55 protein-coding genes and 2 tRNA genes (2 of these 57 cut by a window edge) are annotated in these 55,206 nt (G+C 64.1%); 26 read left to right on the top strand and 31 right to left on the bottom strand.

Annotated elements, in window-relative coordinates; all coding sequences use genetic code 11:
- Positions 1-305, top strand: partial view of a malate dehydrogenase (quinone) gene (gene mqo, locus ACSFA3_RS10965; RefSeq protein ID WP_435506204.1) — the 3' end only. Its footprint begins 1,381 nt before the window's first position; the window shows 305 of its 1,686 coding nt (coding positions 1,382-1,686); the start codon falls outside the window, past its left edge; the stop codon is at positions 303-305.
- Positions 306-396: 91 nt separating this feature from the next.
- On the opposite strand, the gene aspS is transcribed toward mqo, so the two are convergent.
- The 12 genes from aspS to serA form a co-directional block, all read right to left on the bottom strand.
- Positions 397-2,196 carry an aspartate--tRNA ligase gene (gene aspS / locus ACSFA3_RS10960; RefSeq protein ID WP_435505472.1) on the bottom strand — a complete coding sequence of 600 codons (1,800 nt, stop codon included), beginning with the start codon at positions 2,194-2,196 and terminating at the stop codon, positions 397-399.
- Between the two features lie 35 nt (positions 2,197-2,231).
- Positions 2,232-2,873 (bottom strand): DUF502 domain-containing protein, encoded by a 642-nt coding sequence (locus tag ACSFA3_RS10955; RefSeq protein ID WP_435505471.1) that lies wholly within the window; start codon positions 2,871-2,873, stop codon positions 2,232-2,234.
- Between the two features lie 9 nt (positions 2,874-2,882).
- Positions 2,883-3,266 (bottom strand): FmdB family zinc ribbon protein, encoded by a 384-nt coding sequence (locus tag ACSFA3_RS10950; protein WP_435505470.1) that lies wholly within the window; start codon positions 3,264-3,266, stop codon positions 2,883-2,885.
- A 108-nt stretch (positions 3,267-3,374) separates the two neighbouring features.
- Positions 3,375-4,823, bottom strand: a complete 1,449-nt coding sequence (locus ACSFA3_RS10945) for a high affinity choline transporter 1 (RefSeq protein WP_435505469.1) — start codon at positions 4,821-4,823, stop codon at positions 3,375-3,377.
- A 20-nt stretch (positions 4,824-4,843) separates the two neighbouring features.
- The gene (ubiB, locus tag ACSFA3_RS10940) at positions 4,844-6,409 is read right to left on the bottom strand and encodes a ubiquinone biosynthesis regulatory protein kinase UbiB (protein WP_435505468.1); all 1,566 of its coding nucleotides are present in this window, start codon (positions 6,407-6,409) and stop codon (positions 4,844-4,846) included.
- Positions 6,406-6,951: a ubiquinone biosynthesis accessory factor UbiJ gene (locus ACSFA3_RS10935; protein WP_435505467.1), complete on the bottom strand. Its 546-nt coding sequence runs from the start codon at positions 6,949-6,951 to the stop codon at positions 6,406-6,408. Before ACSFA3_RS10935 ends, ubiB begins: the two co-directional genes overlap by 4 nt.
- An 82-nt stretch (positions 6,952-7,033) precedes the next feature.
- On the bottom strand, positions 7,034-8,089 hold the full coding sequence (locus ACSFA3_RS10930) for a Tim44 domain-containing protein (RefSeq protein ID WP_435505466.1): 1,056 nt from the start codon (positions 8,087-8,089) through the stop codon (positions 7,034-7,036).
- Positions 8,090-8,113: 24 nt separating this feature from the next.
- A complete protein-coding gene (gene ubiE / locus ACSFA3_RS10925) occupies positions 8,114-8,845 on the bottom strand; it encodes a bifunctional demethylmenaquinone methyltransferase/2-methoxy-6-polyprenyl-1,4-benzoquinol methylase UbiE (RefSeq protein WP_435505465.1) in 732 nt (243 codons plus the stop codon).
- Positions 8,846-8,914: 69 nt separating this feature from the next.
- Complete coding sequence (locus tag ACSFA3_RS10920) at positions 8,915-9,334, bottom strand: gamma-butyrobetaine hydroxylase family protein (protein WP_435505464.1); 420 nt, start codon at positions 9,332-9,334, stop codon at positions 8,915-8,917.
- 4 nt (positions 9,335-9,338) lie between these two features.
- Complete coding sequence (locus ACSFA3_RS10915; protein ID WP_435505463.1) at positions 9,339-9,779, bottom strand: HIT family protein; 441 nt, start codon at positions 9,777-9,779, stop codon at positions 9,339-9,341.
- The gene (locus ACSFA3_RS10910; RefSeq protein WP_435505462.1) at positions 9,776-13,660 is read right to left on the bottom strand and encodes a DUF3683 domain-containing protein; all 3,885 of its coding nucleotides are present in this window, start codon (positions 13,658-13,660) and stop codon (positions 9,776-9,778) included. Before ACSFA3_RS10910 ends, ACSFA3_RS10915 begins: the two co-directional genes overlap by 4 nt.
- A gap of 52 nt (positions 13,661-13,712) precedes the next feature.
- On the bottom strand, positions 13,713-14,945 hold the full coding sequence (serA, locus tag ACSFA3_RS10905) for a phosphoglycerate dehydrogenase (protein ID WP_435505461.1): 1,233 nt from the start codon (positions 14,943-14,945) through the stop codon (positions 13,713-13,715).
- Between the two features lie 232 nt (positions 14,946-15,177).
- Here serA and ugpB point away from each other — a divergent pair, with 232 nt between their 5' ends.
- The 6 genes from ugpB (at position 15,178) to ACSFA3_RS10875 (ending at position 22,749) form a co-directional block, all read left to right on the top strand.
- Complete coding sequence (ugpB, locus tag ACSFA3_RS10900; protein ID WP_435505460.1) at positions 15,178-16,491, top strand: sn-glycerol-3-phosphate ABC transporter substrate-binding protein UgpB; 1,314 nt, start codon at positions 15,178-15,180, stop codon at positions 16,489-16,491.
- Positions 16,492-16,585: 94 nt separating this feature from the next.
- Complete coding sequence (gene ugpA, locus ACSFA3_RS10895) at positions 16,586-17,467, top strand: sn-glycerol-3-phosphate ABC transporter permease UgpA (RefSeq protein ID WP_435505459.1); 882 nt, start codon at positions 16,586-16,588, stop codon at positions 17,465-17,467.
- 1 nt (position 17,468) lies between these two features.
- Positions 17,469-18,320 carry a sn-glycerol-3-phosphate ABC transporter permease UgpE gene (gene ugpE / locus ACSFA3_RS10890; protein ID WP_435505458.1) on the top strand — a complete coding sequence of 284 codons (852 nt, stop codon included), beginning with the start codon at positions 17,469-17,471 and terminating at the stop codon, positions 18,318-18,320.
- A 4-nt stretch (positions 18,321-18,324) separates the two neighbouring features.
- Positions 18,325-19,338, top strand: a complete 1,014-nt coding sequence (locus tag ACSFA3_RS10885) for a sn-glycerol-3-phosphate import ATP-binding protein UgpC (RefSeq protein WP_435505457.1) — start codon at positions 18,325-18,327, stop codon at positions 19,336-19,338.
- A 1-nt stretch (position 19,339) separates the two neighbouring features.
- Positions 19,340-20,122, top strand: a complete 783-nt coding sequence (gene ugpQ / locus ACSFA3_RS10880) for a glycerophosphodiester phosphodiesterase (RefSeq protein WP_435505456.1) — start codon at positions 19,340-19,342, stop codon at positions 20,120-20,122.
- A gap of 35 nt (positions 20,123-20,157) precedes the next feature.
- On the top strand, positions 20,158-22,749 hold the full coding sequence (locus tag ACSFA3_RS10875; protein ID WP_435505455.1) for a DUF3772 domain-containing protein: 2,592 nt from the start codon (positions 20,158-20,160) through the stop codon (positions 22,747-22,749).
- On the opposite strand, the gene ACSFA3_RS10870 is transcribed toward ACSFA3_RS10875, so the two are convergent.
- Positions 22,735-23,004 carry a hypothetical protein gene (locus ACSFA3_RS10870; RefSeq protein WP_435505454.1) on the bottom strand — a complete coding sequence of 90 codons (270 nt, stop codon included), beginning with the start codon at positions 23,002-23,004 and terminating at the stop codon, positions 22,735-22,737. The two genes, ACSFA3_RS10875 and ACSFA3_RS10870, sit on opposite strands and share 15 nt — an antisense overlap.
- A gap of 73 nt (positions 23,005-23,077) precedes the next feature.
- Between ACSFA3_RS10870 and hemA the strand changes: the two genes are divergently transcribed.
- The 5 genes from hemA to paeA all read left to right on the top strand — a co-directional run bounded on the left by hemA (position 23,078) and on the right by paeA (position 28,236).
- The gene (hemA, locus tag ACSFA3_RS10865) at positions 23,078-24,364 is read left to right on the top strand and encodes a glutamyl-tRNA reductase (protein WP_435505453.1); all 1,287 of its coding nucleotides are present in this window, start codon (positions 23,078-23,080) and stop codon (positions 24,362-24,364) included.
- Between the two features lie 83 nt (positions 24,365-24,447).
- On the top strand, positions 24,448-25,545 hold the full coding sequence (gene prfA / locus ACSFA3_RS10860) for a peptide chain release factor 1 (protein ID WP_435505452.1): 1,098 nt from the start codon (positions 24,448-24,450) through the stop codon (positions 25,543-25,545).
- Positions 25,546-25,568: 23 nt separating this feature from the next.
- Positions 25,569-26,492 (top strand): peptide chain release factor N(5)-glutamine methyltransferase, encoded by a 924-nt coding sequence (prmC, locus tag ACSFA3_RS10855; RefSeq protein WP_435506203.1) that lies wholly within the window; start codon positions 25,569-25,571, stop codon positions 26,490-26,492.
- A 37-nt stretch (positions 26,493-26,529) separates the two neighbouring features.
- Complete coding sequence (grxD, locus tag ACSFA3_RS10850) at positions 26,530-26,859, top strand: Grx4 family monothiol glutaredoxin (RefSeq protein ID WP_435505451.1); 330 nt, start codon at positions 26,530-26,532, stop codon at positions 26,857-26,859.
- 90 nt (positions 26,860-26,949) lie between these two features.
- Complete coding sequence (gene paeA, locus ACSFA3_RS10845) at positions 26,950-28,236, top strand: polyamine export protein PaeA (RefSeq protein WP_435505450.1); 1,287 nt, start codon at positions 26,950-26,952, stop codon at positions 28,234-28,236.
- A 6-nt stretch (positions 28,237-28,242) separates the two neighbouring features.
- On the opposite strand, the gene ACSFA3_RS10840 is transcribed toward paeA, so the two are convergent.
- Positions 28,243-28,881, bottom strand: a complete 639-nt coding sequence (locus tag ACSFA3_RS10840) for a lytic transglycosylase domain-containing protein (protein WP_435505449.1) — start codon at positions 28,879-28,881, stop codon at positions 28,243-28,245.
- A complete protein-coding gene (locus ACSFA3_RS10835; protein ID WP_435505448.1) occupies positions 28,878-30,623 on the bottom strand; it encodes a proline--tRNA ligase in 1,746 nt (581 codons plus the stop codon). The genes ACSFA3_RS10840 and ACSFA3_RS10835 overlap by 4 nt, the downstream gene beginning before the upstream one ends.
- 100 nt (positions 30,624-30,723) lie before the next feature.
- On the opposite strand from ACSFA3_RS10835, the gene ACSFA3_RS10830 reads away from it, so the two are divergent.
- Together ACSFA3_RS10830 and ACSFA3_RS10825 are read left to right on the top strand one after the other, a co-directional pair.
- Complete coding sequence (locus ACSFA3_RS10830; protein ID WP_435505447.1) at positions 30,724-31,383, top strand: RNA pyrophosphohydrolase; 660 nt, start codon at positions 30,724-30,726, stop codon at positions 31,381-31,383.
- Positions 31,370-31,870 carry a CNP1-like family protein gene (locus tag ACSFA3_RS10825; RefSeq protein ID WP_435505446.1) on the top strand — a complete coding sequence of 167 codons (501 nt, stop codon included), beginning with the start codon at positions 31,370-31,372 and terminating at the stop codon, positions 31,868-31,870. Before ACSFA3_RS10830 ends, ACSFA3_RS10825 begins: the two co-directional genes overlap by 14 nt.
- A 31-nt stretch (positions 31,871-31,901) precedes the next feature.
- Here the strand turns inward: ACSFA3_RS10825 and proB are convergent, their stop codons facing one another.
- From proB to rplU, 4 genes are all read right to left on the bottom strand, one after another.
- Complete coding sequence (proB, locus tag ACSFA3_RS10820; RefSeq protein WP_435505445.1) at positions 31,902-33,053, bottom strand: glutamate 5-kinase; 1,152 nt, start codon at positions 33,051-33,053, stop codon at positions 31,902-31,904.
- Positions 33,054-33,060: 7 nt separating this feature from the next.
- Positions 33,061-34,116 carry an Obg family GTPase CgtA gene (gene cgtA / locus ACSFA3_RS10815; protein ID WP_435505444.1) on the bottom strand — a complete coding sequence of 352 codons (1,056 nt, stop codon included), beginning with the start codon at positions 34,114-34,116 and terminating at the stop codon, positions 33,061-33,063.
- 97 nt (positions 34,117-34,213) lie between these two features.
- On the bottom strand, positions 34,214-34,483 hold the full coding sequence (gene rpmA, locus ACSFA3_RS10810) for a 50S ribosomal protein L27 (protein WP_435505443.1): 270 nt from the start codon (positions 34,481-34,483) through the stop codon (positions 34,214-34,216).
- A 21-nt stretch (positions 34,484-34,504) separates the two neighbouring features.
- Positions 34,505-34,816 carry a 50S ribosomal protein L21 gene (gene rplU, locus ACSFA3_RS10805; RefSeq protein WP_435505442.1) on the bottom strand — a complete coding sequence of 104 codons (312 nt, stop codon included), beginning with the start codon at positions 34,814-34,816 and terminating at the stop codon, positions 34,505-34,507.
- A 208-nt stretch (positions 34,817-35,024) separates the two neighbouring features.
- Here rplU and ACSFA3_RS10800 point away from each other — a divergent pair, with 208 nt between their 5' ends.
- The 8 genes from ACSFA3_RS10800 (at position 35,025) to ACSFA3_RS10765 (ending at position 41,747) form a co-directional block, all read left to right on the top strand.
- On the top strand, positions 35,025-35,954 hold the full coding sequence (locus tag ACSFA3_RS10800) for a polyprenyl synthetase family protein (protein WP_435506202.1): 930 nt from the start codon (positions 35,025-35,027) through the stop codon (positions 35,952-35,954).
- A 22-nt stretch (positions 35,955-35,976) separates the two neighbouring features.
- Positions 35,977-36,053: transfer RNA gene (locus ACSFA3_RS10795), tRNA-Pro, on the top strand.
- A 203-nt stretch (positions 36,054-36,256) separates the two neighbouring features.
- On the top strand, positions 36,257-37,990 hold the full coding sequence (pilB, locus tag ACSFA3_RS10790; RefSeq protein ID WP_435505441.1) for a type IV-A pilus assembly ATPase PilB: 1,734 nt from the start codon (positions 36,257-36,259) through the stop codon (positions 37,988-37,990).
- Between the two features lie 31 nt (positions 37,991-38,021).
- Complete coding sequence (locus tag ACSFA3_RS10785; RefSeq protein ID WP_435505440.1) at positions 38,022-39,248, top strand: type II secretion system F family protein; 1,227 nt, start codon at positions 38,022-38,024, stop codon at positions 39,246-39,248.
- Positions 39,248-40,117 carry a prepilin peptidase gene (locus ACSFA3_RS10780; RefSeq protein WP_435505439.1) on the top strand — a complete coding sequence of 290 codons (870 nt, stop codon included), beginning with the start codon at positions 39,248-39,250 and terminating at the stop codon, positions 40,115-40,117. The genes ACSFA3_RS10785 and ACSFA3_RS10780 overlap by 1 nt, the downstream gene beginning before the upstream one ends.
- A 3-nt stretch (positions 40,118-40,120) precedes the next feature.
- Positions 40,121-40,726 (top strand): dephospho-CoA kinase, encoded by a 606-nt coding sequence (gene coaE, locus ACSFA3_RS10775; RefSeq protein WP_435505438.1) that lies wholly within the window; start codon positions 40,121-40,123, stop codon positions 40,724-40,726.
- A gap of 27 nt (positions 40,727-40,753) precedes the next feature.
- Positions 40,754-41,509, top strand: a complete 756-nt coding sequence (gene zapD, locus ACSFA3_RS10770; protein WP_435505437.1) for a cell division protein ZapD — start codon at positions 40,754-40,756, stop codon at positions 41,507-41,509.
- Positions 41,510-41,528: 19 nt separating this feature from the next.
- Entirely contained in the window at positions 41,529-41,747 is a 219-nt protein-coding gene (locus ACSFA3_RS10765) for a DNA gyrase inhibitor YacG (protein WP_435505436.1), read from the top strand.
- Between the two features lie 4 nt (positions 41,748-41,751).
- On the opposite strand, the gene ACSFA3_RS10760 is transcribed toward ACSFA3_RS10765, so the two are convergent.
- The 4 genes from ACSFA3_RS10760 to secA are packed head-to-tail and all read right to left on the bottom strand — an operon-like array spanning position 41,752 to position 47,147.
- Positions 41,752-42,222: an NUDIX domain-containing protein gene (locus ACSFA3_RS10760; protein ID WP_435505435.1), complete on the bottom strand. Its 471-nt coding sequence runs from the start codon at positions 42,220-42,222 to the stop codon at positions 41,752-41,754.
- Positions 42,222-43,091, bottom strand: a complete 870-nt coding sequence (locus tag ACSFA3_RS10755) for an ATP-binding protein (RefSeq protein WP_435505434.1) — start codon at positions 43,089-43,091, stop codon at positions 42,222-42,224. The genes ACSFA3_RS10760 and ACSFA3_RS10755 overlap by 1 nt, the downstream gene beginning before the upstream one ends.
- A complete protein-coding gene (gene argJ / locus ACSFA3_RS10750; RefSeq protein ID WP_435505433.1) occupies positions 43,091-44,320 on the bottom strand; it encodes a bifunctional glutamate N-acetyltransferase/amino-acid acetyltransferase ArgJ in 1,230 nt (409 codons plus the stop codon). Before argJ ends, ACSFA3_RS10755 begins: the two co-directional genes overlap by 1 nt.
- A gap of 25 nt (positions 44,321-44,345) precedes the next feature.
- A complete protein-coding gene (gene secA / locus ACSFA3_RS10745; protein WP_435505432.1) occupies positions 44,346-47,147 on the bottom strand; it encodes a preprotein translocase subunit SecA in 2,802 nt (933 codons plus the stop codon).
- Positions 47,148-47,324: 177 nt separating this feature from the next.
- On the opposite strand from secA, the gene ACSFA3_RS10740 reads away from it, so the two are divergent.
- The gene (locus ACSFA3_RS10740; protein ID WP_435505431.1) at positions 47,325-47,630 is read left to right on the top strand and encodes a hypothetical protein; all 306 of its coding nucleotides are present in this window, start codon (positions 47,325-47,327) and stop codon (positions 47,628-47,630) included.
- On the opposite strand, the gene ACSFA3_RS10735 is transcribed toward ACSFA3_RS10740, so the two are convergent.
- Positions 47,608-48,303 carry an alpha/beta fold hydrolase gene (locus ACSFA3_RS10735; protein WP_435505430.1) on the bottom strand — a complete coding sequence of 232 codons (696 nt, stop codon included), beginning with the start codon at positions 48,301-48,303 and terminating at the stop codon, positions 47,608-47,610. The genes ACSFA3_RS10740 and ACSFA3_RS10735 overlap by 23 nt on opposite strands.
- Before the next feature lie 166 nt (positions 48,304-48,469).
- Between ACSFA3_RS10735 and maiA the strand changes: the two genes are divergently transcribed.
- The 3 genes from maiA to ACSFA3_RS10720 are packed head-to-tail and all read left to right on the top strand — an operon-like array spanning position 48,470 to position 50,303.
- A complete protein-coding gene (gene maiA, locus ACSFA3_RS10730; RefSeq protein WP_435505429.1) occupies positions 48,470-49,147 on the top strand; it encodes a maleylacetoacetate isomerase in 678 nt (225 codons plus the stop codon).
- 38 nt (positions 49,148-49,185) lie between these two features.
- Positions 49,186-50,025, top strand: coding sequence for an alpha/beta fold hydrolase (locus ACSFA3_RS10725; protein ID WP_435505428.1), 840 nt, complete (start codon positions 49,186-49,188; stop codon positions 50,023-50,025).
- Complete coding sequence (locus tag ACSFA3_RS10720; RefSeq protein ID WP_435505427.1) at positions 50,022-50,303, top strand: cupin domain-containing protein; 282 nt, start codon at positions 50,022-50,024, stop codon at positions 50,301-50,303. Before ACSFA3_RS10725 ends, ACSFA3_RS10720 begins: the two co-directional genes overlap by 4 nt.
- Positions 50,304-50,328: 25 nt before the next feature.
- Here the strand turns inward: ACSFA3_RS10720 and ACSFA3_RS10715 are convergent, their stop codons facing one another.
- The 7 genes from ACSFA3_RS10715 to petA all read right to left on the bottom strand — a co-directional run.
- Positions 50,329-51,072: a hypothetical protein gene (locus ACSFA3_RS10715; RefSeq protein ID WP_435505426.1), complete on the bottom strand. Its 744-nt coding sequence runs from the start codon at positions 51,070-51,072 to the stop codon at positions 50,329-50,331.
- Positions 51,073-51,106: 34 nt separating this feature from the next.
- A tRNA-Thr gene (locus ACSFA3_RS10710) sits at positions 51,107-51,182 on the bottom strand.
- A 32-nt stretch (positions 51,183-51,214) separates the two neighbouring features.
- A complete protein-coding gene (locus tag ACSFA3_RS10705; RefSeq protein WP_435505425.1) occupies positions 51,215-51,835 on the bottom strand; it encodes a ClpXP protease specificity-enhancing factor in 621 nt (206 codons plus the stop codon).
- A gap of 33 nt (positions 51,836-51,868) precedes the next feature.
- Positions 51,869-52,480: a glutathione S-transferase N-terminal domain-containing protein gene (locus tag ACSFA3_RS10700; RefSeq protein WP_435505424.1), complete on the bottom strand. Its 612-nt coding sequence runs from the start codon at positions 52,478-52,480 to the stop codon at positions 51,869-51,871.
- A 93-nt stretch (positions 52,481-52,573) separates the two neighbouring features.
- On the bottom strand, positions 52,574-53,341 hold the full coding sequence (locus ACSFA3_RS10695; RefSeq protein ID WP_435505423.1) for a cytochrome c1: 768 nt from the start codon (positions 53,339-53,341) through the stop codon (positions 52,574-52,576).
- A gap of 16 nt (positions 53,342-53,357) precedes the next feature.
- The gene (locus tag ACSFA3_RS10690; protein WP_435505422.1) at positions 53,358-54,758 is read right to left on the bottom strand and encodes a cytochrome b; all 1,401 of its coding nucleotides are present in this window, start codon (positions 54,756-54,758) and stop codon (positions 53,358-53,360) included.
- Positions 54,759-54,771: 13 nt separating this feature from the next.
- On the bottom strand, positions 54,772-55,206 hold the 3' portion of the coding sequence (gene petA, locus ACSFA3_RS10685) for a ubiquinol-cytochrome c reductase iron-sulfur subunit (RefSeq protein WP_435505421.1). 180 nt of this gene lie beyond the right edge of the window; the window shows 435 of its 615 coding nt (coding positions 181-615); its start codon lies off the right edge, out of view; it ends in the stop codon at positions 54,772-54,774.

The raw sequence follows: 55,206 nt of genomic DNA, 5'->3' as shown, positions 1-55,206 counted from the left end.
CGACCGCCGCGCCGATCATGCTGGACCTCATGAAGAAGGTGTTCAAGGACAAGGTCGCGACGCCGGAATGGCAAGCGAAGATCCGTCAGCTCGTGCCGAGCTATGGCACGCAACTGAACGATCGCCCGGACCGCGTGTATCAGGAGTGGGCATCGACCGCCGAGGTCCTGCAACTCACACCGCCGCCGATGATCGACCAGACAGTGCCGGTCAAACAGGACACGACGGCGCCCCAGGCAAACCAGACGCAGCCGAAGCCGGTCGCGCCAAAGCTTACGAAACAGAACGCAGACCTGGCGATTTGAGCGAGGTCGGCCGCAGCTCGAAGCGCTGCCGGCTGGAAACGAAAAAGGGGATCACGTTTGAACGTGCTCCCCTTTTTTTCGTTCGGCTGACTCAGGCCGCCGGCTGGACGTTCCGCAGCTTGATGTGCAGTTCGCGCAGCTGCTTCTCGTCGACCGGGCTCGGCGCCATCGTCAGCAGATCTTGCGCGCGCTGGGTCTTCGGGAAGGCGATCACGTCGCGGATCGAATCCGCACCGGTCATCAGCATGACCAGGCGGTCGAGGCCGATGGCGATGCCACCGTGCGGCGGCGCACCGTATTGCAGCGCATCGAGCAGGAAACCGAACTTGAGCTGCGCATCTTCGGCATTGATCTTGAGCGCGCGAAACACCTTGCTCTGCACTTCCTCGCGGTGGATACGCACCGAGCCGCCACCCATCTCGATGCCGTTGAGCACCATGTCGTAGGCCTTGGCGATGCATTTCTCGGGCGCGGTGTCCATCAGGTCTTCATGACCGTCCTTCGGTGCCGTGAACGGATGATGCACGGCCGACCAGCGCTGGCCTTCCTCGTCGAACTCGAACATCGGGAAATCGACCACCCAAAGCGGTGCCCACCGGTTCTCGAACAGCCCGGCCTTCTTGCCGAAGGCGCTGTGGCCGATCTTCACGCGCAGCGCGCCAATGGCGTCGTTGACGATCTTTTCCTTGTCGGCGCCGAAGAACAGGATGTCGCCGTTGCGGGCGCCGGTGCGGGCGATGATCTCGGACAGCGTCGCGTCGTCGAGGTTCTTCACGATCGGGCTCTGCAGGCCTTCGCGGCCGGCAGCGGCGTCGTTGACCTTGATGTAGGCCAGACCCTTGGCGCCGTAGATCTTGACGAATTCCTGGTACGCATCGATCTCGCCGCGCGACATGCCGCCTTCGGCACCGCCGCCCGGGACGCGCAAGGCGACCACTCGACCGTCCTTCATCGTCGCGGCATTCGAGAACACCTTGAACTCGACGCGCTTCATCAGCTCGGTGAGTTCGGTGAACTCGAGCTTGACGCGCAGGTCGGGCTTGTCCGAGCCGTACTTGAACATCGCATCGCCGTACGACATCGTCGGGAACACCGGCAGGTCGATCGAAGCGGCTTCGCGGAAGACCTTGCGGATCATTCCCTCGAACATCTCGCGGATCTCCTCCTCGGTCAGGAACGAGGTCTCGATGTCGATCTGCGTGAATTCGGGCTGGCGGTCGGCGCGCAGGTCTTCGTCGCGGAAACATTTGACGATCTGGTAGTAGCGGTCGTAGCCGGCCACCATCAGCAACTGCTTGAAAAGCTGCGGCGACTGCGGCAGCGCGAAGAAGCTGCCGTCGTGCACGCGGCTCGGCACCAGATAGTCGCGAGCGCCTTCGGGCGTCGACTTGCCGAGCATCGGCGTCTCGATGTCGATGAAGCCGTTGGCATCGAGGAACTTGCGCGCCTCCATCGTCACCTTGTAGCGCAGCATCATGTTGCGCTGCATGGCCGGACGGCGCAGGTCGAGCACGCGGTGCGTGAGACGGGTGGTTTCCGAGAGGTTGTCGTCGTCCAGCAGGAACGGCGGCGTCACCGACGGGTTGAGCACCTTCAGTTCGTGGCAGAGCACTTCGATCTTGCCGCTCTTCAGGCCGTCGTTGGTCGTGCCTTCGGGGCGGGCACGCACCAGGCCGGTGACCTGCACGCAGAACTCGTTGCGCAGGTCTTCGGCGGTCGCGAAAGTCGAGGCGCGGTCGGGGTCGCACACGACCTGCACGTAGCCTTCGCGGTCGCGCACGTCGATGAAGATCACGCCGCCGTGGTCGCGACGGCGATTGACCCAACCGCACAGCGTGACGGTTTCGCCCATCATGGCTTCGGTGACGAGGCCGCAATAGTGGGAACGCATTTGTGAACGGATGGGCATGGAAGTCGTTTTCAGGTTCAGGCGCCGTTGGCGCGTTGTGGGTTGACAGCGATGGTCGCGGGGCCGCCGGGAACGACCACGCCCATCGAGACGATGTACTTGAGCGCCTCGTCGACGCTCATCTTGAGTTCGATGCAGTCGCTGCGCTTGAGCATCACGAAATAGCCGCCGGTCGGGTTCGGCGTGGTCGGCACATAGACGCCGAGGTATTCGCCGCCGCCGAGATGCTCCAGCACTTCGGCGCCGGGCGTTCCGGTGACGAAGGCGATCGTCCATGAATTCGGACGCGGCCATTCGATCAGCACTGCCGTGCGGAACGCATTGCCGTTCTCGGAAAACAGCGTGTCGGAAACCTGCTTGACGCTCGAATAGATCGATCGCACCACCGGGATGCGGCGCACCACCGCATCGCCCCAGCCGAGCAGGCGCTTGCCGACGAAGTTGCTGGCGACTGCGCCGACCACCAGAAGGATGGCCAGCGTGAGCAACACGCCCAGGCCGCGAACGCGGTGGGCGTTGAGCCAGTCGGTCCAGTCGCTCGGGAGCAGCCAGAGTGTCTGGTCGAGCGTACCGATAATCCAGTTCAGCACGCCCAGCGTGATGACCAGCGGCACGATGACCAGCAGCCCGGAAAGCAGCCATTTGCGCAGCGCATGCATGGCGGAACCTCAGTCCTTCTTGGATGAAGCCGCCGGCGCCGGCGCTGGCGAAGAGGCCGGTGCTGCACTGGCGGCAGGTGCCGCGGCCGGCGCGGCAGCCGGTGCGCTGGCGCCACCTTCGGACGACGCGCCCTTCTCTCCACCCTTGTCGCTGCCTTTTTCGCCACCTTCGCTCTTCGAAGCGCCGCCGTCGGCCGGCTTCTTGCCCCCGCCTTCGCGGAAATCGGTCACATACCAACCGGAACCCTTGAGCTGGAAGCCTGCCGCGGTGACCTGTTTCTGAAATGTGCTCGCGCCGCACGCCGGACACACCGTAAGGGGGGCGTCGGACATTTTTTGCAGCGCATCCTTGGCGAAGCCGCAGGAACTGCACTTGTAGGCGTAGATAGGCATGGGATTGGGAGAGAAAATGCGACGCAGCGGCCGCTCGCAAAGCCCATGATTATAAGGCGGCGTCCTACCCCTCAGACCCTGCACGCGCAGGGCCCGTGAACCGACATTTCAGTCCGGCGCGGTCGCCAGCGGCCGGTGCGGCGTACGCGTGTTGGACACCCACTGTGGCGCCAGCGACCCCACGACCATGCCGAAAGCCGCCGACAGCACGCCGGCGAGTTGCGCCGGAAAGTCGACACCGAGCGATGTCGAGAGGAACAGCAGCCACACGCCGACGCCCAGGGTCACCGACGCCACTGCGCCCTGCGTGCTCGCCCTTTGCCAATACAGACCGAAAACCAGCGGCACGAACGCGCCCACCAGCGGCACCTGATATGCACCCGAGACCAGCTCGTAGATCGGCGTGCCCTGCATGCGGATCGCGTAGGCCAGCACGACAGCGCTGAAAACCAGCACCGTGATCCGCATCGTCCGCAGATTTTCCCGGTCGGTGCCTGACGGACGGAACTGGCGCCATATGTTTTCGGTGAAAGTCACGCTCGGTGCCAGCAGCGTGGCCGAAGCGGTCGACTTGATGGCCGATAGCAACGCACCAAAAAAGAGCACCTGCATCACGAACGGCATCTTCTCGAGCACCAGGGTGGGCAGTACCTTCTGCGGATCGTCCTTGAGCAGTTGCGCTGCCTGCTCCGGCATGATGAGCAAGGCACTCGCCACCAGGAACATCGGCACGAAAGCAAACAGGATGTACGCAATGCCGCCGATGACCGGGCCGCGCGTCGCCGCCTTGACGCTGTTGGCGGACATCACGCGCTGGAACACGTCCTGCTGCGGAATCGAGCCGAGCATGATCGTGATGGCAGCCGCGAAGAAGAAGACCATGTCGCGCAGACTCGGCTCCGGCCAGAACCTGAAGAGGTCCCTGCTGGTCGCAAAAGCGATTACCTTTTCAGCACCGCCGGCCATGTTCCCGGCAAAGACGGCGATAACCGCCAGGCCAACGACCAGAATGATCATCTGTATGAAATCGGTCACCGCGACCGACCACATGCCGCCGAAAAGTGTGTACGCCAGGATCGAGACGACGCCGATCGTCATGCCCACCGGCATGCTGATCGCGCCGGCAGACAGCACGTTGAACACCAGCCCCAGCGCCGTCACCTGCGCCGAGACCCAGCCCAGATAGCTCACCATGATGATGATCGAGCACGCCACCTCGACCGTGCGGCCGTAGCGCTCGCGGTAGTAGTCGCTGATGGTCAGCAGCGTCATGCGGTACAGCTTGCCGGCAAAGAACAGCCCGACCAGGATCAGGCAGGTGCCGGCACCGAACGGATCTTCGATCACGCCGTGCAGACCTCCGTCGATGAACTTCGCCGGTATGCCGAGCACCGTCTCCGACCCGAACCAGGTCGCGAACGTCGTCGTCACGATCATGAAAAGCGGCAGATTGCGCCCGGCGATCGCGAAATCGGTGGTGTTCTTGACGCGACGCGCGGCGATGAGCCCGACGGCGATCGTTAGCAGCAGATATACGGCGACCAGGGTCAAAAGCACGGCGAAGCTCCTTCAGCTCTTCAGAACAGACGCACGCGCACCAACACCTGCATCGCAATCAGACCCAATACAAAACCCATGCCACCGTAGACGATGGCCTGCAGCAGGCGATTGGTCCGCTTCTGCGCCTGGAGCAATTCCAGCAGTTCGCGCCGGTTGTCGCCCGGGCGATGCGACAGGAACTCGTGCATCAGCCGCGGGAACTGCGGCAGCAATTTGGCATAACGCGGCGCCTCGGCGCGCAGTTGAGCGAACAGCCGCTTCGGCCCGACCTGGTCGATCATCCATTTCTCGAGAAAAGGCTGGGCCGTGGCCCAGAGGTCGAGTTCGGGATCGAGCTGGCGACCCAGGCCTTCGATGTTCAGCAGCGTCTTCTGCAGCAGTACCAGCTGAGGCTGGATCTCCACATGGAAGCGGCGCGAAGTCTGGAAAAGCCGCATCAGCACCATGCCAAGCGAGATTTCCTTCAGCGGACGGTCGAAGTACGGCTCGCAGACGGTGCGGATCGCGGCTTCGAGTTCGTCGATGCGCGTGCCTTCGGGCACCCAGCCGCTCTCGAGGTGCAGCTCGGCCACGCGCTTGTAGTCCCGCCGGAAGAAGGCGACGAAGTTCTGCGCGAGGTATTCCTTGTCCGACTCGGTCAGCGTGCCGACGATGCCGAAATCCAGCGAGATGTAGCGACCGAAGGTTTCCGGTGCCAGGCTGACCTGGATGTTGCCGGGATGCATGTCGGCATGGAAGAAACCGTCGCGGAAGACCTGCGTGAAGAAGATCGTCACGCCGTCGCGCGCCAGCTTGGGGATGTCGACTCCGGCCGCGCGCAGACGGTCGAGCTGGGCGATCGGAACGCCGTTCATGCGCTCCATCACCATCACTTCGGGATGGCAGAAATCCCAGTGCATCTCCGGGATCAGCACCAGTTCCAGCGCGGCCATGTTGCGGCGCAATTGCGCGGCGTTGGCCGCCTCGCGCACCAGATCAAGCTCGTCGTGCAGGTATTTGTCGAACTCGGCCACGACCTCGCGCGGCTTCAGGCGCTTGCCGTCGGCCGACAAGCTCTCGACCCAGCCGGCCATCATCGCCATCAGCGCCAGGTCTTTCTCCATGATGCCGCGCATGCCGGGGCGCAGCACCTTGACCGCCACCTCGCGCAGCTTGCCCTTCGCATCGCGCAGCGTCGCGAAATGCACCTGGGCAATGGAGGCGCTGGCCACCGGCGTTTCGTCGAACTGCTCGAAGATGTCGGCGACCGGGCGACGGAAGGCGCGCTCGATGGTCGCAACGGCAACCGACGACGGGAATGGCGGCACACGATCCTGCAGCCAGACCAGCTCATCGGCGATGTCGGGCGGCAGCAGGTCGCGCCGGGTCGACAGAACCTGCCCGAACTTGACGAAGATCGGCCCGAGCCTTTCCAGCGCCTCGCGCAATCGCTGGCCGCGCGGCGCATCCAGATTGCGTCCGACGGACACGATGCGGGCAACGATCTTCAGCCACGGCTTCTGGAAACTGGTCAGCACCAGCTCGTCCAGACCGTACCGCAACGCGATCCAGACGATATAGATGCCTCGATAGAAACGGCTCATCCCTTGAACGCGTCCGTTCCGGGCCGACCATCGACGAACTGCCGAACGGCCGTTTTGACACGTCGGGCCACGTTCCCGACCGTATGCGCCGGCACGTCGCCGATCAGGCGTGCGAGGTCGTCCTCGACATCCCATCGCACATGGTCGACCAGCCAGTTCACCTCGGCCGCGAGCTGCACGTCGCCGATGATGCGCACCGACGGCTTGTCGCCGCGAAGGGACGCCCGCGCCAGGCCGAGCGGCGACGTTTCGGCGACGATCAGCGTGAGTTCGGGAATGGCGCCGTCGGGCGCGATATCGAGCAGGCCGGCGGGCGTGGCGACCAGCTGCATGGTGATGAAACGCCATTCGAAGCGAACCACCTTGCCCTCTTGACGTACCAGCCGCTGCTGGGCTTCGGGCTCCTGCTGGAGCACGTGGTTCAGAAAAAGCACCGCTCGATGCTGGATCTCGTGGACTGCCCATGCGGGTGGCCGGATGCGGTCACCGATGCGATTGAGGATGTCGTCGAGAAAAGAAAATGGGGACGATGGTGTTGCCATGTCCCCATTATCCCGTCGGTTTGCAGCCCTTACGCCGCAAAGGCCGTCAGGCTTCTATTGCTGCTTCATGCAGCGGCGGCGCTTACTGCAGAGCCTGCACGCCGGCGACCAGCCAGCCGCCGCTGCCGTTGGTCGGCTTGGTCATGTTCCAGACTTCGCGGAACGGGCTCGGGCCGGCGGAAGCGTCTTCCTTGATCATCCCGGAGAACTCCACGCTGGCCATGTAGGCGTCCGGCAGCTCTTCGATTCCGAGAAGCTTGGCGTCGAGGAAGACGACCTCGGTCTTGTTGGGCTGACCGCCGGTGTGCGTCTCGCGCTCGGACAACTGCGACTTGATTTCGCCAACCATGCTGTCGGTCATCATCGAACGCAGAAGAGTCATGTCGGCGCGATCCCAACCGTCCTGCAGCGTCACGAAGTTGCGCTTGGCGGCTGCCAGGAAGCCATCGGCATCAAAGCCTGCCGGCACACCCCAGGTCTGCGCGCCGACCAGCGCCGAGCCGATCATGCTGCCCGTGCCTGCGCCGGCAGCACCCGCCATCGACGAACCGCCGCGCTCGGCGGTTGCCGAGTCGAACGACGTGCCGGTGGACTCCCAGGGACGCGCCGAAGCGTCGTTGCCGACCTTGTCGGTGCGGTACTGCGGCGTGGCCGGTGCGTCGGCTGCTGCGCCGGCGCCCTGGAAGGCGAAGCCGCCGTTGTTGTTGCCGTTGCTGCCGCCATTGCCACCGTTGGCCGAAGCAGCCGCGCGACGAGCAGCGAACATGCGCCATGCGAACAGCGCAGCCATCGCCAGCAGCGCGATCAGCAGGATGTTGCCGAAGCCGGCACCCAGGCCCAGCGAGCTCGCAAGCCAGGCCAGACCGAGACCGGCAGCCAGACCGCCGAGCATGCCGCCCCAATTGCGCTTCGGTGCCGCAGCGGCTGGCGCGGCAGTTGCCGGGCGTGCAGCTGCGTTGTTGGCGCTTTGCGCAGGCGCGCCTGGCGTCGCCGGAGCAGCGGGTGGCGCAGCCTCGCGCTGCGTCACGTTGTTCGACTGACGCCCCACCGACTTGCCGCTACCCATGCGGCGTGCGTCGGCATCGGCACTCACGAGCACCAGTGCGCATACCAGCATCACGGACCAGAAGTTTTTCATTTCAACGTCTCCACTTCGAAAAATTCAACACTTGATTCCAACATGCAGGGCGACCACGCCACCCGTCATGTTGTGATAGTCCACATGGCCGAAGCCACCCTCTTTCATGAGGGCCTTGAGTTCGTCCTGCGTGGGATGCATGCGGATGGATTCGGCGAGGTAGCGGTAGCTGCTGTCGTCGCCCGCAACCACTTTTCCGAGACGGGGCAGCACGTTGAAGGAGTACCAGTCATACGCCTTTTGCAGCGGCTTTGCTACTTTCGAGAACTCCAGCACCAGCAGCTTGCCGCCGGGCTTGAGCACGCGGTTCATTTCCTCGAGCGCCGCGTCCTTGTGCGTCATGTTGCGCAGGCCGAACGCCACGGTCACGACGTCGAAATGACCGTCCGGAAACGGCAGCTTCTCGGCATCGCAGACCAGCGTCGGCAGTGCCACGCCCGCATCGAGCAGGCGCTCGCGACCGGTGCGCAGCATCGCTTCGTTGATGTCGGTATGCACCACCTTGCCTGTCGCCCCCACCTTCCTGGCGAAAGCGAGCGCCAGATCGCCGGTGCCGCCGGCGATGTCGAGCACGCGCGAGCCTTCGCCGACATTCGCGACCATCACCGTGTAGGCCTTCCAGGCGCGATGCAACCCCATCGACATGAGGTCGTTCATGAGGTCGTAGCGGGTGGCGACGGAGTCGAACACGCCTCGCACGCGACGCGCCTTTTCGCTCTCGTCGACATTCTCGAAACCGAAATGGGTGGTGCTCATGGATCTGATGTTAGGACGGAAGAAGAAATCGCAAGCCGACGACCCCGCCAGCACGGCGGACATTCAAGCTCAGTGGCTGTTGCAGGCATGGCTGCCGCCACCCGGAATAGCCATCGGCGCATCGCGGTCGACACCCGCAGCGCTCAGTCGCTGCTCGTACTGCGCCCAAAGTGCATCCTGCTGCGAGCCGAGTTCGTAGAGCAGCGTCCAGGAGAAGATGCCGCTTTCGTGACCGTCGGTGAAGACCGGCTTGACGGCGTAGTTGCCCACCGGTTCCAGTTCCAGCAGACCGACGTTGCGCTTGCCGGTCTGCAGAATCTCCTGGCCGGGCCCGTGACCCTGCACCTCGGCCGACGGCGAATAGACGCGCATCAGCTCGAACGGAATGCGAAAGCTCGCGCCGTCGGAAAAACCCACTTCCAGCACGCGCGACTGCTTGTGGACGGTGATCGATTGGGGCGTCGGTGCGCCGTTGTGAAGGCCTGCCATGTCGTCAATTCCTCTTTGGTTGTAAGCGCGCTGCAATAGCCGCCTCGACGGTCGGCAGTTTCGCCAGCACGGCAGCTTCCCGCGCTTCGTCGCGCTCCCGTGTCGCACCGGCCCATACCGGCGCCGGAAAGTGGCTGTCCCAGTCGAAGCGCGCAATCACGTGCCAATGCAGGTGCGGAACCATGTTGCCGAGCGCGGCAAGGTTGATCTTCGTCGGCACGAGGAGGTCGCGCAGACATTGTTCGACCGTCGTCACCGCGTCCATGCAGTGCGCACGGTCGGCTGCATCGAGGTCGGAGAACTCGGCCACGTGATCGCGCCACACCACGCGATAGAACGCCGGAAAACCGGCCTCCTCCGCATGGATCACCCGGAACTTCGGCGCCTCGATTACCAGACGACCGCCCGGCCCGGCGCACAGCACACAGCCGCTTTTCCCGGTCATACCAGCACGCGTTCGATGCCGCCGTTGTTGGCTGCCGCGACGTAATCGGGCAGCCACTGATCGCCGAGGATGCGGTTGGCCATCTCGACCACGATGTAGTCGGCTTCGAGCAGACCGTTGTTCAGGTCGTCGCCGTAGCGCGACAGGCCTTGCAGACAACTCGGGCAGCTGGTGAGGATCTTCACCGGGCCCTTCGCCTCGACCTTGCCCGCCTCACGCAACGCGGCCTCGCCCTTCTTCAGTTCCTCTTCCTTGCGAAAACGGATCTGCGTCGAGATGTCGGGCCGCGTCACGCCCAGCGTGCCCGATTCACCGCAGCATCGATCGTTCTTGAGCACGTTGTCGCCTGCAGCGTTGCCGACGAGCGCCTTCACTGTCTTCATCGGGTCCTGCAGCTTCATCGGGCTGTGGCACGGGTCGTGATAGAGATAGCCGCCACCTCCGGCCGCACCGAGCGTGATGCCCTTTTCCAGTAGGTATTCGTGGATGTCGATGATCCGGCAGCCGGGGAATATCTTGTCGAACTGGTAGCCCTGCAACTGGTCGTAGCAGGTGCCGCAGCTCACCACCACCGTCTTGATGTCGAGGTAGTTCAGCGTGTTGGCGACACGGTGGAAGAGCACCCGGTTGTCGGTGATCATCTTCTCGGCCTTGTCGAACTGGCCGCTGCCGCGCTGCGGATAGCCGCAGCAGAGGTAACCCGGCGGCAGCACGGTCTGCACGCCCGCATGCCAGAGCATTGCCTGCGTCGCCAGACCGACCTGCGAGAACAGCCGCTCGGAACCGCAACCCGGAAAGTAGAAGACCGCTTCGGTTTCGGCGGTCGTCGCCTTCGGATCGCGAATGATCGGCACGTAATCCGCGTCCTCGATGTCGAGCAACGCGCGCGCGGTCTTCTTCGGCAGTCCACCCGGCATCTTCTTGTTGATGAAGTGGATGACCTGCTCCTTGATCGGCGCCGGGCCGAGCGTGGCCGGCGGCGCCGAGGTCTGCTTCTTCGCGACGCGTCGCAGCAGGTCGTTGGCCAGCCGCTGCGCCTTGAAGCCGATGTCGACCATGCCGGTGCGCATCATCTTGATGGTCTGCGGATTCGTCGCGTTCAGGAAAAACATCGCGGCCGCGTTGCCGGGCCGGAAGCTCTTCTGGCCCATCTTTCGCAACAGATTGCGCATGTTCATCGACACGTCGCCGAAGTCGATCTTCACCGGGCACGGCGAGAGGCACTTGTGGCAGACCGTGCAGTGATCGGCCACATCCTCGAACTCTTCCCAGTGCTTGATGCTCACGCCGCGGCGCGTCTGCTCTTCGTAGAGGAAAGCCTCGACCAGCAGCGAAGTCGCGAGGATCTTGTTGCGAGGGCTGTAAAGCAGATTGGCGCGCGGGACATGGGTCGCACACACGGGTTTGCACTTGCCGCAGCGCAGGCAGTCCTTGACCGAGTCGGCGATGGCGCCGATGTCGCTCTGCTGCATGATGAGCGACTCGTGGCCCATGAGGCCGAAGCTGGGGGTATAGGCGTTGGTGAGGTCGGCCTGGAGCAAAGAGGTTTCGGGGCTGCGCAGCAGCTTTCCCTTGTTGAACCGCCCCTCCGGGTCCACCCGCTGCTTGTAATCCGTGAACGGCTGCAGCTCAGCATCCGTCAAAAACTCCAGCTTCGTGATCCCGATGCCGTGCTCGCCGGAGATCACACCATCCAGAGAGCGCGCCAGCGCCATGATCCGCACCACCGCGGCATGCGCGGTCTGCAGCATCTCGTAGTTGTCGCTGTTCACCGGCAGGTTGGTGTGGACGTTGCCGTCGCCCGCATGCATGTGCAGCGCGACCCAGACGCGGCCCTTGAGCACGCGCTGGTGGATGGCATTGCATTCGGCCAGGATCGGCGCGAACTCGGCGCCGGTGAAGATCTGTTGCAGCGGCGCGCGGATCTGCGTCTTCCAGCTGGCGCGCAGCGAATGGTCCTGCAACTGCGGGAACAGCGCGTCGACATCCTGCAGCCAGCCCGCCCACAGCGCGCGCACCTCCTGAATCAGGTCGACCGCCTGCGCGACACGATGTTCCAGCAAGTCGGCCGACGGCAGATCGTTCGCGTCGTCGGTCTTGCCCAGCGGCAGGTTGCCGCGCGTGAAGAAGGCTTCGAGCGCATCGGCGAAAGCCAGCTTGTTCTGCAGCGACAGCTCGATGTTGATGCGCTCGATGCCGTCGGTGTACTCGGCCATGCGCGGCAGCGGAATCACCACGTCCTCGTTGATCTTGAAGGCGTTGGTGTGGCGGCTGATGGCCGCCGTGCGCTTGCGGTCGAGCCAGAACTTCTTGCGCGCCTCGGGGCTGATCGCGATGAAGCCTTCGCCGCTGCGCGAATTGGCGATGCGCACCACTTCCGACGTGGCGCGCGCCACGGCGTCGGCGTCGTCGCCGGCGATGTCGCCGAACAGCACCATCTTCGGCAGGCCGCCGTGCTTCTTCGACTTGGTCGCATAGCCGACCGCCTTCAGATAGCGGTCGTCCAGATGCTCCAGGCCGGCCAGCAGCACGCCCGAGCGCTTCTGCTCGGCGAACATGAAGTCCTTGATCTCGACGATGCTCGGCACCGCATCTTTCGCGTTGCCGAAGAATTCGAGGCAGACCGTGCGCGTATGCGCCGGCATCTTGTGGACGATCCAGCGGCAGCTGGTGATCAGGCCGTCGCAGCCTTCCTTCTGGATACCCGGCAGGCCCGACAGGAACTTGTCCGTCACGTCCTTGCCGAGGCCTTCCTTGCGAAAGGTGTTGCCGGCGATGTCGAGGCGTTCGCTACGCAACTTGGTCTTGCCGTCGGCCGCGAAATACTGCAGATCGAACACGGCGCGCTCGGCGTCGTGGATCTTGCCCAGGTTGTGGCCGACGCGCGTGACTTCGAGCCATTCGGCCTGCGGCGTCACCATGCGCCACGAAGCCAGGTTGTCCAGCGCCGTGCCCCACAGCACGGCCTTCTTGCCGCCCGCGTTCATCGCGACGTTGCCGCCGACGCACGAAGCCTCGGCGGAAGTCGGATCGACTGCGAACACATAGCCCGCGCGCTCTGCTGCATCGGCGACGCGCTGCGTGACGACGCCTGCTTCGGTCCAGACCGTCGGCACCGGTGCTTCGAGCCCCGGCAACGCGACGAATTCGACTTCAGTCATCGCCTCCAGCTTTTCGGTGTTGATCACCGCACTGTTCCAGGTCAGCGGAATGGCGCCGCCGGTGTAGCCCGTGCCGCCGCCGCGCGGAATGATCGTCAAACCCAGTTCGATACAGCCCTTGACCAGCAGCGCCATCTCGGCTTCCGTATCAGGGCACAGCACGACGAACGGGTATTCGACGCGCCAGTCGGTCGCGTCTGTCACGTGCGAAACGCGCGAAAGGCCGTCGAACTTGATGTTGTCCTTTGCCGTCAGCCGGCGGAAAGCGCGGGTCGCCTTGCGCCGCAGCGCGGCGACATCGCGGAACATGGCGTCGAAATCGGCGATCGCCTGCGAAACCAGCCCGCACAGTTCGCCGACCAGCAGATCTCGCTGCGCATCGACGTCGGGCGTGCGGCGCTTGCCGACTTCGGTCAGGCGATGGTTCAGCGCATCGACCAGTTGACCGCGACGGCGCGGGTTGTCGAGCAGGTCGTCGACGAGGTACGGGTTGCGCTGCACGACCCAGATGTCGCCCAGCACTTCGTAAAGCATGCGGGCCGAGCGGCCGGTGCGACGTTCGTCGCGCAACGACTGGAGCAGCGCCCATCCGCGCTCGCCGAGCAGGCGAATCGCGATCTCGCGGTCGGAAAAGCTGGTGTAGTTGTAGGGAATCTCGCGAAGTCGGGCGGGCTCTGCGGCCTGCGACAACAACGCAGTCAGCGCGATCGGAGCGTTCATCGGGGGGCAGCCTCGGCAGGACGCTGCGCGCCCTTGAACCGGGCCGATGATTTTAGAACAAGACCCTGCTCCGGATCGTTCCCGGGACTTTGGCCAGCATTTCAAGCGCGATGTCCGACGAAGCGGCGTCGATGTCGGTCACCACGTAACCGACCTTCTCGTTGGTCTGCAGGTACTGCGAGGCGATGTTGATCTTGTTGTCCGAGAAGATTTTGTTGATCTCCGACAGCACGCCCGGCACGTTGTGATGGATGTGCAGCAAACGGTGCTTGCCCGGATGCGCCGGCAGCGCCACCTCGGGGAAGTTCACCGACGAGACGGAGGTGCCGTTGTCGCTGTACTTGACCAGCTTCTCCGCCACTTCGCCGCCGATGTTGGCCTGCGCCTCCATCGTCGAGCCGCCGACGTGCGGCGTGAGGATCACGTTGTCCAGCCCGCGCAACGGCGAGACGAACTCGTCCTTGTTGCTGCCCGGCTCGACCGGGAACACGTCGATCGCCGCGCCCCAGAGCTTCTTCGACTTGATGCCCTCGGCCAGCGCATCGATGTCGACCACCGTGCCGCGCGCCGCATTGATCAGGATGCCGCCCGGCTTCATGGCTGCGATCTCGGCCGCGCCGATCATCCACTTGGTCGACGGCAGCTCGGGCACGTGCAGCGTCACGATGTCGCTCTGAGCGAGCAGGTCGTGCAGTTGCGAGACCTGGCGCGCGTTGCCCAGCGGCAGCTTGCTGACCACGTCGTAGAACGCGACATGCATGCCGAGCCCTTCGGCCAGCACCGACAGCTGCGTGCCGATGGAGCCGTAGCCGACGATGCCGAGCGTCTTGCCGCGAATTTCATGCGAATTGACCGCCGACTTCAGCCAGCCGCCGCGATGCGCCAGCGCATTCTTCTCGGGCACGCCGCGCAGCAGCAGGATGGCTTCGGCCAGCACCAGTTCGGCGACGGAACGGGTATTCGAATACGGCGCATTGAAGACCGCAACGCCTCGTTCGCGGGCCGCATTCAGGTCGACCTGGTTGGTTCCGATGCAGAAGCAGCCCACCGCCACCAGCTTGGGCGCAGCAGCCAGCACGTCGGCGGTCAGCTGGCTCTGCGAGCGAATGCCCAGGAAGTGGACATCGGCCAGCCTGGCCTTGAGTTCCTCGCCTTGCAGCGCTTTCGGGAGGGTCTCGATCTGGGTATAGCCCGCGCCCCGGATGATCTCGATGGCCGACGCATGGATGCCTTCCAGCAGGAGGAACTTGATCTTGCTTTTGTCGAGTGAGGTCGTCTTGGTCATGAGAATCGGAGGATCGCGCGGACCCTGAGCCGACGCTGAAAAAGAGGGGTCGTGATGCTAGCATCGCCCCGCGCGAAAGCAGCCGCCTCCCTCCGGCGGCACGCACCGGCAAAAGGGTTTCCCCGCTTGGCCTGTCGCCGTCGCGCATGAGAAAAGATGACACCGTCGTGTCACCGGCACGACCTAGCATTCGCGCTTTCGTCTTTCCAAATTCCTCTTCCCTGGAGTCTCCATGCGATTCAAAACGCTCGCCCTGGCCTCGGCGCTCGCGGCCACGGCACTGTTCAACACCGCGCAAGCGCAAACCGAGATCCAGTGGTGGCACTCTATGACGGCGGTCAACGGCGAGTGGGTCAACGACCTGGCCAAGCAGTTCAACGAAAGCCAGAAGGATTACAAGATCGTGCCGACTTTCAAGGGCACGTACGACGAGTCGATGACGGCGTCGATCGCGGCCTTCCGCTCGGGCAATGCACCGCACATCCTGCAGGTGTTCGAAGTGGGCACGGCGACCATGCAGGCCAGCAAGGGCGCGATCGTCCCGGTCGCGCAGGTCATGAAGGACGCGGGCGAGAAGTTCGATCCGGGCGCCTACATTTCCGCCGTCGCCGGCTACTACACCGCGCCGAACGGCCAGATGCTGAGCTTCCCGTTCAACAGCTCGACCACCGTCTTCTACTTCAACAAGGATGCGTTCAAGGCTGCCGGCCTGCCGACCGACAAGGCGCCGACGACATGGCCCGAAGTGGTCAACGCGGCTGCCAAGCTGAAGGCTTCGGGCCACAAGTGCCCGTTCACCACCGCCTGGCAGGGCTGGACGCAACTGGAGAGTTTCTCGTCGTGGCACAACGTCGAATTCGCGACGAAGAGCAACGGCATGGCCGGGCTCGACGCCCGCATGAAGGTCGATTCGCCGCTGCATGTCCGCCACATCGAGAACCTCTCGAACATGGCGAAGCAGGGGCTGTTCGTCTACAAGGGCCGCGGCAACGTGCCGGAAGCGTCTTTCGTGTCGGGCGAATGCGCCATGATCAATACGTCGTCCGGCTTCTACGGCAACGTGGCCAAGAACGCCAAGTTCGCCTACGGCCTGGCACCGCTTCCTTATTACCAGGACGTTCCCGGCGCGCCGCAGAACACCGTCATCGGCGGTGCCAGCCTTTGGGTGATGTCGGGCAAGAAGCCTGCCGAGTACAAGGGCGTCGCCAAGTTCTTCAGCTTCATCTCGACGCCTGAAGTGCAGTCCGCCAGCCACAAGCGCACCGGCTATCTGCCGGTCACCACCGCCGCCTACAAGCTGACCGAAGACTCGGGCTTCTACAAGCAGAACCCGGGCACCGACGTCGCGGTCACTCAGATGATCCGCAAGGTGACCGACAAGAGCCGCGGCATCCGGCTTGGCAACTACGTGCAGATCCGCGCCATCGAGGACGAAGAACTCGAACAGGTCTGGGGCGGCAAGAAGTCGCCGAAGGAAGCGCTGGATTCCATCGTCAAGCGCGGCAACGAACAGCTCGAACGCTTCCAGAAGGCGAACAAAGGCTGAGCACACAGATTCGCAAGAATTGTTTACCCGACGTTAGACTCGCGACCCGCCGCTTTCCACGAGAAGCCGGCGGGTTTCTCATTTCAGGGCCTTCATGGAAAAACGTGTCTTCTTCCGCGCCGGCTGGTTGCCGTGGCTGCTGCTTGCGCCGCAGATGGCGGTCATTCTGGTGTTCTTCTTCTGGCCGGCGGGCCAGGCGCTGCTGCAGTCGCTGCAGCAGCAGGACCCGTTCGGTACTTCGATCGAATTCGTAGGCTTCAACAATTTCCGCCAGCTTTTCGATGACCCGAGCTACGTCGAATCGTTCAAGACGACCGCGCTGTTCTCGGTGCTGGTGGCCGGCATCGGCATCAGCCTGTCGCTTGCGCTGGCCGTGTTCGCGGACCGCATCACGCGCGGCGCGACGTTCTACAAGACCATGCTGATCCTGCCTTACGCGGTCGCGCCCGCGGTGGCGGCTGTGCTGTGGGTCTTCATGTTCTCGCCGTCGCTCGGCGTCGTGGCCTATGCGCTCGGCAAGATCGGCATCGACTGGAACCATCTGCTGAATTCCGGCCACGCGATGACGCTGATCGTGATGGCGTCGGTGTGGAAGCAGATTTCGTACAACTTCCTGTTCTTCCTGGCCGGCCTGCAGTCGATCCCCAAATCGCTGATCGAAGCCGCAGCCATCGACGGTGCCCGTCCGTGGCGCCGTTTCTGGACGGTGCAATTTCCGCTGCTCTCTCCCACGACCTTCTTCCTGCTGGTGATCAACGTCGTCTACGCGTTCTTCGACACATTCGCCATCGTCGATGCGGCCACGCAGGGCGGTCCGGGCAAGGACACGGCCATCCTGGTCTACAAGGTCTATTACGACGGCTTCAAGGCGATGGACCTCGGCGGCTCGGCTGCGCAGTCGGTGGTGCTGATGTTCATCGTCGTGCTGCTCACGGTGATCCAGTTCCGCTACGTCGAAAAGAAAGTGAACTACTGACATGGTCGAAAAACGTGGCACTCACGGCATCCTGGCGCACGTCGTCATGGTGCTCGGCGTCCTGATCGTCGCCTTTCCGCTCTACCTGGCGTTCGTCGCCTCCACGCACACCGCGCAGGAAATCGTGCAGGCGCCGATGCCGCTGCTGCCCGGATCGAACATGTGGGCCAGCTACAAGGCCGCGCTGTTCGGCAGCGAGAACAGCGCCGGTTCCAACGCGCCGGTGGCGCACATGATGTGGGTCAGCCTGGTGACAGCGCTGGTGATCTCGATCGGCAAGATTTCGATCTCGCTGCTGTCGGCTTTCGCCATCGTCTATTTCCGCTTTCCGTTCAAGAAGACGGTGTTCTGGGCCATCTTCGTGACGCTGATGCTGCCGGTCGAGGTACGCATCCTGCCGACGTACAAGGTGCTGTCGGACCTGCACATGCTCAACACCTATGCCGGCCTCACGGTGCCGCTGATCGCCTCGGCGACCGCGACCTTCCTGTTCCGGCAGTTTTTCCTGACGGTACCGGAGGAGCTGACCGAAGCGTCGCGCATGGACGGAGCGAGCCCGATGCGCTTCTTCATCGACGTGCTGCTGCCGCTGTCGAAGACGTCGATCGCGGCGCTTTTCGTGATCCAGTTCATCTACGGCTGGAATCAGTATCTGTGGCCGCTGCTCGCGACCACCAGCGAAGACATGTACCCGGTGGTCGTCGGCATCAAGCGGATGATCGCCGGCGGCGACTCGCAGAACGAATGGAACGTCGTGATGGCCACCGCCATCCTGGCGATGCTGCCTCCGGCGATCGTCGTCGTCGCAATGCAGAAGTGGTTCGTCAAGGGCCTGGTTGATACAGAGAAATAAGAACATGGCTGCCCTTTCCCTACGCAACGTCATCAAGCGCTACGGCGTCGGCCCCAAAGCCAACCAGGTCATTCACGGCGTCAGCGCCGAGATCGCCGACCACGAATTCGTCGTCATCGTCGGGCCTTCGGGCTGCGGCAAGTCGACGCTCCTGCGCATGGTCGCGGGGCTGGAGGAAATCTCCGCCGGCGAGATCTCCATCGGCGGGCGCGTCGTCAACGAGCTCGAACCGTCGGAGCGCGACATCGCGATGGTCTTCCAGAACTACGCGCTCTACCCGCACATGACGGTGTTCGACAACATGGCCTACGGCCTGAAGATAGCCAAGGTGCCGAAGGACGAGATCAAGACACGCGTCGACAAGGCCGCGAAGATCCTCGAACTCGGTCCGCTGCTCACACGCAAGCCGCGCGAACTCTCCGGCGGACAGCGCCAGCGCGTCGCGATGGGCCGCGCCATTGTGCGCCAGCCGCAGGTGTTCCTGTTCGACGAACCGCTGTCGAACCTCGACGCCAAGCTGCGCGCCCAGACCCGCATCGAAATCCAGAAGCTGCACCGCGAACTCGGCATCACCTCGCTGTTCGTCACGCACGACCAGGTCGAGGCGATGACGCTGGCGCAGCGGATCATCGTGATGAACGGCGGCGTGATGGACCAGTTCGGCACGCCGGAAGAGGTGTATTCGCATCCGGCGACCACCTTCGTCGCCAGCTTCATCGGTTCGCCGCCGATGAACCTGCTGAAGAACGTGCCGGGTTCGCGTCCGGGCCAGATCCTCGGCATCCGCCCCGAACACCTGAAGCTCGATCCGAGCGGCTGGATCGTGCAGGTCGAGTACGTCGAACTGCTGGGCGCCGAGCGGCTGGTCTACGGCCGCATCGGCGACGAGCAGCTGATCATGCGCACCGACGAATCCGACACGCCGCCGATGGCCGGCGACACGGTGCACATCGCCGCGCGGCCCGACCGCGTGCACTGGTTCGACGCCGGTTCCGGCAAGCGCGTCGCGGGCCAGTGAGATGAGCGCCAGCGCAAGCGCCCTCGCCGCCTGGCCCTGGCCCTATCCGCGTTGGATCGCGCATCGCGGCGCCGGCAAGCTGGCGCCCGAGAACACGCTCGCCGCTTTCCGCTGCGGCGCGGCGCACGGTTTTCGGATGTTCGAGTGCGACGTCAAGCTCAGCGCCGACGGCGTTCCGTTCCTGATGCACGACGCGACGCTGGAACGCACCACCGGCGGCCACGGCATCGGCGGTGACCGAGCCTGGAATGCGCTTTCCCTGCTCGATGCCGGAAGCTGGCATTCGCGCGCCTTCGCCGGCGAGCCGCTGCCCAGCTTCGAGAACATCGCCCGCTTCTGCCTGCGGAACGGCTACTTTCTCAACATCGAGATCAAGCCGACGCCAGACACGCCCGAATCGCCCGGCATCGAGCGCCGTACCGGCGAAGTCGTCGCGCGCGAAGCCGGACGCCTCTGGGCCGGGCACGCCACACCGCCGCTGCTGAGTTCGTTCCGGCCCGAATCGCTGGCCGGCGCTCGCGATGCCGCACCGCAACTGCCGCGCGCCCTGCTCCTCGATACGCTGCGCAACGGCTGGCTGGAAGAAGCGCGTCAGCTCGGCTGCGTCGCCATCGTGTGCAATCACGCCTTGTGGGACGCCGGCACGGTCGCCCAGGTTCATGGCGCCGGGATGCGCGCGTTGAGCTACACGGTGAACGACGAGTGGGCCGCACACAGGCTGATCGCGCTCGGCACCGACGGCGTAATCACCGACCGCATCGACCTTTTCAGTCCCGCTGGCTGACATCCGTCCACCGGACGGGCTCCGATAATGCCCTGATGAGATCGATTCAACGCGGACTGGCCGCACTTTTCCTGCTGACCAGCCTCGCCTTCCCGGGCATGGCATCGGCAGCCGACCCAGCACCCGCACCGGCAACCAACACCGCTCCTGCCGCCTCCAGCGCGGCACCCGCAGCGCAAGACCCGGACGCCGTTCCCGAGAGCACCGTTCCGGCGATGCGCGCGCAGCTCGACAAGATTCCGCAAACGATCGAGGACAGTGGCGACGAGGTGGCCGCGCTGATCGCGCAGACCGACGACATCGGCGCGCAGGCCCAGCGCTTCGTCGCATCGCGCACCGGTCCGCTCGCCGACCTGAACGCCCGGCTCGGCGAACTCGGCACCGCGCCGGCCAAGGGCGCAGGCTCCGAAGATCCGGACGTCACCCGCCAGCGCACGGCCCTGGAGAAAGAACGCAACGCGCTCGATGCCGACATCCGGCTCGCGCGCCTGGTCGCCGTCGATGCCCAGCAGCGCGGAACCGACCTGCGCAACCAGCGCCGCGCCCTGTTCGAGGCGCGCCTGCTCGAACGCTCCAGTTCGCCGCTCGGAACCGTCTTCTGGCGAAATATCGCCGCCGCCTGGCCGGCAGACCGGGCACGCCTGACCGCTCTGCTGGCGGAAGTACGCACCGGCCTGTCGACATCCTTGCGCGGCCCGGAAAGCGGCAGCGTGCTCGCTTCGCTCGTCGGCGCGCTGCTGCTTGCGTTTCTCGGCAGCTGGGGCGCGGAACACGGTTTGACGAAGCTGGCGGCGCGCGTGCTTCCGCTTGGCCGGCTTCGTCGCTCGCTGCTCGCGCTGAGCACGGTCGCCGCCGTATCGCTGATCGTCGCCTTGGCCGCGCAATGGGGCTGGAAGGCGCTGCAGGATGCCGGCAACTGGGGCGCACTCGCCGAAAAACTGGGTGAAGCGGTGGCGATGTTCATGATCTTCCCCGGCTTCGTGGTCGGACTCGGGCGGGCATTGCTGGCCAACAACCGGCCGTCGTGGCGGCTGCCGCCCATCGCCGACGCGATGGCCGCGCGCATGAAACCGTTTCCGTGGCTGGTCGCGCTGGTCTGCACCACGATCTGGCTGACCACGCTGGTCAACACGCTGGTCGAAGCCAGCCTGGCTTCGGCTGTCGCCACGCATGCGGCGACGGCATTGGGGCTTTCGGCGCTGGTCGCCGTGATGCTGATGCGGCTGCGCCTGTCGTCCATCGCGGAAGAGATTCCGGAATGGCGCCGTGCCAAGGCGACCGCCGCCGAAAGCGCGCTGGCAAAGGCCGCGGAAAAGCCGGCCGGCGAGCCCGCACCGACGGAAGTCGTCGCGCCGGACTCGCCCGAAGCGGTCCGCCCGCTCTGGGTCGGCCTGTTCATCGGCGCGGTCGCCGTGCTGCTGATCGCGATCTGCGTGCTGGTCGCCACCGGCTACGTGGCGCTGGCGAGTTTCGTCGCGAGCCAGATGATCTGGGGCGGCATCGTCGGCGCGGCGGCCTACCTGATGTTCAAGTTCGCGGACGACCTGTTCATGGCGACGGTGTCGTCGAACAGCAGCGCCGGCCAGAGGCTGCAGAAAACGCTCAACGTGCGCCCGCAGCTGCTCGACCAGGCGGCCGTGCTGCTGTCGGCGGTGAGCCGCGTGCTGTTGGCTTTCTATGTGGTGATCGCCCTCGTGGCACCGCTCGGCACGTCGCCGAACGAGGTGTTCCAGCGCAGCGGCAAGCTAGGCACAGGTCTGAAAGTCGGCCAGTTCGAACTCGTGCCGGGCGCGATCTTCGGCGCGCTGGGCGTCGCGGCGGTCGGTTTCGCGCTGATGGCGCTGCTCAAGCGCTGGCTCGACCGCAGCTACCTGCCGACGACCACGCTCGAACCCGGCATGCGCAGTTCGCTGACGACGCTGCTCGGCTACGTCGGCGGCGCGCTGGTGATCGGCGCGGCGCTGTCGGCGCTGGGTCTCGGCATCGAGCGCATTGCATGGGTGGCGAGCGCGCTGTCGGTGGGTATCGGCTTCGGCTTGCAGGCGATCGTGCAGAACTTCATCTCCGGCCTGATCCTGCTGGCCGAGCGGCCGGTGAAAGTCGGCGACTGGGTGGTGCTGGGTACAGCCGAAGGCGACGTGAAGCGCATCAACGTGCGCGCGACAGAGATCACGCTCGGCGACCGCTCGACGCTGATCGTGCCGAATTCCGAATTCATCACCAAGACGGTGCGCAACATGACGCTGTCGAATGCCGAGGGACGGGTGCTGATCCGCCTGCCGATGCCATTGACCACCGATGCCATCCGTGCCCGCGATGTGATGCTCAAGGCGTGTGCCGAGCACGAAACCGTGCTGCCGACGCCCGAACCGTCTGTGTCGCTGGATGGCATCGAGGGCGGCTTCCTGATCTTCCAGGTGATCGCCTACGTGCCGAGCCCTCGGCTGGCGGGCGGTGTGCGCAGCGATCTGCTGTTCACGATTCTGGAGGAGTTGCGGGTGGCAGACCTTCCGCTGGCGGCCTATGCGGCGGCGCCGATGCCGGCGCCACCCTCCACCGACGTACCGGTTTCGGCCGCTGCCCCGGCCCCGCCCACGACGCCGATGCCGCCTTCAGCGACGGCTTAGTGCCCACTGGACGCTTCCGCAAACGACGACGAGTGCTGCATAAGTCGCCATCTTTCCGTCACGTCCCGTCACCCAGAGCCCGATCGTCAAGACCGCAACCCCGACAACGAAATTGAGCCCCGCCTGCATCCAGAATCCCCGCGCGGAAGCGGATCTGCCGAACATTCCGCGCGCCATCAGCGCCAGCAGCAGCGCCATGAACAAGGCGGGTGCCACGAAGTTGAGCAGATGGAGGATCAGATCGGGAAAAGGCATCGGCGTGCGTCGGAATGAGTTCTTGTTGGGGTACGCGGGCAGCGCCCTTCACAAAATTTTATAATCGCGTTCTATGTCAGTCTGGGCCCTCGGGTTGAACCACACGACCGCGCCGCTCGACCTGCGCGGTCGTTTCGCGTTCGCGCTCGATCAGATCGCCCCGACGCTCCAGAGCCTGCGCAGTTCCTTTGCCTCCGGAAAGCATCCGGAAATCGAGGCGGCGATCATCTCGACCTGCAACCGGACCGAAATCTACTGGGTTGCCGATCAGGGCGCCGTCGAGCACACGGTCGGCTGGCTGGCCGACAGCGGAGGCGTTTCACGCGCGACACTTCTCTCCCATGCCTACACGCTGCACGACGACGAGGTCGCGCGCCACGCCTTCCGTGTCGCCAGCGGCCTCGATTCGATGGTGCTGGGCGAGGCGCAGATCCTCGGCCAGATGAAGGATGCCGTACGCGCAGCCGAAAGCGCCGGCGCGCTCGGCAGCACGCTCAACCAGCTGTTCCAGCGCTCTTTCGCCGTGGCCAAGGAAGTCCGCACGGCGACCGAGATCGGCGCGCATTCGATCAGCATGGCTGCCGCCGCCGTCCGCCTGGCCGGCCAGCTGTTCGAGGACCTCAAGGAAACGCGCGTGCTCTTCGTCGGCGCGGGTGAAATGATCGACCTCGCAGCGACGCATTTCGCGGCCAAGCAGCCGAAGTCGATCACCATCGCCAACCGCACGGTGGAGCGCGGCGAAGCGCTGGCTGCACGCTTCGGCGGCACGTCGATGCGTCTGGCCGACCTTCCGGTGCGGCTCGGCGAGTTCGACATCGTCGTCAGTTGCACCGCCAGCACGCTGCCGCTGATCGGCCTGGGTGCCGTCGAGCGTGCGCTGAAGCAGCGCAAGCATCGCCCGATGTTCATGGTTGATCTGGCCGTGCCGCGCGACATCGAGCCCGAGGTGAAAGAGCTCGAAGACATCTATCTGTACACCGTGGACGACCTAGCCCAGGTCGTTCAGCAGGGCCAGGCCAGCCGGCAGGCTGCGGTGGCGCAGGCCGAAGTCATCATCGACGCCGGCGTGCAGAATTTCATGCAGTGGCTGGGACAGCGCGGCACAGTGCCGCTGATCCGGCAGCTCAACGTGCAGGCCGACGAATGGCGCGCCGCCGAAATGGCCCGTGCGCGCAAGCTGCTGGCCAAGGGCGAGCCGGTCGAGGCAGTGCTCGAAGCACTGTCGCGCGGTCTGACGCAGAAGATGCTGCACGGCGCGATGGCAGAGCTCAATTCGGGCGATGCCGCATCGCGCGAGCAGACGGCGCAGACGATCTCGCGCCTGTTCCTGCGCAACGGCGACGCGCGCAAAGAGCGTTAGCGGCGCTGGTCCTCGCCGCCCGCGTCACGACCTTGCCGTCGCGACGCGCCGATCTGCCTTTTCGCCGTTTGTGCTTTTTCCGAATGAAACCGTTTCTCCGCCATCAACTCGCGCGCTATGCGCAACGCCTCGGCGAACTGGACTTTTTGCTCTCGCGCGAAGACATCATGGGCGACATGACGCAGTACCGCGCCATTTCTCGGGAACATGCCGAAGTCACGCAGATCGCAGGGCGCCATGCGCGCTTCGTGCAGCGGGAGGCCGATCTGGCGAGCGCACAGGATATGCTCGACGACCCCGGCATGGCTGAAATGGCCGACATGGCGCATGAAGAGATCGCCGCCGCCTCCGAAGAACTTCAGAAGCTGGAAGACGAGATCCAGCGCCTGCTGCTGCCCAAGGACCCGGACGACGCGCGCAACGCCTTCCTCGAAATCCGCGCTGGCACCGGCGGCGACGAATCGGCGCTGTTCGCAGGCGACCTGCTGCGCATGTACACGCGCTACTGCGAACGCGCCGGCTGGCGTTGCGAGATCGTCAGTGAAAGCCAGAGCGAACTCGGCGGCTACAAGGAGGTCGTGATCCGCGTCTCTGGTGACAACGTCTTTGGACAGCTGCGCTTCGAATCCGGCGGCCACCGCGTGCAGCGCGTGCCCGCAACCGAAACGCAGGGCCGCATCCACACCAGCGCCTGCACGGTCGCGGCGCTGGCCGAGCCGGACGAGGCGGTTGCGATCCAGATCAATCCCGCCGACCTGCGGATCGACACCTATCGGGCGAGCGGCGCTGGCGGCCAGCACATCAACAAGACCGATTCCGCGGTGCGCGTGACGCACATTCCGACCGGCATCGTCGCCGAATGCCAGGACGACCGCAGCCAGCACCGCAACAAGGCGAAAGCGCTGCAGGTGCTGTCCGCGCGCATCCAGGAACGCGACCGAAGCGAGCGCGCGGCCAAGGACGCGGCACTGCGCAAGGGCCTGGTCGGCAGCGGCGACCGCAGCGACCGCATCCGCACCTACAACTTCCCGCAGGGTCGGCTCACCGACCACCGCATCAACCTGACGCTCTACAAGCTGCTGTCGATCATGGAAGGCGATCTCGGCGACGTGCTGGCAGCGCTGCAATCCGCGCGCGAGGCCGAGCAGCTTGCAGAGCTGGAATCGAGCCTGCCGGCGTGAGTGGCACCGGCGACATGACCGACATGCCTTCGACGCCTGCGCCGTCCACCGTTGCTGAAGCCCAGCGCGCCGCAAGGACGCTCGGACTGGACCGGCTCGATGCTCAACTTCTGCTCCTGCAGGCATTGGGACGCGATTCGCACGACCGCGCCTGGCTGATTTCGCACGACGCAGATCCGATGCCTGACGCGGCCTGGCATTCGCTGGCGCAGCAATGCGTCCGGCGCGTTGCCGGCGAACCCGTCGCCTATCTGCTCGGCGAAAAGGAGTTTCACGGCCTTGCGCTGCGGGTCGACGCCCGTGTGCTGGTTCCGCGACCGGATACCGAGACGCTGGTCGACTGGGCGCTCGATCTGCTGCGCGAACATTCTTCGACGACGCCCTCCGTGCTCGACCTCGGCACCGGCAGCGGCGCCATCGCACTGGCGCTGAAGCACGCACGGCCCGATCTCCAGGTCGATGCAGTCGATGCCAGCGTCGATGCACTGGCGGTTGCGCAGGCGAACTCCGTGCGTCTCGGACTCGACGTCCGCCTGATGCAGGGCAACTGGCTCGACGGCATCGATGCCTCCGCGGCCGGCGCCTGCTACGACCTCATCGTCTCGAATCCGCCCTACATCGCAGAAGGCGACCCGCATCTGCCGGCGCTCGGACACGAACCGCTGTCGGCGCTGGTCGCTGGCGCCGACGGTCTCGACGACATTCGCCGAATCGTCCGGGACGCACCGTCGCACCTTCGCCCCGACGGCCGGTTGCTGCTGGAGCACGGCCACGATCAGGCGGACGCGGTCTGCGAACTGCTCGCGGCGCAAGGCTTCGTCGATGTCGTCAGCCGCGACGATCTTGCAGGCATCGCACGCTGCTCCGGCGGCCGATGGCAGGCGATCCGCAGGCGGGATGCAGCCGGGACTTCCCGACCGCGCGCGACGCCGAACGCCTCGCAGTGAAATAATCCAGCCAGCCCCATTTTTCAGGAGAACCCCCATGTCCGACGCCCAGCAACGCATCGACGAACTCGTCAAGACCAACGAACTCGTGCTCTTCATGAAGGGCAACGCCAGTTTCCCGATGTGCGGCTTTTCCGGCCGCGCGATCCAGATCCTCAAGGCCGTAGGCGTCGACACGCGCGCGCTCAAGACGATCAACGTGCTGGACGATGCCGAAATCCGCCAGGGCATCAAGGAATACAGCAACTGGCCGACGATCCCGCAGCTCTACGTCAAAGGCGAATTCATCGGCGGATCGGACATCCTGATGGAAATGTACGAATCCGGCGAGCTGCAACAGACGATCAACGGCAGCCCCGACGCCTGAATGAATCGATAGCCGTTTAGACGCCGAAGTGCGGGGCCATCGCCCCGTCCGTGGCACCATGGCGCCCTTCCCGGATCTCCCGGATTGCCCATGACCCTGATACAGAGCCTGCTCGTCATCGCCGCGCTGATTGCCGCGAGCGCATTTTTTTCCCTTGCCGAAATCACGCTGGCGGCTTCGCGCCGTCTGCGTTTGCGCCAGATCGCCGACGAGGGCGATCTGCGCGCCGAGCGCGTGATGCGCATCCAGGAGCAGCCGGGTCACTATTTCACCGTGGTGCAGATCGGTCTGAACGCGGTCGCGATCCTCGGCGGCGTGGTCGGGGATGGCGCGCTGAGCCCGTACTTCGAGCGCGTCTTCGCGCGCTGGATGAGCGCCGAAACCGCCACCGGCGCCGCCTTCACGGCTTCGTTCGTCAGCATCATCTCGGTCTTCCTGGTGTTCGCCGACCTGTTCCCCAAGCGGCTCGGCATGAACGACCCGGAACAGCTGGCGATGCGCATGGTCGGGCCGATGCAGGTGCTAATCACGACCTTCAAGCCGCTGGTCTGGTTCTTCACGCGCAGTACCGACGTGTTGTTCAAGCTGCTCGGCATTCCGCTGCAGCGCGTCGACAAGATCACCTCGGCCGACATCCTCGCCATGACCGAAGCCGGCGCCCGCGCAGGCGTGCTGGCGTTGCGCGAGCAACAGGTGATCGCCAACGTGTTCGAGCTCGATACGCGGCTGGTCAGCAGCGTCATGACTTCGCGCGAGCGCGTGGCCTGGTTCCAGAAGGACGACCCCGAGTCGGTGCTGCGCGCGCGCATCGTCGCCGAGCCGTTCTCGGCCTATCCGGTCTGCGACGGCGACATCGATCATGTGCTCGGCTACGTCGACGCGAAGGACATGTTCCAGCGCGTGCTGAGCGGCCAGCCGCTGGCGCTCGACCAGGGCGTGCCGCTGCACAAGGCGCTGGTGATTCCGGACCGGCTCTCGCTCACCGAGGTGCTGGAGCAGTTTCAACAAGCGCATGAAGACTTCGCGATCATCGTGAACGAATACAGCCTCGTCGTCGGCGTCATCACGCTGAACGACGTGATGAGCACCGTCATGGGCGATCTGGTCGGCGCGCAGGACGAGGAGCAGCAGATCGTGCGGCGCGACGAAAGCTCCTGGCTAATCGACGGCGTGACGCCGATCCAGGACGTGCAGCGCGCCCTCGACATCGATGTGCTGCCGCATGCCGACGAATACGAAACGCTGGCCGGCTTCCTGATGGTGATGCTGCGTCGGGTGCCGAAACGCACCGACAGCGTGACCTGGGGCGGCTACAGCTTCGAGGTGATGGACGTCGACAGCTACCGGATCGACCAAGTGATGGTGACCAGGCTCTGAGCTGCTTCAGGCCTCTGCGCGGTCCTTGAACGACCACTGGCGCTGGTTGGCGAATACGGCATCGGGATACGGCGCCCGGCCGCGGCTGCCGTTGTAGCGACCGAGCGTGAGGAAGAGATCGCCGCGCTCACGGTCGAGGTAGTGCCGCAGGATCACGCAGCCGAAGCGCAGGTTGGTCTGCATGCGAAACAGTGTCGCCGGATCGCCGTCGCCGATCACGCGCGTCCAGAACGGCATCACCTGCATCAGCCCGCGCGCACCGGCGCTGGAAACGGCGAACTTGCGGAAATTGCTCTCGACCTGGATCAATCCCAGAACCAGACTCACATCCAGCCCGGAGCGCTTGCTCTCGTACCAGATCGTCTGGAGCAATTCGATGCGCTCCTGCGCACCGGGAATCTTCTTCTTGAGCCGCTCGCTCATGTCGCCGAGCCAGCGCAAGTGCGAAAGCCGCGCTTCGGTGCTGCCGAATTCGGGCACCGGCGGCGCCTTGTTGTGGATGGCGGAACTCAAGGCGGAACGCACCGAATCGATCAGCGGTTCCTCGATCTGTGCGCCGGCCATCGCCAGACGCGGCATCGCGAGCGTCAATGCCCCGGCGGTTGCGCCGCCGAGGCACAGCCGCCGCGACATCCGCTCCGTCATGCAGCGAGTTGCTTCTGGATGAACGTGGCGACCGCCGCCGAAGGCACCTTGGTCGCAGCCGTTTCGCGGCGATGCTGGTATTCGACTTCGCCCTCCTTCAGGCCGCGATCGGAAATGACCACACGATGCGGCACGCCGATGAGTTCCCAGTCGGCGAACATCGCGCCCGGGCGCTCGCCACGGTCGTCCAGCAGCACGTCGACGCCGGCAGCCAGCAATTCTTCGTAGAGCGCGACGGCGGCGGTCTTGACCTCGGCGCTGCGGTCCATGCCGATCGGACAGACAACCACGGTGAACGGCGCGATGGCGTCGGGCCAGATGATGCCGCGCTCGTCATGGTTCTGTTCGATGGCCGCAGCCGGCAGTCGCGTGATGCCGATACCGTAGCAACCCATTTCCAGGAACTGCGGCTTGCCGCCTTCGTCCAGGAACGTCGCGCCCATCGGCTTGCTGTACTTGATGCCGAGATAGAACACGTGACCGACCTCGATGCCACGCTCGATCGCCAGCAAGCCCTGGCCGTCGGGCGACGCATCGCCGGCGACGACATTGCGCAGGTCGGCAACCAGTTCGGGTTCGGCCAAGTCGCGGCCCCAGTTGACGCCGGTGATGTGGAAATCGGGCACGTTGGCGCCGCAGATCCAGTCGGCCATGACGGCGACATCGCGGTCGGCAACGACCTTGACCGGCTTGACCAGATTCAACGGTCCGAGATAGCCCGGCTTGCAGCCGAAGTGGTCCTCGATTTCCGACAGCGTCGCGAACCGGAATCCCTTGTCGAGACCCGGCAGCTTGCCGACTTTGATCTCGTTCATGTCGTGGTCGCCGCGCAGCAGCAGCAGCCAGACCTGCGCGCCCTTGAGATTGCCGGCGGCATCGAGCACGTCGGTGGCGAGCACAAGCGATTTGACGGTCGTCGACAGCGGCACGCCCAGCAGCGCGGCGACATCGGCGCAGGTGCTTTTGTCGGGCGTCGCGGTCTGCGTCATCGGCTGCGTCGCGGCTGCACGCGGTGCGGCCGGCGCCAGCGCCTCGGCTTTCTCCATGTTTGCGGCGTAATCGCTTTCCGGGCAGTAGACGATCGCGTCTTCGCCAGTCGCCGCGATCACCTGGAATTCTTCGCTCAGGTCGCCGCCGATGGCGCCGCTGTCGGCGGCCACGGCGCGATAACGCAGGCCGAAGCGGTCGAAGATCTTGCGATACGCCTGCGCCATGATCTGGTAGCTCGCCTTGGCCGCATCGCTGTTGCGATCGAAGCTGTAGGCATCCTTCATGGTGAATTCGCGTCCGCGCATCAGGCCGAAACGCGGCCGGCGCTCGTCGCGGAACTTGGTCTGGATCTGGTAGAAATTCTTCGGCAGCTGCTTGTAGCTGCGGAATTCCTGTCGCGCGATGTCTGTCACGACCTCTTCGCTGGTCGGCTGCACGACGAAGTCGCGCTCATGGCGGTCCTTGATGCGCAGCAGTTCGGGGCCCATGGCCTCGAAACGCCCGGTTTCCTGCCAGAGCTCTGCCGGCTGCACGACCGGCATCGTCAGCTCGACAGCGCCGGCGCGGTCCATTTCTTCGCGCACGATGGCTTCGACCTTGCGGATCACGCGCAGCCCCATCGGCATGTACGTGTAGATGCCGGCACCGAGTTTCTTGATCATGCCGGCGCGCATCATCAATCGGTGGCTGGCCACTTCGGCATCGGCAGGCGCTTCCTTCAAGGTGGAAACAAAGAAACGGGAAGCTTTCATCGATGGGCCGTCAGGCATTGGTTTGCATTTCGGTTGCTTTCAGTTGCTGTGTGCAACCCGGCATGCATAATCAACGCAGTTCAAAAATTGGGGTTTGATTATGCTCGACCGGGACGGCTTCAGGCCCAACGTCGGCATCATCCTGCTCAACCAGAGAAACCAGGTTTTCTGGGGCAAACGCATACGCACCCACTCCTGGCAGTTCCCGCAAGGCGGCATCGATCGCGGCGAGAGCCCCGAACAAGCCATGTTCCGGGAGCTGCACGAGGAGGTGGGGCTCCACCCGGAGCATGTGAAGATCGTTGCCCGTACCCGTGACTGGTTGCGCTACGAGGTGCCGGACCGTTTCATCCGACGCGACGCAAGAGGCCATTACAAAGGCCAAAAGCAGATCTGGTATCTACTCCAGCTGGTCGGTCACGATTGGGATCTCAACCTGCGTGCGACCGACCACCCGGAGTTCGATGCCTGGCGTTGGCACGATTACTGGGTTCCGCTCGAAGTCGTCGTCGAATTCAAGCGCGGCGTCTACGAGATGGCGCTGACCGAGCTTTCCCGCTACCTGCCGCGGCAGGATTTCCGCAACCGCTTCCTGCGTAGCAACGTGCGAGCTCGCGATTTCGAACGCGGTCCGCTGGCCGCAGGTCCGGAGCATCACTTCGACCTGCCTCCGGGCGCGAGTTTCGACCCAGATCCCAATGCATCCCAGTCAGCAACCGACGCCTCCGTCTTCATCGACCCGTTTCATGCAAGACGCTAGCCGAATCCTCGCGGTCGCCGCGGTCTGCATGGGCATTTCCGGCTTCGTCGCGGCACAGATCTTTTCCCAGCAGGACTGGGTGGAAAGCCCGGCGCCGCCGCCGCCGACGTTCAGCACGACGAAGCTGGTGCCGATCGTGATGCCGCGCTACATGACGCTGGAGTTCGGAGTGGACCCGACGACGATCGTCATCAATGGCGACGGCGTGGTGCGCTATGTAGTGGTTGCGCGCAATCCGTCGGGCGGCGCCGTCAACGCGTTCTACGAAGGCGTACGCTGCGCGACCGCCGAGGTCAAGGTCTATGCACGCTCCACCGGGACCGAATGGGAGAAGGCGACCGATCCGCAGTGGAAGGCGCTTCGCTTCGTTAACTCCAGCTACAGCAAGGCGCTGGCGACGCAGGGCTTGTGCGGCGGTGCCGCGCCGCGCGCATCGGTGCGGGAAATCGTCCAGAACCTGGAAAGGCCGGTTCGCGAGATCGAATGACGGCGCAGGCCATCGACGGCCTGGACCGGTTTCAGCGAGTCGCCGTCAACACCATGTTGTCGCGGTGAAGCATCTCGGGCTCGGCCGCGTAGCCCAGCAGGCGCTCGAATTCCGACGACGGTTTGCGGCACAGCATGCGCGCCTCGATGCTCGAATAGTTGGCCAGGCCGCGCGCCAGCTCGACGCCTTGCGGATCTCGCACGGCAATCACGTCGCCGCGAGAAAAGTCGCCATCGACCGCAGTCATGCCGATCGGCAGCAGGCTTTTGCCCTCGGAACGCACCTTGACGGCTGCGCCCGCATCGACCGTCACGTAGCCGCGAAGCTGTAGGTGATCGGCCATCCAGCGTTTGCGCGCCTGGTGCTTGGCGGTTTGCGCGAGCAGGAGCGTGCCGATCGCTTCACCACGCGAAAGGCGCAGCAGCGCATCGGGCTCGCGACCCCAGGCGATCACCGTCGCAGCACCTGAACCGGCTGCACGCTTGGCGGCAAGAATCTTGGTGATCATCCCGCCGCTGCCGATGGCCGAGCCGACGCCGCCGGCCATCGCCTCCAGCGCCGGATCGCCGGCAACCGCCTCGTGCACAAACCGGGCATCCGGATTCTTGCGCGGATCGGCAGTGAACAGCCCCTTCTGATCGGTCAGGATGACCAGCGCATCGGCCTCCACCAGATTGGCCACCAGCGCGCCCAGCGTGTCGTTGTCGCCGAACTTGATCTCGTCGGTGACGACCGTGTCGTTCTCGTTGATGACCGGCACCACACCCAGAGACAGCAATGTTCGCAATGTCGAGCGCGCGTTGAGGTAGCGCTCGCGGTCCACCAGGTCGGCGTGCGTGAGCAGCACCTGCGCGCTGCCGACACCGTTTTCGCGCAGCTTGGTCTCGTAGACCTGCACGAGTCCCATCTGCCCGACAGCCGCTGCAGCCTGCAGTTCGTTGATTTCGCGCGGCCGGGTGCGCCATCCCAGCCGTTTCATGCCTTCGGCAATGGCACCGCTCGACACCATCACGACTTCGCGGCCGTCGCGCATCAGCGCGGCCAGCTGGCGACACCATTCGCCGATCGCGGTTTCGTCCAGGCCACGGCCTTCGTTGGTGACAAGGCTGGAGCCGACCTTGACGACGATCCGGCGCGCATCGCGCAGCACGGTTGAGCTCGACGGAGAGATGAAGTCGCTCATGAAGCCGTCAGACGAAGCGTGGATCGATTTCCGTCGGCGGCTGCTCGGCCGCCTGCTGCGCCTTGATATGCTGGTAGATCGCCTTGACCAGCGGCTCGCAACCTTCGCGCGTCAATGCCGAGATCTCGAAGACCGGGCCCTTGAATCGCATGCGCTTGACGAACTCCTTGACGCGCGCTGCGCGCTCGTCGTCCGGCACCATGTCGAGTTTGTTCAATACCAGCCAACGCGGCTTGTCATAGAGGCCTGCGTCGTACTTCTTGAGTTCGCCGGCGATCGCCTTGGCCTGGGCGACCGGATCGACACCTTCGTCGAACGGTGCCAGATCGATGACGTGCAACAGCAGGCGCGTTCGCTGCAAATGTCGCAAGAACAAATGGCCGAGACCCGCTCCCTCCGAAGCGCCTTCGATGAGGCCCGGGAGGTCGGCAACGACGAAACTCTGCTCCGGCCCCACACGCACGACGCCGAGATTCGGATGCAGCGTGGTGAACGGATAGTCGGCGATGCGCGGACGCGCGTTGGAGATCGCGGTGATGAAGGTCGACTTGCCGGCATTCGGCATGCCGAGCAGACCGACGTCGGCCAACACCTTGAGCTCGAGCTTAAGGCTCTTCTTCTCGCCGGGCCAGCCGGGCGTCTTCTGACGCGGCGCACGGTTGATGGCACTCTTGAAGCGCATGTTGCCGAAACCACCGTCGCCGCCCTTGGCGATGGTGACGATCTCGCCCGGCACCAGCAGCTCGTACAGCACCTCGCCGGTTTCGGCGTCGGTGAAGATCGTGCCGACCGGCACCTTGAGCGTGATGTCGTCGCCGGCGGCGCCGAACATGTCGGAACCCATGCCGTGCTGCCCGCGCTTGGCTTCGTGCCGGCGCGAGTAGCGGAAGTCGACCAGCGTGTTCAGGTTGATGTCCGCAACGGCGAACACATGGCCACCGCGACCACCATCGCCGCCGTTGGGACCACCGAACTCCTTGTACTTTTCATGACGGAACGACACGCAGCCGTTGCCGCCATCGCCGGCGGCGATGTCGATGAAGGCTTCGTCGACGAACTTCATGAGGTACTCAATTCAGAAATGGAACGCCGCTGATACGCGGCAGAGGAAAACAAAGAAGCCCCGACGAGCGGGGCTTCGATCGGTTCGACGCGACGGGTCAGGCTTGTGCAGCCGCCGGGGTCACGTTGACCATGTGCTTGTTCAGGGCACCCTTGTGGCCGAACGACACGTGGCCTTCGACCAGTGCGAACAGCGTATGGTCCTTGCCGACACCGACGTTGACGCCGGGGTGGAACTGGGTACCGCGCTGACGCACGATGATCGCGCCAGCGCTGATCAGTTCGCCGCCGAACGCTTTCACGCCCAGCATCTTGGGCTTGGAATCGCGCCCGTTTCGCGTTGAGCCGCCGCCTTTTTTCTGTGCCATGGTGCCTACTCCAGTGTTGCGTTAGGAGGCGATCGCGCCGATTTGCAGTTCGGTGAACTGCTGGCGATGGCCTTGACGTTTCTGATAGTGCTTGCGACGGCGCATCTTGAAGATGTGCACTTTGTCGTGCAAGCCGTGCGACAGTACAGTGACTGTCACAGATGCGCCGGACACCAGGGGCGTACCGACCTTGATCTCGGAGCCGTTGCCGACTGCCAGAACCTGATCGATCACGATTTCCTGGCCTACGTCCGCAGCAATCTGTTCTACTTTAATTTTTTCGCCGGAAGCAACGCGATACTGCTTGCCGCCGGTTTTTATGACCGCGTACATGTTGACCTCTTTGTGAAGATGGCTCCACAGCGAATTCTGCAGAGCCCAAGACTATAGCACGGTTCGCTCACTCCTATAATGCGGCGTTCCGGCCCCATGCCGTCGTCTCACCATGCCGCGTCCAGGCGCCATCGTTTTGTCAGCTCCATCAGCCCCAGCTTCCGACATCTCCCCCACCTCCGCCGTGCTGGGTCTCATCACCGACGACATGGCCGAGGTCGACCGCGTCATCTCGGAACGGCTCGACACCGGCGTGCCGCTGGTCAGCCAGGTGGCGCGCTACATCATTTCGGCCGGCGGCAAGCGTCTCCGTCCTGCGCTCCTGCTGCTGATGAGCGGCGCGCTGGGATACAGCGGTTCGCAGCGCTTCAACATCGCGGCCGTCGTCGAGTTCATCCACACCGCTTCGCTGCTTCATGATGACGTGGTCGACGAATCCACCCTGCGCCGCGGACGGCCGACAGCCAACGAATCGTTTGGAAATCCGGCAAGCGTGCTGGTCGGCGACTTCCTTCATTCGCGCGCTTTCCAGATGATGGTCGATGGCAACGACATGCGGGTGATGCAGATCCTCGCCGATGCCACCAACGTGATCGCCGAAGGCGAAGTGCTGCAGCTGATGAATATGCACGACGCCACGCTGGACGAAACCGCCTACCTGCGCGTGATCCGCTCCAAGACGGCAAAGCTGTTCGAGGCGAGCACCCGCGTCGCGGCCGTGCTCGCCAAGGCGTCGCCCGACATCGAGGAAGCCTGCGCCACCTACGGACAGGCGCTCGGCACCGCATTCCAGGTAATCGACGATGTACTCGATTACGCGGGCGACGCTGCTGAAACCGGCAAGAACCTTGGCGACGACTTGCGCGAAGGCAAGACGACGCTCCCGCTGATCCTCGCGATGCAACGCGCCGCGCCGGACGAAGCCAATCTGATTCGCACTGCGATCGAAGCGGGCGACGAAACGCAGCTCGACCGCATCGTCGAGATCGTCAAGGCGACCGGCGCGCTCGACGCGACGCGGGCCGCAGCAGCTGCCGAAGCGCAGCGCGCCATCGACGCACTGGCCGGCTTCCCGGCGAATTCGTACACGACGGGTTTGCTACAATTGGCGGCTCAGCTGCTGGAGCGGCGCGCCTAAGACGCCTTCCTTTCGACACCATCGGGGTGTAGCTTAGCCTGGTAGAGCGCTACGTTCGGGACGTAGAGGCCGGAGGTTCGAATCCTCTCACCCCGACCAGATTCTTTCGATTCCGGTCGCGAATCCTTGATCGGCCACCCGCTTCGGGGTTCGGCCAAGACGCCGCAAGCCCGGCAATTTCTCCGCTCGTTATTCGCCAGGTTAGTGCCAACTGCGGCGCGGTATGCTGTCGACTCGCGGTTTACAGCGCCGGAGCGATCGACGATGATCGCTCGAATTCTCACAATTTCTTACATCGCTCGATGGCAGCAGCAGAACCCCTCGTCAAAGACAGTTCGCCCATCGCGCTTCCCGGACTCGCCCGCGCTCTGATTTCGGCCGGCAAGCTGCCGGCGAAGACTGCCGAGGACATCTATCAACGCTCGCTGGCCAACCGTTCGAGCTTCATCGCCGAACTCACCGGCACCGGCGCTGTTTCTGCGGCCGATCTTGCACACACCTTGTCGACGGCTTTCGGCGCCCCGCTGCTCGATCTGGACGCCATCGATCCGCAGCGGCTGCCCCGCGACCTGCTCGACGCCAAGCTTTGCCAGTCTTATCGCATCGTCGTCCTCAGCAAGCGCAACAACCGCCTGATCGTTGCCACGGCTGATCCGTCCGATCAGCAGGCGGTCGAAAAGATCAAGTTCGCTTCGCAGATGGGCGTCGACTGGGTCATCGGCGAGTACGACAAGCTGTCGCGCATGATCGAGACGACGAGCATGAGCACGTCGGAGATGGTCGACAGCCTGGTCGGAAGCGAATTCGAGTTCGGCGAGGTCATGAACGACACGGCGGCCGAGGCGAACGAGCAGGCGATAGCCGAGGTCGAGGATGCGCCGATCGTGCGTTTCCTGCAGAAGATGCTGCTCGACGCGTTCGGCATGCGGGCTTCGGACATCCACTTCGAGCCCTACGAACATCAGTATCGCGTCCGCTTCCGGATCGACGGCGAGTTGCGCGAAATCGCGAGCCCGCCGATCGCCATCAAGGAAAAGCTGGCCTCGCGCATCAAGGTGTTGTCGCGGCTCGACATTTCCGAGAAGCGCGTCCCGCAGGACGGGCGAATGAAGCTCAAGATCGGCCCGGACCGCGTGATCGACTTCCGGGTCAGCACGCTGCCGACGCTGTTCGGCGAGAAGATCGTGATCCGGATCCTCGACCCGAGCAGCGCCCGCCTGGGCATCGACGCGCTCGGCTACGACGCGGACGAAAAAGCGCGGCTGCTGACCGCCATCGGCCGGCCCTACGGCATGGTGCTGGTCACCGGCCCGACCGGCTCGGGCAAGACGGTGTCGCTCTACACCTGCCTGAATCTGCTGAACAAGCCGGGCGTCAATATCGCGACGGCCGAAGACCCGTCGGAAATCAACCTGCCGGGCGTGAACCAGGTCAACGTCAACGAGCGTGCCGGGCTGACGTTCGCGACCGCACTGCGTGCCTTCCTGCGGCAGGACCCGGACATCATCATGGTCGGCGAAATCCGCGACCTCGAAACGGCGGACATCTCGATCAAGGCCGCGCAGACCGGTCACCTGGTGCTCTCCACGCTGCATACCAACGACGCGCCGACCACGCTGACGCGCATGCGCAACATGGGCATCGCGCCTTTCAACATCGCCTCCAGCGTGATCCTGATCACTGCGCAACGGCTGGCGCGGCGGCTTTGCGTCGTCTGCCGGGAGCCGGCGGACATTCCCGAAGAAGCCCTGCGCGATGCGGGCTTCACCGATGCGCAGCTCGACGGCACCTGGAAACCGTACCGGCCGGTCGGTTGCCATGCCTGCAACAGCGGCTACAAGGGCCGAGTCGGTATCTATCAGGTGATGCCGATCTCCGAAGCGATCCAGAACATCATCCTGCGCGACGGCAGCGCACCCGACATTGCGCGTCAGGCCGAGGCCGAAGGTGTGCGTTCGCTGCGACAGTCGGGGCTGCTGAAAGTGATGCAGGGATTAACATCGCTCGAAGAAGTACTTGCTGTTACAAACGAATAGCTTACGTACGACAGCCACAAGCGGAGATCGAATGGCAACTACTGCAGCAAGCACCCGGGGCAACCTCAAGGAATTCGTCTTCGAATGGGAAGGCAAGGACCGCAACGGCAAGCAGGCCCGTGGCGAAATGCGCGCCTCCGGCACGAACCAGGTCCAGGCTTCGCTGCGCCGCCAAGGCGTGTTGCTGACCAAGATCAAGAAGCGCCGCATGCGCTCCGGCAAGGCGATCAAGCCGAAGGACATCGCAATCTTCACGCGGCAGCTCGCCACCATGATGAAGGCCGGCGTGCCGCTGCTGCAGGCCTTCGACATCGTCGGCCGCGGCAATGCCAATGCCAGCGTCGCCAAGCTGCTGAATGACATCCGCAGCGACGTCGAGACCGGTTCGTCGCTCTCCGCCGCCTTCCGCAAGTTCCCGAAATACTTCGACAACCTCTACTGCAACCTGGTGGAAGCCGGCGAAGCCGCCGGTATTCTGGAAGAACTGCTGGATCGGCTCGCCACCTACATGGAGAAGACCGAGGCGATCAAATCGAAGATCAAGTCGGCGCTGATGTACCCGATGTCGGTGGTGGTCGTGGCGTTCGTCGTGGTGGCAGTCATCATGATCTTCGTGATTCCGGCCTTCAAGGAAGTGTTCACCTCGTTCGGCGCCGATCTCCCTGCGCCCACGCTCATCGTGATGGCGATCAGCGAGGTCTTCGTTGCCTACTGGTGGCTCATCTTCGGCGTCATCGGCGGCGGACTCTATTTCTTCATTCAGGCCTGGAAGCGCAACGAGCGCATGCAGAAGGTCATGGACCGCATCCTGCTCAAGCTGCCGGTCTTCGGCAAGCTGATCGACAAGTCCTGCGTCGCGCGCTGGACGCGCACGCTGTCCACGATGTTCGCCGCTGGCGTGCCGCTGGTGGAAGCACTCGATTCGGTGGGCGGCGCATCGGGCAATTCGGTGTACGCGGACGCGACGGTCAAGATCCAGCAGGAAGTCTCGACCGGCACCAGCCTCACCGCGGCAATGACAAACGCCAACGTATTCCCCTCGATGGTGCTGCAGATGACGGCCATCGGCGAGGAATCGGGCTCGATCGACCACATGCTCGGCAAGGCGGCCGATTTCTACGAATCCGAAGTCGACGACATGGTCGCCGGGCTGTCCAGCCTGATGGAGCCCATCATCATCGTGTTCCTGGGCACGCTCATCGGCGGCATCGTGGTGTCGATGTACCTGCCGATCTTCAAGCTGGGCCAGGTCGTCTGATGCTGGTTTCGCAGGGGGTGGACGCCGCGCTGGCAGGCCTGCTGGGCCTTCTGATCGGCAGCTTCCTCAACGTCGTCGTCTACCGGCTGCCGAAGATGATGGAGCGGCAGTGGGCAGCGGAGATGGCCGACGCGGCACTGGGCGCCGGCGGCGATGCACCGGCATCCTCCGAAACCGAACCGCCTTTCAACCTGATGGTGCCGCATTCGCGCTGCCAGAACTGCGGCCACGTCATCCGCTGGTACGAGAACATTCCGATCCTGAGCTACGTCTTCCTGCGTGGCCGGTGCTCGTCGTGCAGGACGCCGATCGGCATCCGCTATCCGCTGGTGGAGATCGCGACCGGGCTGCTCTTCGCCTGGTGCGCATGGCGAATGCCGGGCCAGTGGGCGGCGCTCGCATGGTGCGGCTTTTCAGCGGCTCTGCTCGCGCTGGCATTGATCGACTGGGACACCACTTTTCTGCCCGACGACATCACCCTGCCCCTGCTTTGGGCCGGTTTGCTGGCAGCTCTTGGTGGCTTCACGGGCGTAACCCTGGCCGACGCGGTCTGGGGCGCGGTCGGCGGATACGTCTCGCTATGGGCGGTGTACTGGGCTTTCAAGCTGGCGACCGGCAAGGAAGGCATGGGCTACGGCGACTTCAAGCTTTTCGCGGCGCTCGGCGTCTGGTTCGGCTGGCAGGCGCTGGTGCCGATCATCCTGATGGCTTCGGTGATCGGCGTGATCGTCGGCGTGGCGCTCAAACTCAACAACGGGTTGCGCGAAGGCGGCTACGTTCCGTTCGGGCCGTTCCTTGCCGGTGCGGGCTTTACCGCGATGTTCGTCGGCACGGGCGCGCTGCTGCGTGTCGTCGGGCTCGGCGCCTGAAAAATGCGCATCGGGCTCACCGGCGGGATCGGTAGCGGCAAGAGTACGGTGGCCGCGATGCTGGTCTCGCACGGCGCGGCGCTGGTCGACACGGACGCCATTGCCAGGTCGTTGACTCAGGCCGCAGGTGCGGCAATGCCAGCGATAGAAGCGGCTTTCGGCGCATCGGTCGTCGCTTCGGACGGCAGTCTCGACCGGGCCGCGATGCGCGAGCTTGTTTTCGCCAACAGCGAAGTCAAGCACCGACTCGAGGCGATCCTGCATCCGATGATCGGTTCCGAATGCGAGCGCGCAGCAGCATCCGCCCTGCCCGGCCAGCCGCTGGTCTTCGACGTGCCGCTGCTGGTCGAATCCGGGCGCTGGCGCTCGCGGGTCGATCGCGTGCTGGTCGTCGACGCCACTGAAGCCACGCAATTGCGCCGCGTGGTCGCCCGTTCGGGATGGACGCCGGAGGCCGTCGGTGCGGTCATCGCACAGCAGGCGACGCGCCGTGCGCGCCGTGCGGCAGCCGACGCCGTCATATTCAATGACATATTGACCCTGGAAGAACTCGCGCACGACGTGCAAAGTGTCTGGTTGCAGTGGGCTGCGTCAAGCCGCCCGCTATGATCGAAGTTAAGAAATAGACACAAAAGCGTGATTCTTTACGAGTACCCCTTCAACGAACGCATCCGAACCTACCTGCGGCTGGAACATCTGTTTCGACGCCTGGGTGAACTGGTCCCGTCCGATTCCGCCCTTTCGCATCACTACGCGCTGGTCACGATCTTCGAGATCATGGATGTCGCCGCGCGTGCCGACCTCAAGGCCGACGTGCTGCGCGACCTCGACAAGCACAAGAACGTCTTCAACAGCTACCGCGGCAATCCCGCGATCGCCGAATCGGTGTTGAACCAGGTCGTCAACCAGCTCGAACGCAATTTCGCGACGCTCAACACCATCAGCGGCAAGGCCGGCCAGGCACTGACCGAAAACGAATGGCTGATGAGCATCCGCAGCCGTGCCGGCATCCCGGGCGGCACCTGCGAGTTCGATCTGCCGGCCTACCATGCCTGGCAGAACCGACCGGCGCCGTCGCGCCGCGTCGATCTCGAGCGCTGGTCGTCGACGCTTTCGCCGCTGGCCGAGTCGATCTATCTGTTGCTGAAGTTGCTGCGGGATTCCGACGTGCCCTACAAGGTCATGGCGCCGCACGGCCAGTTCAAGCAGAACCTGCCGCAGGGCCGGAGCTTCCAGTTGCTGCGCCTTCGCATCGACCCGCGGCTGGGTGTGATTCCGGAAATCAGCGGCAACCGGTTGATGGTGTCGGTCCGGCTGATGCGGCACGAAAAAGACGATCGGCTGCACCAGAGCACGGCAGACACGCCCTTCGAACTGACACTCTGCGCCTGAGACGATAGAGTTCGAAAAGATGACGAAGCCAGGAACAACCACGCCCGACGGCGAACGCATCGTTCGCTGCCCCGCTTGCGGCAACGACAGCGTTTACGCGCCGAGCAATCCGTATCGCCCGTTCTGCAGCGCACGTTGCAGGGGCATCGATCTCGGGGCATGGGCCAGCGAAGAATTTCGCATGGCGGCCGATGCACCGCCGGACGACGAGCCTTTCGGCGATCCGCGACTGCAGTAGCGGTTCAGATCAGCACGACAGACGGGTCGAGCGGATTCAACAGCGACGCCGCGCCGCGTTCTTCGCCAAGCCAACGCAGTACGGGTACAGCGCCCGGCAACACCGGCATGACATCCAGCGGCAGTTGCTGCCACTGCATCGCCTGACCTTCGCGCATTTCGAAATCACCGGTCCATGCGCCGACCTTGCACCAGTGCAGGCGCACGAGCGCATGCGGATAGTCGTGCTCGGTGACACGCCAGACTTCCGCGCCGCCGATGACGATGCCGAGTTCTTCCTCCAGCTCGCGCCGCAGCGCCTGCTCGACCGATTCATCGGCCTCGATCTTTCCACCTGGAAACTCCCAGAAGCCGGCGTAAGGCTTGCCTTCGGGCCGGGTCGACAGAAGCAGCGCACCGTCGTTTTCGCGGATCAGGATGCCGACCGCCACTTCGGTGTGCTTGCGGGCAACGGCCGACTGCAGATCGGCCGACATCACGCGCGTCCGGCGTAGTCGCACGCGAACTGGTAAGCCACGCGGCCGCTGCGCGAGCCGCGCTCCAGCGCCCACACCAGCGCACCCGGCCGTGCGGCAGCAATTGCCGAATCATCCACGCCGAAGGACGACAGCCACTGCGCGACGATCGTCAGATATTCGTCCTGGCTGAACGGATAGAAGCTGACCCACAGGCCGAAGCGCTCCGACAGCGAGATCTTCTCTTCGATCACCTCGCCCGGATGCACTTCGCCATCGTCGGTGTGGGTGTAGCTGAGGTTGTCCTTCATGTATTCCGGCAGCAGATGGCGCCGGTTGCTGGTCGCGTAGATCAGCACATTCGGCGTCGCTGCGGCGATGGAGCCGTCGAGGATCGACTTCAGCGCCTTGTAGCCCGGCTCGCCTTCGTCGAAGCTCAGGTCGTCGCTGAAGACGATAAATTTCTCCGGACGCCCCGACACGACGTCGACGATGTCGGGCAGATCGACGAGATCGGCCTTGTCGACCTCGATTAGACGAAGGCCCTGCGGCGCATAGGCCTGCAGGCAGGCGCGGATCAGCGACGACTTGCCGGTGCCCCGCGCGCCGGTCAGCAGCACGTTGTTGGCCGGTTTTCCTTCGACGAACTGGCGCGTGTTGCGCTCGATCTTCTCTTTCTGGATGTCGATTTCCTTCAACGAATCCAGCGGCATCTGCGCCACGTGGCGCACGGGCTCCAGCGTGCCGTGGCCGGAACTGCGACGCCGGTAACGCCAGGCAATCGACGCATTCCAGTCGGACGGTGCCTGCAGCGGCTGCGGAAGAATCGACTCGATGCGGCCGATCAGTTGCTCGGCACGCTCGATCAGCTTCTCGAACTTGTCGTTCATCAGGAACGGTAATCGGCGTTGATGGTCACGTAGTCGTGGCTCAGGTCGCAGGTCCAGACCGTGTCGACGGCGTCGCCGCGGCCCAGGCCGATGCGCACCGTGATCTCGCTCTGCGCCATCACGCGCTGGCCGTCTTCTTCGCGGTAGGCCGGATTGCGCCCACCCTTGACCGCCACATGCACGTCGTCGAGATACAGGTCGATGCCGGTCTGGTCCAGATCGTCGATGCCTGCATAGCCGACGGCGGCAAGGATGCGGCCAAGATTGGGGTCGCTGGCGAAGAACGCCGTCTTGACCAGCGGCGAATGCGCCACGGCATAGGCCACCTGCCGGCATTCGGCGCCGTCGCGGCCGCCTTCGACGCGAATGGTGATGAACTTGGTCGCGCCCTCGCCGTCTCGCACGATGGCTTGTGCAAGCAAACGCGAAACGTCCTGCATCGCGGTGAGCAGCGCCTGTCCGTCGGCCGATTCGAGCGACGCGATGGTTTCGTGTGCGGCTTTCTGCGTCGCGATGACGACGAAGGAATCGTTGGTCGAGGTGTCGCCGTCGATCGTCACGCGGTTGAACGACGCATCGGCCAGCGCCTTCGCCAGCGGCTGCACCAGCGACGGATCGATCTTCGCGTCGGTGGCGATGAAGCCGAGCATTGTCGCCATGTTCGGGCGGATCATGCCGGCGCCCTTGCTGATGCCGGTGATCGTCACCGTCGCGCCGCCGATCTGCACTTGCCGGCTGAACGCCTTGGGCACGGTATCGGTCGTCATGATGCCTTCGGCTGCGCGGGCCCAGTGGTCGGGCGCAGCGTCCAGCAACGCCGCCGGCAGTGCGGCCTCGATGCGCTCGACCGGCAGCGGCTCCATGATCACGCCGGTCGAGAACGGCAGGATTTCTTCCGGCGCGATGTCGAGTTCGCGAGCCAGCGCGACGCAGCTCTGGTGCGTGCGCGCCAGGCCGTCCTCGCCGGTGCCGGCGTTGGCATTGCCGGTGTTGATCAGCATCGCGCGGATGCCGTAGTTCTTCTCCAGATGCGCACGGCAGACCTGCACCGGCGCGGCGCAGAAACGGTTCTGCGTGAACACGCCACCAACGGCTGCGCCCTCGTCGATCAGCACGACCGTCAGGTCCTTGCGATTGGCCTTGCGGATGCCGGCTTCGGCGACTCCAATACGGATGCCGGGCACCGCGAACAAGGCGGCGGGATCGGGGGCGGACAGGTTCACGGGCATGGATTTCTTTCTCGGGTTCTTCTGATTAGGTCAGCTGTCCGTGACACTGCTTGAACTTCTTGCCGCTGCCGCAAGGGCACGGGTCGTTCCGGCCGACGCGGGCGAACGCCGCAGCATCGGCTCCCATCGCACCACCTGCAGCGCCGGCCGCAGCCGTTGCTACAGCTCGGCGCTGGTTGTCGTCGGCGGCACGCACTTCGACTTCGCCGGTTTCGGTGGGCGCGGTGTAGGTGATGTTGGAGATCGACTCGGCGCGGTTCTCCAGCGTTTCGGCGGCTTCCTCCAGCTGTTCGCTCGACTGGACGCGCACCGTCATCAATTGGCGGGTGACTTCGTTCTTCACCGAATCCAGCAGCTGGCCGAACAGCTCGAAAGCCTCGCGCTTGTATTCCTGCTTGGGCTGCTTCTGCGCATAGCCGCGCAAGTGGATGCCCTGACGCAGATAGTCGAGCGACGCCAGATGTTCGCGCCAGTGCGTGTCGATGCTCTGCAGCAGCACCATGCGCTCGAACTGGGTGAAGTTTTCCTGGCCGATCTGCGCCACCTTGGCGTTGAAGGAAGCGTGCGCTGCGGCGACGACCTTCTCGACGATTTCCTCGTCGGAAATCGCGCTGGCCGCTTCGACTTCCTTCTGCAACGGCAGCTCCAGGCCCCATTCGTTCGCGAGCGTCTTCTCGAGCCCCGGAAGATTCCACTGCTCTTCGACCGATTCCGCCGGGATGTACTGCCGTGCCAGATCGCCGAAGCAGCCTTCGCGCAGCCCCTCGATCTGCGCCGTCAGGTCCTGTGCGTCGAGGATGTCGTTGCGCTGCTGGTAGATCACCTTGCGCTGGTCGTTCGACACATCGTCGTATTCGAGCAACTGCTTCCGCACATCGAAGTTGCGCGCCTCGACCTTGCGCTGCGCGCTCTCGATGCTGCGCGTGACGATGCCGGCCTCGATGGCCTCGCCGTCCGGCATCTTGAGCCTGTCCATGATGGATTTGACGCGGTCGCCCGCGAAGATGCGCATCAGCGGATCGTCCAGGCTCAGGTAGAAGCGCGAGGAGCCGGTGTCGCCCTGACGGCCCGAACGGCCGCGCAGCTGGTTGTCGATGCGGCGCGATTCGTGACGTTCGGTCGCGATGATGCGCAGGCCGCCGAGCGCCTTGATCGCCTCGTGGTCCTTCGCCCATTCGGCACGGATGTGCGCGATGTCGGCCTGTTTCGCGGCTTCGTCGCGGCCTTCGTCGTTCTCGACCGCCTCGATCATCTTCTCGATGTTGCCGCCCAGCACGATGTCGGTACCGCGACCTGCCATGTTGGTCGCGATGGTGATCATCTTGACGCGGCCGGCCTGCGCGATGATGTCGGCTTCGCGCGCATGCTGCTTGGCGTTGAGCACCTGGTGCGGAAGCTCGGCCTTGGTCAGCAGAGCGTCGATGATTTCCGAGTTCTCGATCGACGAAGTGCCGACCAGCACCGGCTGGCCGCGCTCGTAGCATTCGCGGATGTCCTGGATCGCCGCCTCGTACTTCTCGCGTGTCGTCTTGTAGACGCGGTCGAGCTGGTCCTGGCGCTTGCTGATCCGGTTCGGCGGGATGATCATGGTCTCCAGACCGTAGATCTCCTGGAACTCGTAGGCCTCGGTGTCCGCCGTGCCGGTCATGCCGGCGAGCTTGTTGTACAGGCGGAAGTAGTTCTGGAACGTGATCGAGGCCAGCGTCTGGTTCTCGGCCTGGATTTCCACGCCTTCCTTGGCTTCCACGGCCTGGTGCAGGCCGTCGCTCCAGCGGCGGCCGGTCATCAGGCGGCCGGTGAACTCGTCGACGATCACGACTTCGCCCTGCTGAACCACGTAATGCTGGTCGCGGTGGTACAGGTGCCGTGCACGCAACGCAGCGTTCAGGTGGTGCATCAGGGTGATGTTGGCCGGGTCGTAGAGCGACGCGCCCTCCGGCAGCAGCCCGAATTCGCCCAGCACCTGCTCGGCCTTCTCGTGGCCGTCTTCGGTCAGGAAGACCTGGTGCGTCTTCTCGTCGACCGTGAAATCGCCCGGCTTGGTGACGCCTTCGCCGGTGCGCGGGTCGGCTTCGCCTTCCTGCTTGATCAGCAGCGGGACGACCTTGTTGATCGCCAGGTACATCTCGGTGTGGTCTTCGGCCTGGCCGCTGATGATGAGCGGCGTGCGCGCCTCGTCGATCAGGATCGAGTCCACCTCGTCGACGATCGCGAAGTTCAGCTTGCGCTGCACGCGGTCCTGCGACTCGTAGACCATGTTGTCGCGCAGGTAGTCGAAGCCGTATTCGTTGTTCGTGCCGTACGTGATGTCGCTGTTGTAGGCCTGCTGCTTTTCCTCGCGCGGCATGTTCGGCAGGTTGATGCCGACCGAGAGGCCGAGGAAGTTGTACAGCCGGCCCATCCACTTCGCGTCGCGGCTTGCGAGGTAGTCGTTCACGGTGACGACATGAACGCCCTGGCCCGACAGCGCGTTCAGATAAACCGGCAGCGTGGCTGTCAGCGTCTTGCCTTCGCCGGTGCGCATTTCGGAGATCTTGCCGTTGTGCAGCGCCATGCCGCCGAGCAGCTGGACATCGAAGTGACGCATCTTCATCGCACGCTTAGAACCTTCGCGCACGGTGGCGAAGGCTTCGGGCAGCAGGTCGTCGAGCGACTCGCCCTTGGCGACGCGGTCCTTGAACTCCTGCGTTTTGGCGCGCAGCGCGTCGTCGTCGAGCTTTTCGAATTGCGGCTCGAGCGCGTTGATGCGTTCGACGGTCTTGCGGTACTGCTTGAGAAGCCGGTCGTTGCGACTGCCGAAAATTTGGGTCAGGAAGTTGGTAGCCATGTGTGTGGCTCGACGGATGTCCGACAGGCCGGACGCTGCGAGCAAAATCCCTAAGATGCGGTGGAAGCCACGGTGAAAGCAGTTTGGCGCACTTTGCCGAAAAGCAAGCGCGACCTGCCGGCGCAACGCACCGGCAAACCGGGCATTTTAGCCTGCGCTCCCAAGCCCCACATTCCAGTGAACAGACGCCTCCAATCCCTCACCTTGCAGCAAGCCGCAGACGGTTCGCCCACGCTCGCCGGGCTGCTGGCGCGTGCGCGCGACGCCAGCGACCGCCTGAAAGCGATCGAGGAACTGATTCCGGCGGAATTGCGCCGGTCGGTGAAAGCGGGGCCGGCGGAGGGCGACGTCTGGTGCCTGCTGGTTCAGGGCAGCGCCGCCGCCGCCAAGCTGCGCCAGCTGATGCCGCGGCTGGTGACACGGCTGAAATCCCGCGGCTGGGACGTCGCCAGCATCCGCCTCAAGGTGCAGACGCGGCAGTAGTCGTGAGGAACGCGCGAAACAGCGCGGCGGATTCGGCCGGCTTTTCGAGTGTCGGCAAGTGACCGCAAGCCTTGAACACCTCGAATTTCGCGTTCGGCAATGCTTCGGCCAGTGCACGACCAACGGCTACGGGTGCGATGGCGTCGTCCTCGCCCCAGAGCACCAGCGCAGGCATCTTCAGTTTGCCGAAGTGCGAGATCATTTCCGTCCGCGAGCCGGCAGCACGGGCCTGCGCCGCACCGGCCGCGCCGCCGACGCGTCGGGCCATGGCCTTGAAAACGTCTGCGGACTCGACATCCTCCTTTCGCACCACAAGCCCGGAAAGCATCTCGATCACCGCGTCGGGGCTGCCGTCGAGTGCGGCGGCCAGGTCGGGACCGCCCGGCTTCGGCACCGCCGGATCGCAGCCCATCAACCAGAGCGCGCTGACGCGCTCCGGTGCGGCCAGCGCAACCTTGAGCGCCAGATTGCCGCCGTAGGAAGTGCCGACCAGCGCGAACTTCTCGGGTGCGCGCGCCAGAATGTCGGCGGCGCTGGCCTCGAGCGTCGGCTTCGGCGACAGCAGGACGTGCGCGTCGACGACGTCGCCGAGATCTGCGATGACGTCGCGGTACATCTGTTCGTCGCAAAGAAGAGCGGGAATGAATACGACGGGCGCGGGACGGGCGATCATGGAAAAACTCTTTCGTGAATCGGGGATTGAGTGCAACGGGCTGAAACGGATTGCACCGGCGGTTTAGGCTTACGCCGCAGTTGCATGCGGCGCGGCTATTCTGGCTGGCCAATTCAAACCCGGCAGGTCGAAAGCAATTCGGGCCTGCTGCATTCAGGATCTCTCAATGTCCGACTCATCCCGTTTCGAGCTTTTCTCGTATTGGCGCACCTCGGCCACCTACCGGGTGCGCGTCGCCTTCAACCTCAAGGGCCCGACGCCGCGAGAGCGCAACGTCGACATCGACGCCGGCGAGCAGCGCAGCCCCGAATTCCTGAAGATCAACCCGATGGGCGCCATTCCGGCGCTGATCGATCACGGCGACGGTCAGCCGGCAACGCCGCTCACGCAGTCGCTAGCGATCCTCGAATTCCTCGAGGAAACCGATCCCACGCCCGCCTTGCTGCCGTCCGATGCGCACGGTCGTGCCCGCGTTCGCTCACTTTCGCAGATGCTTGCCGCCGACACGCATCCGCTCATCACGCCGCGCATCAAGAAGTACCTGACGACCGAAGGAAAGTTTGACGATGCGGCGTGGCGCGCATGGCAGATTCACTGGTTTAGCACCGGCCTTCAAGCGCTCGAACAACGGCTGGCGAACGAACCGGACACAGGAAAGTTCTGCCACGGCGATACGCCGACGATGGCGGACATCTGTCTGGCCAGCATCGTCGTCGTGATGCGCGTGTTCAAGATCGAAGTGACGGGCATTCCGACCGTGATGCGGATCATGGATGCGTGCGAGGCGCTCGAAGCCTTCGGCAAGGCAGACCCGCGCCGGCAGGTCGGCGCACCGCAGACCTGAGCCCCCAACCGACCTCGTCATTTCAAAAGGAGAAACACATGCCGTCGATCACCGTCGCTACCGAAAACAATCATCCGGTCCAGCTTTATTACGAAGACCAGGGAAGCGGTAAACCCGTCGTGCTCATCCACGGCTGGCCGTTGAGCGGGCGCTCGTGGGAAGCGCAGGTTCCGGCACTCGTCGCCGCCGGCTACCGCGTGATCACTTACGACCGTCGCGGTTTCGGATCGTCTTCGCAACCGTGGTCGGGCTACGACTACGACACCTTCGCTGCCGACCTCGACGGCCTGATGACCGAACTCGACCTGAAGGACGCGACGCTCGTCGGCTTTTCGATGGGCGGCGGCGAGGTGGCACGCTACATCGCCAAGTACGGTACCGATCGCGTGAGCAAGGCAGTTTTCGCCGCTGCCGTGCCGCCGTACCTCTACAAAAGCGCCGACAACCCGGAAGGTGGCCTGGACGATGCGACGATCGAGCAGTTCGAGACCGGCGTCAAGACCGACAGGGCCGCCTTTCTGGAAGACTTCAGCAAGAACTTCTTCACGGCCGGTGGCAAGTTGCAGGTGAGCGAGGCACAGCGTGCGTATGCGGTGCAGATTGCAGCCTTCGCATCGCCCAAGGGCACGCTCGACTGTATCGGCGCTTTCGCCCGAACCGACTTCCGTGCCGATCTCGAGAAGATCACGATTCCGACGCTCGTCATCCACGGCGATTCGGATGCGATCGTGCCGCTTGAGGTGAGCGGTGCGCGGACGCACAAGGCCATCCCGGGCAGCGTGCTGAAGGTCGTGAAGGGCGCACCGCACGGATTCAACGCGTCCCATTCGGCGGAGTTCAACGAAGGGTTGATCGCTTTTCTGTTGGCGGCGTCATGAACTTCGAAAGCTTCGAGAAGTTCGAGTCCGAGGCGCTTGCCGCCGGATTCGAGGAAGCCCTGGTCCGCGAATGGGCGCCGCATCAGATCATCGCCATGCACTCGCACCCGTTCGACGCAAGTGCGGTCGTCACGCAAGGCGAGATGTGGCTGACCTGCGATGGCGACACGCAATATCTGACACGCGGCGGAACATTCGATCTACCGCGCGGCACACCGCATTCGGAGCGCTACGGCCCGGAAGGCGCCGTCTACTGGGTGGCGCGGCGCAGCACCTGAAGCAGGTGACGGACGACCGAGCGGATCAGAATCGCCGCGCCAGCGAAAGCCGGACCATGTTCTGCGGCGTGAAATTGACCTTGGGATCCCACGCTGCGCGCACGGACCACACCGGCCAGTCGTAACCGACCGAAAGTCCGGTTCGCCGGACGAACCGGTTCTCGACGGTTCCCTGCTTTTCGAGCAGGTCGAAGACGAGCTGGCGACCCTCCGAAAGGCCCTTGCGCCAGATCAGGTGCACATGTTGCTGATCCGGGTTGTCGCGGTTGTCGCGAATCAACTGCACGGTGACGGTGTTTTCTTCGTCCCAACGACATCCGCCGTAGACGGTGAACGAATCGTTCGGGTCGAAGTTCAGGTTTGCGTAGGCGTGGAGATTCGTGCGCCCCAGTCCGATCCCGGCGAACCAGCGATCGCCGGTTTCGATCGCAAGACTGCCGCCCACGAAGCCTCCCGACGCCGACTGCAGTGAAGGCAACACGCGCACGGGCCCCAGGGAGAACACATGGTCCCAGCCTCCTCGAAGCTGCGAAAAGTCGAGCGCGGGCGATCTGAACCATCCCAACCAGACGTTGCCGCTGCCGTACGTGTAGCGCAGGTTGACGTCGAGTCCGGGCCCTGCTGGAAGAGCGCCTCCAGCAACGCTGTAGGAGCCCAGGGTGATCTTGAACGGTGTGGGTGTGTCGGCCGCCGATGCGGGCACCGAAATGGCAGCGAGGCTCAGTGCCAGTATTGCGATCGAATGGAACACGGATGTCCAGTGGCGCATTGCGCAGCTCGCTGGCTGCGTTCTTGTTTCGAAATGGTGCCGCTTGTCGGAATCGAACTGACGACCTACCGCTTACAAGGCGGTTGCTCTACCAACTGAGCTAAAGCGGCACGGGTGTGGATTCTAGCGGGAGCGCGGCTTGCTATTTGACGCGCTTGAGAGACGGTTTGGCGCCGCCGTTGGGCGAAGGCGGACGTGGCGGCTCGCTGGAGCCATCGTGGCTGGAATCGGTGTCCGAATCCTCGGAATCGGTGCTGACCAGATGGATGACCTTGTTGCCCTCTGATTCGGCTCCCCGCAACGCGTCGCGCAGGGGCGAACGTTGTTGCGGTTCCTTGGCAAGCGCGATGCCGGGAGACCCGGCGCCGCTGGCCAGGTCGGCCTGCTCGCCATTTCCGTCCGTATCCGCGTCCGCATCGACGATGTCGTCTTCGGCTTCGATCGGCGGAGGGAAGGCCATGCCCTCTCCGTTTTCGCTGGCGTAGATGGCGACGACACGACCGATCGGCACGATGATCTCTCGCGCGATGCCACCGAATCGGGCCTTGAACGCGATGAACTCGTTGTCCAGCTTCAGCGAGCTGGTCGCGCCGAAACTGATGTCCAGAACGATTTCTCCGTTCTTCACGAACTCGCGCGGCACCTGTACCGTGTGGTCGACCTGCACCGCGACATAAGGCGTGAAGCCGTTGTCGGTGCACCATTCATACAGCGCCCGAATGAGGTACGGACGTGTGGAGGTGGGCTGTTGCGTGTCGGTCATGGGGTACGGGCTTGCGGAGAGCAGAAGACTGGATTATTTGCGCATCACCTTTTCGGACGGGGTCAGCGCTTCGATATAGGCCGGACGCGAGAAGATGCGTTCGGCGTATTTCAGAAGGGGAGCCGCATTCTTGCTGAGATCGATGCCGTAATAGTCGAGACGCCAGAGCAGCGGCGCGATGGCGACATCAAGCATCGAAAAGTTGTCGCCCAGCATGTATTTGTTCTTCAGGAAGACAGGCGCGAGTTGCGTGAGCCGGTCGCGGATGTGCGCGCGAGCCTTCTCGAGTGCCTTGTCGTTGCCCTTGGCCGTGCGATTTTCGAGCGCAGCCACGTGAACGAAGAGTTCCTTCTCGAAGTTGAGCAGAAACAGACGGACACGTGCGCGGTCGACCGGGTCGCCGGGCATGAGTTGCGGATGCGGGAAACGCTCGTCGATGTACTCGTTGATGATGTTCGACTCGTACAGGATCAGGTCACGCTCGACCAGGATCGGCACCTGGCCGTACGGATTCATCACGCTGATGTCTTCAGGCTTGTTGTAGAGATCGACGTCACGAATCTCGAAGTCCATGCCTTTCTCGAACAACACGAAGCGGCAGCGGTGGGAAAAAGGGCAGGTCGTACCTGAATACAGAACCATCATGGCGAGAGACTCCTAAAAATCAAAAAGAGTGGGATGCGGAAGCAACCCACTCTGAGGGACCGGCCGCTTCACGCGATGCCGGTCGATAAGCGACTACTTGACGTCTTTCCAGTAGGAGGCATTGAGCCGCCAGACGAAGACCAGCGCCATGACCAGGAACAGAAGCACCCAGACGCCGACACGAACGCGGGTGTTTTGCGCCGGTTCGGCCATCCACTGCAGGTAGTTGACGAGATCGCCGACCGACTGATCGAACTGGAGGGGCGTCATTTTGCCAGGGCTGACCTGTTCCCATCCCTTGAACACATCGACCTCGTGGCCGTGCTGCTCCATTTTGGCGTAGACCGGACGGCGTTCGCCCTGCAGTTCCCACAGCACGTTCGGCATGCCGACACTTGGAAAGGCCTGGTTGTTCCAGCCGGTCGCCTTGGTATCGTCGCGGTAGTAGGTGCGCAGGTAGGTATACAGGTAATCGGCACCCGTGCCGCCGTGACCGGAGCGCGAGCGCGCCACCAAAGTCAGGTCGGGCGGATTCGCGCCGAACCAGTCCTTGGCCTGCTTCGGATCGATGTTGGCCTTCATCGTGTCGCCGACCCTGTCTGTCGTGAACAGAAGGTTGTCCTTGACCTGCTGCTCCGAGATACCGATGTCCTGGAGTCGGTTGTAGCGCATGAACGCAGCCGAATGGCAGCTGAGGCAATAGTTGACGAACAGCTTCGCGCCGTTCTGCAGCGACGCCAGGTCGTTGGTCTTGTTCGGCGCCTTGTCCCAGGCGATGCCGCCTTCGGCCGCGCTCGACACAGTGGCGGAGCCCGCGACGATTCCGAGTGCGGCGATCAGCGTGAGGAGGAGTTTCTTCATTCTTTTGTGCTCCAGCTCAATGCGCAGCGAACGTCACGCGGTCCGGCACCGGCTTGAAGTTGCCGAGCCGGCTCCACCAGGGCATCAGCAGGAAGAAGCCGAAATAGAACAGAGTTCCGATCTGCGACACGCGCTCGCCGATCGGCGATGGCGGCTGCACCCCCAGATACCCCAGCACGACGAAGTTGATGACAAACACACCGTAAAGGTACTTGTTCCAGCTCGGACGGTAGCGGATCGACCGTACGGGGCTGTGGTCCAGCCAGGGCAGGAAGAACAGGATGATCACCGCGCCGCCCATGACGACCACGCCCCAGAACTTCGCATCGATCGACAGCATCAGCGCGACGGCTCCGACAGCCGCAATCACGATCGCGCCCTTGAAGATGACCGCCAGGCGCGACTTCCAGACGCCGTAGACCGCAGCGAGCACCACGCAGGCGATCAGCGCATACATCATCTCGCCGGTGATGGCACGCAGCATCGAATAGAACGGCGTGAAGTACCAGACCGGGGCGATGTGGTTGGGCGTCTTGAGCGAATCGGCCGGGATGAAGTTGTTGTATTCGAGGAAGTAGCCGCCCATTTCCGGGGCGAAGAAGATCACGGCCGAGAAGATGGTCAGGAAGGAAACGACACCCAGGATGTCATGCACCGTGTAGTAGGGATGCGACGGAATGCCGTCCACCGGATGGCCGTCGGGACCGCGATTTGCCTTGATCTCGATGCCGTCCGGATTGTTCGATCCGACTTCGTGCAGCGCGATCAGGTGAGCGACAACCAGACCCAGCAGGACCAGCGGCACGGCGATCACGTGGAAGCTGAAGAAGCGGTTGAGCGTCGCGTCGCTCACGACGTAGTCGCCGCGGATCAGCAACGCCAGGTCCGGACCGATGAACGGAATCGCTGCGAACAGGTTCACGATCACCTGGGCGCCCCAGTAGCTCATCTGGCCCCACGGCAGCAGGTAGCCCATGAAGGCTTCGGCCATCAGGCACAGAAAAATCGCACAACCGAAAACCCAGATCAGTTCGCGCGGCTTGCGGTAGCTGCCGTACATCAGGCCCCGGAACATGTGCAGGTAGACGACGACGAAGAACGCCGATGCGCCCGTCGAGTGCATGTAGCGGATCAGCCAGCCCCACGGCACGTCGCGCATGATGTACTCGACGGAGGCGAATGCCTGGGTCGCATCCGGCTTGTAGTGCATCACCAGGAAAATGCCGGTCACGATCTGGATGACCAGCACCAGCATCGCGAGCGAACCGAAGATGTACCAGAAGTTGAAATTCTTCGGCGCGTAGTAGTTGCCCCACTGCTCGTTCCAGAGCTTGCTGAGCGGGAACCGGTTGTCGACCCAGTTCAGCAGCCGCTCGCCGGCGGGCGCATTCGGGGAAACTTCGTGGAAATCAGCCATGTCGTGTGTCCCCTCAGGCCTTCTTGTCGTCGCCGATGAGCAGTCGCGTCTCGGTGAGATACATGTGTGGCGGCACCGGCAGGTTGTCGGGAGCCGGCTTGTTCTTGAATACGCGGCCGGCCAGATCGAAGGTCGAGCCGTGGCACGGGCAGAGGAAGCCGCCTTCCCAGTTGTCGGGCAGCGAAGGCTGCGGGCCGGCCTGGAGCTTGTCGGTCGGCGAGCAGCCCAGGTGCGTGCAGATGCCGACGACCACCAGCACCTCGGGCTTGATGGAACGCCCGGTATTCATCGCGTACTCGGGCGTGAATTCGGAAGGATTGCGTTTGGATTCCGGATCGGCCAACTGACCGTCGAGCTTCGGCAACTCCGCCACCTGGGCCGGGGTGCGCTTGAGGATCCAGACCGGCTTGCCGCGCCATTCGACGGTGATCTTCTCGCCGACCTGCAT

The organism is Variovorax glucosi, from assembly GCF_051216695.1.
In the GTDB taxonomy this organism is placed as follows: domain Bacteria; phylum Pseudomonadota; class Gammaproteobacteria; order Burkholderiales; family Burkholderiaceae_C; genus Variovorax.
Note: the sequence above shows the minus strand (reverse complement) of the source record. Positions and strands in the feature narration are given on the sequence as shown.

What these genes read in the sequence shown, in the direction of transcription:
- aspS (WP_435505472.1), bottom strand. Translation starts at nt 2,196, where the DNA reads ATGCGTTCCCACTATTGCGGCCTCGTCACCGAAGCCATGATGGGCGAA.
- ACSFA3_RS10955 (WP_435505471.1), bottom strand. Translation starts at nt 2,873, where the DNA reads ATGCATGCGCTGCGCAAATGGCTGCTTTCCGGGCTGCTGGTCATCGTG.
- ACSFA3_RS10950 (WP_435505470.1), bottom strand. Translation starts at nt 3,266, where the DNA reads ATGCCTATCTACGCCTACAAGTGCAGTTCCTGCGGCTTCGCCAAGGAT.
- ubiB (WP_435505468.1), bottom strand. Translation starts at nt 6,409, where the DNA reads ATGAGCCGTTTCTATCGAGGCATCTATATCGTCTGGATCGCGTTGCGG.
- ACSFA3_RS10935 (WP_435505467.1), bottom strand. Translation starts at nt 6,951, where the DNA reads ATGGCAACACCATCGTCCCCATTTTCTTTTCTCGACGACATCCTCAAT.
- ACSFA3_RS10930 (WP_435505466.1), bottom strand. Translation starts at nt 8,089, where the DNA reads ATGAAAAACTTCTGGTCCGTGATGCTGGTATGCGCACTGGTGCTCGTG.
- ubiE (WP_435505465.1), bottom strand. Translation starts at nt 8,845, where the DNA reads ATGAGCACCACCCATTTCGGTTTCGAGAATGTCGACGAGAGCGAAAAG.
- ACSFA3_RS10920 (WP_435505464.1), bottom strand. Translation starts at nt 9,334, where the DNA reads ATGGCAGGCCTTCACAACGGCGCACCGACGCCCCAATCGATCACCGTC.
- ACSFA3_RS10915 (WP_435505463.1), bottom strand. Translation starts at nt 9,779, where the DNA reads ATGACCGGGAAAAGCGGCTGTGTGCTGTGCGCCGGGCCGGGCGGTCGT.
- ACSFA3_RS10910 (WP_435505462.1), bottom strand. Translation starts at nt 13,660, where the DNA reads ATGAACGCTCCGATCGCGCTGACTGCGTTGTTGTCGCAGGCCGCAGAG.
- serA (WP_435505461.1), bottom strand. Translation starts at nt 14,945, where the DNA reads ATGACCAAGACGACCTCACTCGACAAAAGCAAGATCAAGTTCCTCCTG.
- ugpB (WP_435505460.1), top strand. Translation starts at nt 15,178, where the DNA reads ATGCGATTCAAAACGCTCGCCCTGGCCTCGGCGCTCGCGGCCACGGCA.
- ugpA (WP_435505459.1), top strand. Translation starts at nt 16,586, where the DNA reads ATGGAAAAACGTGTCTTCTTCCGCGCCGGCTGGTTGCCGTGGCTGCTG.
- ugpE (WP_435505458.1), top strand. Translation starts at nt 17,469, where the DNA reads ATGGTCGAAAAACGTGGCACTCACGGCATCCTGGCGCACGTCGTCATG.
- ACSFA3_RS10885 (WP_435505457.1), top strand. Translation starts at nt 18,325, where the DNA reads ATGGCTGCCCTTTCCCTACGCAACGTCATCAAGCGCTACGGCGTCGGC.
- ugpQ (WP_435505456.1), top strand. Translation starts at nt 19,340, where the DNA reads ATGAGCGCCAGCGCAAGCGCCCTCGCCGCCTGGCCCTGGCCCTATCCG.
- ACSFA3_RS10875 (WP_435505455.1), top strand. Translation starts at nt 20,158, where the DNA reads ATGAGATCGATTCAACGCGGACTGGCCGCACTTTTCCTGCTGACCAGC.
- ACSFA3_RS10870 (WP_435505454.1), bottom strand. Translation starts at nt 23,004, where the DNA reads ATGCCTTTTCCCGATCTGATCCTCCATCTGCTCAACTTCGTGGCACCC.
- hemA (WP_435505453.1), top strand. Translation starts at nt 23,078, where the DNA reads ATGTCAGTCTGGGCCCTCGGGTTGAACCACACGACCGCGCCGCTCGAC.
- prfA (WP_435505452.1), top strand. Translation starts at nt 24,448, where the DNA reads ATGAAACCGTTTCTCCGCCATCAACTCGCGCGCTATGCGCAACGCCTC.
- prmC (WP_435506203.1), top strand. Translation starts at nt 25,569, where the DNA reads ATGCCTTCGACGCCTGCGCCGTCCACCGTTGCTGAAGCCCAGCGCGCC.
- grxD (WP_435505451.1), top strand. Translation starts at nt 26,530, where the DNA reads ATGTCCGACGCCCAGCAACGCATCGACGAACTCGTCAAGACCAACGAA.
- paeA (WP_435505450.1), top strand. Translation starts at nt 26,950, where the DNA reads ATGACCCTGATACAGAGCCTGCTCGTCATCGCCGCGCTGATTGCCGCG.
- ACSFA3_RS10840 (WP_435505449.1), bottom strand. Translation starts at nt 28,881, where the DNA reads ATGACGGAGCGGATGTCGCGGCGGCTGTGCCTCGGCGGCGCAACCGCC.
- ACSFA3_RS10835 (WP_435505448.1), bottom strand. Translation starts at nt 30,623, where the DNA reads ATGAAAGCTTCCCGTTTCTTTGTTTCCACCTTGAAGGAAGCGCCTGCC.
- ACSFA3_RS10830 (WP_435505447.1), top strand. Translation starts at nt 30,724, where the DNA reads ATGCTCGACCGGGACGGCTTCAGGCCCAACGTCGGCATCATCCTGCTC.
- ACSFA3_RS10825 (WP_435505446.1), top strand. Translation starts at nt 31,370, where the DNA reads ATGCAAGACGCTAGCCGAATCCTCGCGGTCGCCGCGGTCTGCATGGGC.
- proB (WP_435505445.1), bottom strand. Translation starts at nt 33,053, where the DNA reads ATGAGCGACTTCATCTCTCCGTCGAGCTCAACCGTGCTGCGCGATGCG.
- cgtA (WP_435505444.1), bottom strand. Translation starts at nt 34,116, where the DNA reads ATGAAGTTCGTCGACGAAGCCTTCATCGACATCGCCGCCGGCGATGGC.
- rpmA (WP_435505443.1), bottom strand. Translation starts at nt 34,483, where the DNA reads ATGGCACAGAAAAAAGGCGGCGGCTCAACGCGAAACGGGCGCGATTCC.
- rplU (WP_435505442.1), bottom strand. Translation starts at nt 34,816, where the DNA reads ATGTACGCGGTCATAAAAACCGGCGGCAAGCAGTATCGCGTTGCTTCC.
- ACSFA3_RS10800 (WP_435506202.1), top strand. Translation starts at nt 35,025, where the DNA reads ATGGCCGAGGTCGACCGCGTCATCTCGGAACGGCTCGACACCGGCGTG.
- pilB (WP_435505441.1), top strand. Translation starts at nt 36,257, where the DNA reads ATGGCAGCAGCAGAACCCCTCGTCAAAGACAGTTCGCCCATCGCGCTT.
- ACSFA3_RS10785 (WP_435505440.1), top strand. Translation starts at nt 38,022, where the DNA reads ATGGCAACTACTGCAGCAAGCACCCGGGGCAACCTCAAGGAATTCGTC.
- ACSFA3_RS10780 (WP_435505439.1), top strand. Translation starts at nt 39,248, where the DNA reads ATGCTGGTTTCGCAGGGGGTGGACGCCGCGCTGGCAGGCCTGCTGGGC.
- coaE (WP_435505438.1), top strand. Translation starts at nt 40,121, where the DNA reads ATGCGCATCGGGCTCACCGGCGGGATCGGTAGCGGCAAGAGTACGGTG.
- ACSFA3_RS10765 (WP_435505436.1), top strand. Translation starts at nt 41,529, where the DNA reads ATGACGAAGCCAGGAACAACCACGCCCGACGGCGAACGCATCGTTCGC.
- ACSFA3_RS10760 (WP_435505435.1), bottom strand. Translation starts at nt 42,222, where the DNA reads ATGTCGGCCGATCTGCAGTCGGCCGTTGCCCGCAAGCACACCGAAGTG.
- ACSFA3_RS10755 (WP_435505434.1), bottom strand. Translation starts at nt 43,091, where the DNA reads ATGAACGACAAGTTCGAGAAGCTGATCGAGCGTGCCGAGCAACTGATC.
- argJ (WP_435505433.1), bottom strand. Translation starts at nt 44,320, where the DNA reads ATGCCCGTGAACCTGTCCGCCCCCGATCCCGCCGCCTTGTTCGCGGTG.
- secA (WP_435505432.1), bottom strand. Translation starts at nt 47,147, where the DNA reads ATGGCTACCAACTTCCTGACCCAAATTTTCGGCAGTCGCAACGACCGG.
- ACSFA3_RS10735 (WP_435505430.1), bottom strand. Translation starts at nt 48,303, where the DNA reads ATGATCGCCCGTCCCGCGCCCGTCGTATTCATTCCCGCTCTTCTTTGC.
- maiA (WP_435505429.1), top strand. Translation starts at nt 48,470, where the DNA reads ATGTCCGACTCATCCCGTTTCGAGCTTTTCTCGTATTGGCGCACCTCG.
- ACSFA3_RS10725 (WP_435505428.1), top strand. Translation starts at nt 49,186, where the DNA reads ATGCCGTCGATCACCGTCGCTACCGAAAACAATCATCCGGTCCAGCTT.
- ACSFA3_RS10720 (WP_435505427.1), top strand. Translation starts at nt 50,022, where the DNA reads ATGAACTTCGAAAGCTTCGAGAAGTTCGAGTCCGAGGCGCTTGCCGCC.
- ACSFA3_RS10715 (WP_435505426.1), bottom strand. Translation starts at nt 51,072, where the DNA reads ATGCGCCACTGGACATCCGTGTTCCATTCGATCGCAATACTGGCACTG.
- ACSFA3_RS10705 (WP_435505425.1), bottom strand. Translation starts at nt 51,835, where the DNA reads ATGACCGACACGCAACAGCCCACCTCCACACGTCCGTACCTCATTCGG.
- ACSFA3_RS10700 (WP_435505424.1), bottom strand. Translation starts at nt 52,480, where the DNA reads ATGATGGTTCTGTATTCAGGTACGACCTGCCCTTTTTCCCACCGCTGC.
- ACSFA3_RS10695 (WP_435505423.1), bottom strand. Translation starts at nt 53,341, where the DNA reads ATGAAGAAACTCCTCCTCACGCTGATCGCCGCACTCGGAATCGTCGCG.
- ACSFA3_RS10690 (WP_435505422.1), bottom strand. Translation starts at nt 54,758, where the DNA reads ATGGCTGATTTCCACGAAGTTTCCCCGAATGCGCCCGCCGGCGAGCGG.